General features: G+C 65.2%; 51 protein-coding genes and 1 pseudogene (2 of these 52 running past the window's edge). 25 read left to right on the top strand and 27 right to left on the bottom strand.

Annotation, left to right across the window (positions count from 1 at the left end; genetic code table 11):
• Together K3F49_RS15660 and K3F49_RS15655 are read left to right on the top strand one after the other, a co-directional pair.
• A protein-coding gene (locus K3F49_RS15660) for an anthranilate synthase component I (protein WP_234681834.1) crosses the window boundary here: on the top strand, positions 1–1,849 show its 3' portion. 317 nt of this gene lie to the left of the window's left edge; the window shows 1,849 of its 2,166 coding nt (coding positions 318–2,166); the start codon falls outside the window, past its left edge; its stop codon occupies positions 1,847–1,849.
• Between the two features lie 9 nt (positions 1,850–1,858).
• A complete protein-coding gene (locus K3F49_RS15655; protein ID WP_148771844.1) occupies positions 1,859–2,398 on the top strand; it encodes an adenine phosphoribosyltransferase in 540 nt (179 codons plus the stop codon).
• 7 nt (positions 2,399–2,405) lie between these two features.
• Here K3F49_RS15655 and K3F49_RS15650 read toward each other — a convergent pair whose 3' ends face one another.
• From K3F49_RS15650 to K3F49_RS15600, 11 genes and pseudogenes are all read right to left on the bottom strand, one after another.
• Positions 2,406–2,738, bottom strand: a complete 333-nt coding sequence (locus tag K3F49_RS15650; protein ID WP_234681833.1) for a GIY-YIG nuclease family protein — start codon at positions 2,736–2,738, stop codon at positions 2,406–2,408.
• Between the two features lie 89 nt (positions 2,739–2,827).
• Positions 2,828–3,496, bottom strand: coding sequence for a hypothetical protein (locus K3F49_RS15645; RefSeq protein WP_234681832.1), 669 nt, complete (start codon positions 3,494–3,496; stop codon positions 2,828–2,830).
• A gap of 60 nt (positions 3,497–3,556) precedes the next feature.
• The gene (locus K3F49_RS15640; RefSeq protein ID WP_234681831.1) at positions 3,557–4,309 is read right to left on the bottom strand and encodes a P-loop NTPase family protein; all 753 of its coding nucleotides are present in this window, start codon (positions 4,307–4,309) and stop codon (positions 3,557–3,559) included.
• A gap of 204 nt (positions 4,310–4,513) precedes the next feature.
• Positions 4,514–5,746, bottom strand: coding sequence for a M48 family metallopeptidase (locus K3F49_RS15635; protein WP_234681830.1), 1,233 nt, complete (start codon positions 5,744–5,746; stop codon positions 4,514–4,516).
• A gap of 32 nt (positions 5,747–5,778) precedes the next feature.
• A complete protein-coding gene (locus tag K3F49_RS15630) occupies positions 5,779–6,339 on the bottom strand; it encodes a LemA family protein (RefSeq protein ID WP_234681829.1) in 561 nt (186 codons plus the stop codon).
• 137 nt (positions 6,340–6,476) lie between these two features.
• The gene (locus K3F49_RS15625) at positions 6,477–7,454 is read right to left on the bottom strand and encodes a small ribosomal subunit Rsm22 family protein (protein WP_234681828.1); all 978 of its coding nucleotides are present in this window, start codon (positions 7,452–7,454) and stop codon (positions 6,477–6,479) included.
• Between the two features lie 59 nt (positions 7,455–7,513).
• Positions 7,514–10,978 carry a chromosome segregation protein SMC gene (gene smc, locus K3F49_RS15620; protein ID WP_234681827.1) on the bottom strand — a complete coding sequence of 1,155 codons (3,465 nt, stop codon included), beginning with the start codon at positions 10,976–10,978 and terminating at the stop codon, positions 7,514–7,516.
• Positions 10,979–11,194: 216 nt separating this feature from the next.
• Positions 11,195–11,851, bottom strand: coding sequence for a DsbA family protein (locus K3F49_RS15615; protein WP_234681826.1), 657 nt, complete (start codon positions 11,849–11,851; stop codon positions 11,195–11,197).
• Between the two features lie 133 nt (positions 11,852–11,984).
• Positions 11,985–12,476: a DUF721 domain-containing protein gene (locus K3F49_RS15610; RefSeq protein ID WP_234681825.1), complete on the bottom strand. Its 492-nt coding sequence runs from the start codon at positions 12,474–12,476 to the stop codon at positions 11,985–11,987.
• A 12-nt stretch (positions 12,477–12,488) separates the two neighbouring features.
• On the bottom strand, positions 12,489–12,812 hold the full coding sequence (locus tag K3F49_RS15605; RefSeq protein WP_234681824.1) for a HigA family addiction module antitoxin: 324 nt from the start codon (positions 12,810–12,812) through the stop codon (positions 12,489–12,491).
• Positions 12,784–13,068, bottom strand: a pseudogene (locus K3F49_RS15600) (type II toxin-antitoxin system RelE/ParE family toxin). Before K3F49_RS15600 ends, K3F49_RS15605 begins: the two are co-directional and overlap by 29 nt.
• Before the next feature lie 83 nt (positions 13,069–13,151).
• Here K3F49_RS15600 and mutY point away from each other — a divergent pair.
• Together mutY and K3F49_RS15590 are read left to right on the top strand one after the other, a co-directional pair.
• Positions 13,152–14,252, top strand: a complete 1,101-nt coding sequence (gene mutY / locus K3F49_RS15595; RefSeq protein WP_234681823.1) for an A/G-specific adenine glycosylase — start codon at positions 13,152–13,154, stop codon at positions 14,250–14,252.
• A 68-nt stretch (positions 14,253–14,320) separates the two neighbouring features.
• Positions 14,321–14,743 (top strand): PaaI family thioesterase, encoded by a 423-nt coding sequence (locus K3F49_RS15590; protein ID WP_234681822.1) that lies wholly within the window; start codon positions 14,321–14,323, stop codon positions 14,741–14,743.
• Between the two features lie 69 nt (positions 14,744–14,812).
• Here the strand turns inward: K3F49_RS15590 and K3F49_RS15585 are convergent, their stop codons facing one another.
• A complete protein-coding gene (locus K3F49_RS15585; protein ID WP_234681821.1) occupies positions 14,813–16,090 on the bottom strand; it encodes a flavin-dependent oxidoreductase in 1,278 nt (425 codons plus the stop codon).
• 139 nt (positions 16,091–16,229) lie between these two features.
• On the opposite strand from K3F49_RS15585, the gene K3F49_RS15580 reads away from it, so the two are divergent.
• The gene (locus K3F49_RS15580) at positions 16,230–16,850 is read left to right on the top strand and encodes a glutathione S-transferase family protein (RefSeq protein ID WP_234681820.1); all 621 of its coding nucleotides are present in this window, start codon (positions 16,230–16,232) and stop codon (positions 16,848–16,850) included.
• A gap of 41 nt (positions 16,851–16,891) precedes the next feature.
• Here K3F49_RS15580 and K3F49_RS15575 read toward each other — a convergent pair whose 3' ends face one another.
• Both K3F49_RS15575 and K3F49_RS15570 read right to left on the bottom strand, forming a co-directional pair.
• A complete protein-coding gene (locus K3F49_RS15575) occupies positions 16,892–17,590 on the bottom strand; it encodes an FkbM family methyltransferase (protein ID WP_234681819.1) in 699 nt (232 codons plus the stop codon).
• A gap of 91 nt (positions 17,591–17,681) precedes the next feature.
• Positions 17,682–18,596, bottom strand: a complete 915-nt coding sequence (locus tag K3F49_RS15570; RefSeq protein ID WP_234681818.1) for a LysR family transcriptional regulator — start codon at positions 18,594–18,596, stop codon at positions 17,682–17,684.
• Between the two features lie 91 nt (positions 18,597–18,687).
• Here K3F49_RS15570 and K3F49_RS15565 point away from each other — a divergent pair, with 91 nt between their 5' ends.
• Both K3F49_RS15565 and K3F49_RS15560 read left to right on the top strand, forming a co-directional pair.
• The gene (locus K3F49_RS15565; RefSeq protein WP_234681817.1) at positions 18,688–19,125 is read left to right on the top strand and encodes a nuclear transport factor 2 family protein; all 438 of its coding nucleotides are present in this window, start codon (positions 18,688–18,690) and stop codon (positions 19,123–19,125) included.
• Between the two features lie 240 nt (positions 19,126–19,365).
• Entirely contained in the window at positions 19,366–21,375 is a 2,010-nt protein-coding gene (locus K3F49_RS15560; RefSeq protein WP_234681816.1) for a methyl-accepting chemotaxis protein, read from the top strand.
• Positions 21,376–21,426: 51 nt separating this feature from the next.
• Here the strand turns inward: K3F49_RS15560 and K3F49_RS15555 are convergent, their stop codons facing one another.
• Positions 21,427–22,107, bottom strand: a complete 681-nt coding sequence (locus K3F49_RS15555) for a glutathione S-transferase family protein (RefSeq protein ID WP_234681815.1) — start codon at positions 22,105–22,107, stop codon at positions 21,427–21,429.
• Between the two features lie 307 nt (positions 22,108–22,414).
• On the bottom strand, positions 22,415–23,542 hold the full coding sequence (locus K3F49_RS15550) for a site-specific DNA-methyltransferase (protein ID WP_276575383.1): 1,128 nt from the start codon (positions 23,540–23,542) through the stop codon (positions 22,415–22,417).
• 415 nt (positions 23,543–23,957) lie between these two features.
• On the opposite strand from K3F49_RS15550, the gene ypfJ reads away from it, so the two are divergent.
• Positions 23,958–24,905: a KPN_02809 family neutral zinc metallopeptidase gene (gene ypfJ / locus K3F49_RS15545; protein ID WP_234681813.1), complete on the top strand. Its 948-nt coding sequence runs from the start codon at positions 23,958–23,960 to the stop codon at positions 24,903–24,905.
• Between the two features lie 159 nt (positions 24,906–25,064).
• On the top strand, positions 25,065–25,628 hold the full coding sequence (moaB, locus tag K3F49_RS15540) for a molybdenum cofactor biosynthesis protein B (protein ID WP_234681812.1): 564 nt from the start codon (positions 25,065–25,067) through the stop codon (positions 25,626–25,628).
• 251 nt (positions 25,629–25,879) lie between these two features.
• On the opposite strand, the gene K3F49_RS15535 is transcribed toward moaB, so the two are convergent.
• Together K3F49_RS15535 and K3F49_RS15530 are read right to left on the bottom strand one after the other, a co-directional pair.
• Positions 25,880–26,809, bottom strand: a complete 930-nt coding sequence (locus K3F49_RS15535; RefSeq protein ID WP_234681811.1) for a bifunctional helix-turn-helix transcriptional regulator/GNAT family N-acetyltransferase — start codon at positions 26,807–26,809, stop codon at positions 25,880–25,882.
• A gap of 62 nt (positions 26,810–26,871) precedes the next feature.
• A complete protein-coding gene (locus tag K3F49_RS15530; protein WP_234681810.1) occupies positions 26,872–27,447 on the bottom strand; it encodes a glycosyltransferase family protein in 576 nt (191 codons plus the stop codon).
• A 335-nt stretch (positions 27,448–27,782) separates the two neighbouring features.
• On the opposite strand from K3F49_RS15530, the gene K3F49_RS15525 reads away from it, so the two are divergent.
• On the top strand, positions 27,783–28,622 hold the full coding sequence (locus tag K3F49_RS15525) for an RMD1 family protein (protein ID WP_234681809.1): 840 nt from the start codon (positions 27,783–27,785) through the stop codon (positions 28,620–28,622).
• Positions 28,623–28,882: 260 nt separating this feature from the next.
• Here the strand turns inward: K3F49_RS15525 and K3F49_RS15520 are convergent, their stop codons facing one another.
• Positions 28,883–30,064, bottom strand: coding sequence for an acetate/propionate family kinase (locus K3F49_RS15520; RefSeq protein WP_234681808.1), 1,182 nt, complete (start codon positions 30,062–30,064; stop codon positions 28,883–28,885).
• Positions 30,065–30,068: 4 nt separating this feature from the next.
• A complete protein-coding gene (locus K3F49_RS15515) occupies positions 30,069–32,456 on the bottom strand; it encodes a phosphoketolase family protein (RefSeq protein ID WP_234681807.1) in 2,388 nt (795 codons plus the stop codon).
• A gap of 212 nt (positions 32,457–32,668) precedes the next feature.
• Between K3F49_RS15515 and K3F49_RS15510 the strand changes: the two genes are divergently transcribed.
• The 4 genes from K3F49_RS15510 to K3F49_RS15495 all read left to right on the top strand — a co-directional run bounded on the left by K3F49_RS15510 (position 32,669) and on the right by K3F49_RS15495 (position 36,774).
• Positions 32,669–33,832: a PA0069 family radical SAM protein gene (locus K3F49_RS15510; RefSeq protein WP_234681806.1), complete on the top strand. Its 1,164-nt coding sequence runs from the start codon at positions 32,669–32,671 to the stop codon at positions 33,830–33,832.
• Between the two features lie 24 nt (positions 33,833–33,856).
• A complete protein-coding gene (locus K3F49_RS15505; protein ID WP_234681805.1) occupies positions 33,857–34,312 on the top strand; it encodes a VOC family protein in 456 nt (151 codons plus the stop codon).
• A 77-nt stretch (positions 34,313–34,389) separates the two neighbouring features.
• On the top strand, positions 34,390–35,160 hold the full coding sequence (locus K3F49_RS15500) for a ribonuclease HII (protein ID WP_234681804.1): 771 nt from the start codon (positions 34,390–34,392) through the stop codon (positions 35,158–35,160).
• A gap of 99 nt (positions 35,161–35,259) precedes the next feature.
• Complete coding sequence (locus tag K3F49_RS15495; RefSeq protein ID WP_234681803.1) at positions 35,260–36,774, top strand: glycosyltransferase family 39 protein; 1,515 nt, start codon at positions 35,260–35,262, stop codon at positions 36,772–36,774.
• Positions 36,775–36,819: 45 nt separating this feature from the next.
• Here K3F49_RS15495 and K3F49_RS15490 read toward each other — a convergent pair whose 3' ends face one another.
• The gene (locus tag K3F49_RS15490; RefSeq protein WP_234681802.1) at positions 36,820–37,626 is read right to left on the bottom strand and encodes a uracil-DNA glycosylase; all 807 of its coding nucleotides are present in this window, start codon (positions 37,624–37,626) and stop codon (positions 36,820–36,822) included.
• Positions 37,627–37,762: 136 nt separating this feature from the next.
• Between K3F49_RS15490 and K3F49_RS15485 the strand changes: the two genes are divergently transcribed.
• The 3 genes from K3F49_RS15485 (at position 37,763) to K3F49_RS15475 (ending at position 42,446) form a co-directional block, all read left to right on the top strand.
• Positions 37,763–39,424: an electron transfer flavoprotein-ubiquinone oxidoreductase gene (locus K3F49_RS15485; RefSeq protein ID WP_234681801.1), complete on the top strand. Its 1,662-nt coding sequence runs from the start codon at positions 37,763–37,765 to the stop codon at positions 39,422–39,424.
• A 315-nt stretch (positions 39,425–39,739) separates the two neighbouring features.
• On the top strand, positions 39,740–41,536 hold the full coding sequence (locus K3F49_RS15480; protein WP_234681800.1) for a tetratricopeptide repeat protein: 1,797 nt from the start codon (positions 39,740–39,742) through the stop codon (positions 41,534–41,536).
• A 25-nt stretch (positions 41,537–41,561) separates the two neighbouring features.
• Complete coding sequence (locus tag K3F49_RS15475; RefSeq protein WP_234681799.1) at positions 41,562–42,446, top strand: 4-(cytidine 5'-diphospho)-2-C-methyl-D-erythritol kinase; 885 nt, start codon at positions 41,562–41,564, stop codon at positions 42,444–42,446.
• On the opposite strand, the gene K3F49_RS15470 is transcribed toward K3F49_RS15475, so the two are convergent.
• From K3F49_RS15470 to K3F49_RS15450, 5 genes are all read right to left on the bottom strand, one after another.
• Complete coding sequence (locus K3F49_RS15470) at positions 42,443–43,318, bottom strand: alpha/beta fold hydrolase (protein WP_234681997.1); 876 nt, start codon at positions 43,316–43,318, stop codon at positions 42,443–42,445. The genes K3F49_RS15475 and K3F49_RS15470 overlap by 4 nt on opposite strands.
• 14 nt (positions 43,319–43,332) lie before the next feature.
• A complete protein-coding gene (locus K3F49_RS15465) occupies positions 43,333–43,965 on the bottom strand; it encodes a LysE family translocator (protein WP_234681798.1) in 633 nt (210 codons plus the stop codon).
• A 44-nt stretch (positions 43,966–44,009) separates the two neighbouring features.
• Positions 44,010–45,272 (bottom strand): beta-ketoacyl-ACP synthase II, encoded by a 1,263-nt coding sequence (gene fabF / locus K3F49_RS15460; RefSeq protein ID WP_234681797.1) that lies wholly within the window; start codon positions 45,270–45,272, stop codon positions 44,010–44,012.
• Position 45,273: 1 nt separating this feature from the next.
• The gene (locus K3F49_RS15455; RefSeq protein WP_234681996.1) at positions 45,274–45,789 is read right to left on the bottom strand and encodes a winged helix-turn-helix transcriptional regulator; all 516 of its coding nucleotides are present in this window, start codon (positions 45,787–45,789) and stop codon (positions 45,274–45,276) included.
• Positions 45,790–46,105: 316 nt separating this feature from the next.
• Positions 46,106–47,113 (bottom strand): polyprenyl synthetase family protein, encoded by a 1,008-nt coding sequence (locus K3F49_RS15450; RefSeq protein WP_234681796.1) that lies wholly within the window; start codon positions 47,111–47,113, stop codon positions 46,106–46,108.
• Positions 47,114–47,241: 128 nt separating this feature from the next.
• Between K3F49_RS15450 and K3F49_RS15445 the strand changes: the two genes are divergently transcribed.
• From K3F49_RS15445 to glyS, 6 genes are all read left to right on the top strand, one after another.
• A complete protein-coding gene (locus tag K3F49_RS15445; RefSeq protein ID WP_027529147.1) occupies positions 47,242–47,469 on the top strand; it encodes a putative signal transducing protein in 228 nt (75 codons plus the stop codon).
• A complete protein-coding gene (locus K3F49_RS15440; protein WP_234681795.1) occupies positions 47,462–48,229 on the top strand; it encodes a tRNA1(Val) (adenine(37)-N6)-methyltransferase in 768 nt (255 codons plus the stop codon). Before K3F49_RS15445 ends, K3F49_RS15440 begins: the two co-directional genes overlap by 8 nt.
• 216 nt (positions 48,230–48,445) lie before the next feature.
• Complete coding sequence (locus K3F49_RS15435) at positions 48,446–49,354, top strand: S49 family peptidase (protein WP_234681794.1); 909 nt, start codon at positions 48,446–48,448, stop codon at positions 49,352–49,354.
• 105 nt (positions 49,355–49,459) lie between these two features.
• Positions 49,460–49,651, top strand: a complete 192-nt coding sequence (locus K3F49_RS15430) for a hypothetical protein (RefSeq protein ID WP_092227453.1) — start codon at positions 49,460–49,462, stop codon at positions 49,649–49,651.
• 231 nt (positions 49,652–49,882) lie between these two features.
• Entirely contained in the window at positions 49,883–50,818 is a 936-nt protein-coding gene (locus tag K3F49_RS15425; protein WP_234681793.1) for a glycine--tRNA ligase subunit alpha, read from the top strand.
• Positions 50,818–52,917 (top strand): glycine--tRNA ligase subunit beta, encoded by a 2,100-nt coding sequence (gene glyS / locus K3F49_RS15420; RefSeq protein WP_234681792.1) that lies wholly within the window; start codon positions 50,818–50,820, stop codon positions 52,915–52,917. The genes K3F49_RS15425 and glyS overlap by 1 nt, the downstream gene beginning before the upstream one ends.
• A gap of 244 nt (positions 52,918–53,161) precedes the next feature.
• On the opposite strand, the gene K3F49_RS15415 is transcribed toward glyS, so the two are convergent.
• Positions 53,162–53,515 (bottom strand): DUF1236 domain-containing protein, encoded by a 354-nt coding sequence (locus tag K3F49_RS15415; RefSeq protein ID WP_234681791.1) that lies wholly within the window; start codon positions 53,513–53,515, stop codon positions 53,162–53,164.
• Positions 53,516–53,735: 220 nt separating this feature from the next.
• Here K3F49_RS15415 and K3F49_RS15410 point away from each other — a divergent pair, with 220 nt between their 5' ends.
• Both K3F49_RS15410 and ppdK read left to right on the top strand, forming a co-directional pair.
• Positions 53,736–53,891: a DUF3096 domain-containing protein gene (locus K3F49_RS15410; protein ID WP_234681790.1), complete on the top strand. Its 156-nt coding sequence runs from the start codon at positions 53,736–53,738 to the stop codon at positions 53,889–53,891.
• A gap of 96 nt (positions 53,892–53,987) precedes the next feature.
• On the top strand, positions 53,988–56,274 hold the 5' portion of the coding sequence (ppdK, locus tag K3F49_RS15405; protein WP_234681789.1) for a pyruvate, phosphate dikinase. Its footprint extends 671 nt past the window's final position; the window shows 2,287 of its 2,958 coding nt (coding positions 1–2,287); it begins with the start codon at positions 53,988–53,990; its stop codon lies off the right edge, out of view.

Below are 56,274 nucleotides of genomic sequence, written 5' to 3'. Positions count from 1 at the left end.
CGTCGTGATCTCCGGGAAGACCGCCACGCGGCTTGCCGGCGATATCATCCGCGGCGATGCGCCGATCGAGGAAGACCAGCGCACGCGACGCGCCAGCGTGATGTCGCTGGTGCGCGATCTCGTCGCCGCCTTCTCCGCCAATGACGACGGGCTGCTCGGCCTGTTCGGCGCCTTCGCCTACGACCTCGTGTTCCAGATCGAGGACCTCGTGCAGAAGCGCCCGCGCGAGAATGATCAGCGCGACATCGTACTCTACGTCCCCGATCGCTTGCTTGCCTATGACCGCGCCACGGGGCGCGGCGTCGTGCTGAGCTACGAATTCGCGTGGAAGGGCAAATCCACGGAAGGCCTGCCGCGCGAAACGGCCGAGAGCCCCTATTTGAAGACGGGACGCCAGGGCTTTGCCGATCACGCCCCCGGCGAATACCAGGCCACCGTCGAGACCGCGCGCGCGGCCTTTGCCCGCGGTGATCTCTTTGAAGCTGTGCCCGGCCAGCTCTTTGCCGAGCCCTGCGAGCGGTCGCCGGCCGAAGTGTTCCAGCGCCTCTGCGTCATCAACCCGTCGCCCTACGGTGCGCTGATGAATCTCGGCGACGGCGAATTCCTCGTCTCTGCGTCGCCGGAGATGTTCGTGCGCTCCGACGGGCGCCGCGTCGAGACCTGTCCGATCTCGGGCACGATCGCGCGCGGCACCGATGCGATCGGCGATGCCGAGCAGATCCGCCAGCTCCTGAACTCGGAGAAGGACGAGTTCGAGCTCAACATGTGCACCGACGTCGATCGCAACGACAAAGCGCGCGTCTGCGTCCCCGGCACGATCAAGGTTTTGGCGCGCCGCCAGATCGAGACCTACTCAAAGCTGTTCCACACCGTCGATCATGTCGAAGGCATGCTGCGACCCGGCTTCGATGCGCTGGACGCGTTCCTCACCCATGCCTGGGCGGTGACGGTGACCGGCGCGCCCAAGCTCTGGGCCATGCAGTTCGTCGAGGACCACGAGCGCTCGCCGCGGCGCTGGTATGCCGGCGCGATCGGCGCTGTGAACTTCGATGGCAGCATCAACACCGGTCTCACCATCCGCACCATCCGCATGAAGGATGGTCTCGCTGAGGTCCGTGTCGGCGCCACCTGTCTGTTCGACTCCGATCCCGCCGCGGAAGATCGCGAATGCCAGGTGAAAGCCGCAGCCCTGTTCCAGGCGCTGCGCGGCGATCCGCCGAAGCCGCTGTCGGCGTTTGCCCCCGATGCCACCGGCTCGGGCAAGCGCGTGCTGCTGATCGACCACGACGACAGTTTCGTGCACATGCTCGCCGATTATTTCCGTCAGGTCGGCGCCAGCGTCACCGTGGTCCGCTATGTGCATGCGCTCGACATGCTCAAGCAGAAGAGGTGGGATTTGCTGGTGCTGTCGCCAGGCCCGGGCCGCCCGGAGGATTTCGGGATCAAGACAACCATCGGCGCGGCGCTCGAGAACAAGCTGCCCGTGTTCGGCGTCTGCCTCGGCGTCCAGGCAATCGGCGAATATTTCGGCGGCGAGCTCGGCCAGCTCACTCATCCAGCCCACGGTCGGCCCTCGCGTGTGCAGGTGCGCGGCGGGCGCCTGATGCGCAATCTGCCGAACGAGATCGTGATCGGCCGCTATCATTCGCTCTTTGTCGAGCGCGACAGCATGCCTGAAGTTCTAAGCGTCACCGCCAGCACCGAGGACGGCGTCGCCATGGCGCTGGAGCACAAGACCCTGCCGGTCGCCGGCGTGCAATTCCATCCGGAGTCGCTGATGTCGCTCGGCAACGAGGTGGGATTGAGGATTGTCGAAAACGCGTTCCGGCTGGATGCGCCGGTCAATTGAGAGGCACCAATGACCTTTGACCACGACCTGAAGGCGAGCGTCCGCACCATTCCCGACTATCCCAAGCCGGGGATCATGTTCCGCGACATCACGACCTTGCTCGCGGATGCGCGCGCCTTCCGCCGCGCGGTCGACGAGCTCGTCAATCCCTGGGCCGGCAACAAGATCGACAAGGTCGCCGGCATGGAAGCGCGCGGCTTCATCATCGGCGGCGCGGTGGCGCATCAGCTTTCGGCCGGCTTCGTGCCGATCCGCAAGAAGGGCAAGCTGCCGCACACCACCGTGCGCATCGCCTATTCGCTGGAGTACGGCATCGACGAGATGGAGATGCATGTCGATGCGATCCAGCCCGGTGAGCGTGTCATCCTGGTCGACGATCTCATCGCCACCGGCGGCACGGCCGAGGGCGCTGTGAAACTGCTTCGGCAGATCGGCGCGAATGTCGTCGCCGCCTGTTTCATCGTCGACCTGCCGGAGCTCGGCGGCGCCGCCAAGCTCCGCGCCATGGATATTCCGGTGCGCACGCTGATGACGTTCGACGGGCATTGAGCGATCGTCAGATCGCCTCGGCCTTCAGTTCGTCCCGCCAGTGCGCCCCGCGCTCTTTGAGCAGCGCGTTCCTGACATAGCCGCTTTCCTCGTCCTCCAACCGCTCGCATTCGCCGAACGTCAGGCCGGCCTCGCCATGCGCGTTCCAGGCGGCCTGGAGGCTGCCGCAGGGGTGGTTGCCCTGGCGCAGCGAGAACCAGATACGGTTCTGGATCGTCTCCAGGTTTGGGGCTTGGCCGACCCAGGCCTCGCCTGAAGCCGCGCAGCGGACCGCGTAGATGCCGGCAACGGTCTTCCGCTCCTTGTAGGCCGCGATGGCTGCTTTCCGGTCGATGCTCACGGCTGGGCCTGGCTGGTGGGGACGTTGAAGACCGTCTCATTAAGCCCAACGCGGCCAGCAGTCAATATTATCCGGGTATAATCTGCGACCTAAGATCGTTGCAGGATCAAGCTGAGCTCCAGCTCGCGGAAGGCGAGGTAATTCCGCCGGGTCCATTGGTGCAGCTCGGACGAGGAGTCCTTCTCCTGGCGCAAATAGCCGGTGAAGGAGAAGTTCAGCCGGTCGATATAGGTCTTCAGGAAGCCCGGTAGTGCGGGCAGGCGGAACAGCCGGCCGCCGGCCATCGCGGGCGGCAGCTCGCCGCGGATGATGAACTCGTTGTCGACGGTGATCAGGTTCATCCGCGGGATCTGCCCGCGCAGCATCTCGTGGGCGCGGGCGGAGAGGCGGTCGGTGTCGGCCACGAACAGGATCATCGGAGCGACATGCCGGCGCGCCGCTTCCTTGAGCAGGCCGATCTCGTCGGTCATCTTGAAGAATTCGTCGAAGGCGTGGAAGCCGAGGTCGATGACCTTGGCGAGCCCGTCATCGACGATGACGCGGTCCATCAGCTGCATCTTGCCATAGGTGTCGATCACGTCAGCGGTTTCGGTCACCTTCGGCAGATAATCAAGCAGCGATGGTTCCTTCAGATTGACGTCGAACGCCGTGACGTTGCCGTTCTTGAGCAGCAAAAACTCGCTCAGCAGCCGCGCCAGCAAGGTCTTGCCGACCTGCGGGCGGGGCGAGCAGATGATGTAAAGGGGCGTCGCGGGCATCACGCTATTATCTGAGCGAACTTACCGCCCAATCCAGCCGTATCAGCACGCCGCTCGCAACTATTTTTCGCTGTTGCGGCTGCCGGGCTTGGAGCCGACGATGTCGGTCAGGCGGATACGGTCGAACTCGCTCCAGACGTTCGCCAGCCAGTGCCGGACATAGCCGCGCAGCACGAACGAATAGTTCGCGGCCTCGTCGTTGATGCCCTTGTTGGCGACGAATTTCAGAAACGGGACCGAGGAGACCTCGACCTGCTCATAGGCCATTTCGTTGAGCTTGGGGATGGTCAGCTCGGTCGCATCCTTGATGCGGTGAAAGTAGGAATTGTAGGTCGACTGGTCCCACTGGAAGAACTGGGTGTCGTTGATGAAGTTCTTCACCAGGAAATATTTGGCGCCGGTCATGAAACCGGCCGTCTCGGCGATCTCGTCCAGCGAGGCGATCGAGGGTCCGAGGATGTGGAACACCGCGAAGGTGATCTGGCCGGCCTTGGCGGCGTCGAGGAAACCGATGTCGCGCAGGGAGGCCAGAGCAGGCGAGAGCAGGCCGGCGCGGACGTCGATCACGGTCACCGACGGGCTCGTCGCATTGAGCGTATCGAATATCTTCATCTGATCGGCCGTCGTCGTCATGTCGACGATCTCGGTGATGTCGGGGTGGAAGCGCTTCAGCGTACCGCGCGGGGATTCCGTGTCGAAGGCGCGGGTCGGCACGTTGTTGGCGGAAAAATAATCGAGCAAGGTGCGCGATACCGTGGTCTTGCCGACCCCGCCCTTGTCCGCGCCCACCACAACCACTGCCGGCTTTGCCATTGCTGTCCCCTAACGCGCCCCCGATCGCGAGGTCGCAATCGGCCGGGCCCCAAATCGATGTCCCAAGGATGTCCCAAGTCTGCTGTTGGGCGCGAACATGGCAGAAACAAGGGAGAATTCAAATCTCCGGCACAGGCCAGCGGCAATTCCCGCAGTTTTTCCCAAACGCAGTGAGACCGGCTCGAGGCGCGACAGGTCGCACGTTCAGTGGCGGCCCCACGGACCCATGGGATTGCCGACAGGATTGCCGGCCGCGGTTCCGGAGGGGCTTGGCGCAGGGACGGGCGGTGGCGAGGCCCGGCCGCGTGCATCGGTCCACGGACCCTGCGGCAATGCCGGCGGGGCGTCCTGCTGATCGGCCTGTGCCTCGGGCTCGTCCGCGGCGGGCTGTTCCGTCTCGTCTTCCGGCGGCGGCAGTGGGCCGGGATCACGACCGCCGGCGAACTTGACCAGCGCATCGACGCGGGATTGCACCGAGGGGTGGGTCGCGAACAGATCTGAAAAGCCCTCGCGCGGATTGTCGAGGCAGAGCTCCATCACCGCGGAGGTCGCGCCCGGCAATTCGCCGCGGCCTTCGATCTTGCGCAGCGCCGAGATCATGGCATCGGGATTTTTCGTCAGCTCGACCGAGCCGGCGTCGGCGAGATATTCGCGCGAGCGCGACAATGCGAGCTTGACCACCTGCGACACCAGCCAGGCCACCACGATCAGCACGACCGCGATGATGATGACCACGATGGCGCCGCCGCCTGAGCTCTTGCTGTCGCTCGACGACGAGGACGATCGCGACGACGAGGAGGAGCCCGACGACCACGAACCGCCGGAGCTCCAGCTCAAATTGGTGAACAGGCGGAAGAACAATTCGCCGAAGAAGCCGACCACGCCGGCGATGATCACGGCGACCACCATCAGCTGAACGTCGCCGTTCTTGATGTGGGTGAGCTCGTGGCCGAGCACCGCCTCGATCTCCTGGTCGTTCAGCGCCTTCAGGAGACCCGTGGTGACGGTGACTGCATATTGCCGCGGATTGAGGCCGGTCGCGAACGCGTTCAGCGCCGGGCTCTCCATGATCTTCAGCTTCGGCATGGTGATGCCGCGCGAGATGCAGAGATTCTCCAGCAGATTGTAGAGGCGGGGCTCTTCCTGCCGGGTGACGTCGTGGCCGCCGGTCACCGCGTCGATCATCGACTGGTGGAAGAAATAGGCGATGATGATCCAGGTGATCGCCGCAATCGTCGCGAAGGGGGCGGCCTTGAGCAGGTCGGAGAAGGCGCGGCTCAGATAATAGGCGACGGTCTCATTGCCGTTGATGACGACCTCGGCGACCAGCGCGCCGGCATAGACCAGGACATAGACCAGCACGAACAGACCGGCGAGCAGCAGCATCGAACGAAACTTGTTCGAGGCGATGTGCGTGTAGAGACCATACGCGGCCATGACGCGTTGCCCTGCCGGCCTATCGGCTCAAATCAGAACTTCACCTGAGGCGCAGCCTCGACCTCGGTACGGCTCGCCCCGAGATCGAAGAAGTCCTTCCTGGTGAAGCCGAACATGCCGGCGAACAAAGCGGCGGGCATCTGCTGGATGCCGGTGTTGTATTCCTGGACCGCGTTGTTGAAGAAACGGCGGCTCGCCGCGATCTTGTTTTCGAGGTCGGAGAGCTCGCTCGCAAGCTGCTGGAAATTGGCGTTGGCCTTGAGGTCGGGATAGGCCTCCGACAGCGCGATCAGCCGGCCGAGCGCGCCGGAGAGCTGGTTCTCGGCCGCGGACACCTGCGTCGGCCCTTGCGCAGACATCGCCGAATTGCGCGCTTTGATGACGTCGTCGAGCGTGCCGCGCTCATGCGACGCGTAGCCCTTCACGGTCTCGACCAGGTTCGGGACCAGATCGTGACGCTGCTTGAGCTGCACGTCGACATCGGCGAAGGCCTGGCCGACGCGCTGGCCCAGCGCCACCAGCCGGTTGTAGGCACTGAACGCCAGGAACACGAGAACGACGATGACGCCGAGAACGATCCAGCCGGTCGACATGGAAAACTCCTGAAGGGGAAAGAAGGCGGACGCAGCCTAGACCAAATTGGCGCAGAGCGAAGCCCCGGCGCGGAGGAGAGGTAAGACTTGGTCGGATCAGGAACCATCCGAGTTCAAGGCAAAAGCGCTGAACGGGGTTAACTTTCGGACAGAACGGCATCACCCCAGTGCCAGCGACGGGCGCCGGCGTAGGCGGTCTTGTCGCGCCGAGGCACCTTCGTCAGTACGACGCCGTCCTCCGTGCAGAGCTTTGCGGTAATCTCGGCCTTGCCGACATCCGGCGGCGCCAGCACCCGTGCGGCGCGCGTCGCTGGCGGGGTGCGGGTCAGGGCGACGTAGATGAAGCGTTCGTCCTCGAACGGCACCTCGGCGCCCTTGATCTGGCGGTGCGCCTGGGAGCGCGGCAGGCGCTGGTTGAAATGGCACCAGTCGGGCGCGATGAGGGGGCAGGGCTTTTCGTGCGGGCAGGGCGCGGCGACATAAGCGCCGGCCGCAATCAGTTGCCGGCGCAGCGCGAGGATGCGGGTAGTGCCTGCGGGCGTGCCGGGCTCGATCACGACCAGCACGTGGCGCGCTTTGGCCCACATCGTCTCGGCGAGCTTGCGCTGTTCATTCTCGCCGAGCTCGCCGATGACATAGCTCGCGACGACGAGATCGGCTTCTGAGACCTCGGCGAGGTTGGTGGCGGCATCGCCTGGCAGATAACGGCAATCCGAGAGGCGCGAGCTGTCGCGCGCCAGATCGAGCGCGAGCCGGCTCAGCGTCGCGTTGGCATCGAGCAGCGTAAAATCCTGCAGCGACGAAAAGGCCTCAGCGGCGGCCCAGCTCGCGGTGCCCGGACCGGCGCCGACGTCGAGCAGCGTTTCCGGGGTAAAGTCCGGCGCGATCTCGACCAGTGCATTCAGGCTTGCGGCGACTGCGGCGTAAGTCGCCGGCATGCGCGCGAGCGCATAAGCGAGCGCGTCTGCTTCCGACTTGATCGTTCCGGAGCCGCCGCCGGCGCGATAGGTGGTCGAGATCTTCTGCGACCGTTGTGCGGCGTCGGTGCGGGAAAAGCCCTGCAGCCTGGCGTCGAGTGCAGCCTTGAGTTCGGCGGGGAGGGTGGGTGAGATCATGTTTGCCTACCGTCGTTCCGCCTTCTCGCTTCGCGAGGTGCGGAATGACGGCAGAGATATCACGCCACGTTCTGGTCGAGAATGTCCACGGCCTCTTGCAGGTTCACCGAGACGAGCTGCGAGACGCCGCGCTCGGCCATGGTGACGCCGAACAGGCGGTTCATCCGCGCCATCGTGATCGGGTTGTGCGTGATGATGACGAAGCGCGTGTCGGTCGAGGAGGTCATCTCGTGCAGCAAATTGCAGTACCGTTCGACGTTGTGGTCGTCGAGCGGCGCGTCGACTTCGTCCAGCACGCAGATCGGCGAGGGGTTCGTCAAGAACACCGCGAAGATCAGCGCCATCGCGGTCAGCGCCTGTTCGCCACCCGAGAGCAGCGACAGCGTCTGCGGCTTCTTGCCCGGCGGTTTTGCGATGATTTCGAGACCGGCTTCCAGCGGATCGTCGCTCTCGATCAGGTGCAGCGCAGCTTCGCCGCCGCCGAACAGCTCGACGAACAGGCGCTTGAAGTGGTTGTTGACAATCTCGAACGACGTCAGGAGACGCTCGCGCGCTTCCTTGTTGAGACTCTGGATGCCCTGGCGCAGCCGCTTGATGGCTTCGACCAGGTCGTCGCGCTCGGTGACCAGACCGGTGTGTTGGGTCTCGACCTCGCGCAGCTCTTCCTCGGCGCGCAAATTGACCGCGCCCAGGCGCTCGCGGTCGCGGCGCATCTTTTCGAGGTCTTCCTCGATGTCGTGCAGCGGCGGCAGCTCGGCGCCGGGCTCGAGCTCGGCAAGGCCGGCGACGGCCTGCGGCTCGACTTCGAGCATGTCGCGGATTTCGCGCTCGATGTCTTCGAGCCGGCGCCGCGAACCTTCCATGCGCTCCTCGGCACGCGCAGTGGCTTCGCGCGAGCTGGAGAGGGCTTCAAGCGTCAGCTTCGCGACGCGATCGGTCTCGGCCATCGCGGTCTCCGCGGTGGCGAGCGCATCGGCCGCCATGCGGCGGTCGTTCTCGGCGTACTCGATCTCGGTGATCAGCGCGCTGCGCTTCTCGGCGAACACGGCGGGCGCGTTCTCGAGATCGCTGCGCTCGATCGAGACCTCGGTGATGCGGGTCTGGATGGTGTCGATATGGGAGGCCGCGCTCTCCTTGCGGTTCTGCCATTCGGTGCGCTCGGCGAGGATCGCCTGCACGCGACGGTCGGCGAGCTCGGCCTCGCGCGCCAGTGCCTGCGCCTCGGCGCGGACCTGCGCGGCCATGCGGCGATGACCTTCGATGTCGCTGCGGACGGCGGCGAGACGGGTCTCGGTGTCCTCGCTTGACGGCAGTTCGCTGATGCCGGCCTCGGCGTATTCGTAAGCGGCTTCGGCCTCGGCGCGGTCGGCGGCGAGACGGCTGTGCGCTTCCGACAGCGTCGCCTTGCGCGCGGCGTGGCGGCTGATCTCGCGCTCGGCCGTGGCATGGCGCTCGCGTGCGACGTTCAGCTCGCGCTGCGCGGCACGCCAGGCTTCGCGCGAAGCGCCTTCGGTGCTGGCCGCCATCTGCAGCTCGGACTCGGCGTTCTCCAGCGCCTGACGCTTGATCTGCGCGTCGATGCGGGCCTGCTCCAGCTCGTTCTCGATGTCGACGAGGCGGGCGCGCTCTGCGAGGCGCCGCGCGGCGCCGGTGGGCGCATGGGCGGCGGCGACAAAGCCGTCCCAGCGCCAGACGTCGCCTTCGGGGGACACCAGCCGCTGGCCGGTCTTGAGCTGCGAGACGAGCTCGGCACCGCGCTCGCGCGGGACGACGCCGATCTGCGCGAGGCGGCGCGTCAGCTCTGCCGGCGCTTGCACGTGGTTGGCGAGCGGGGTGGCGCCTTCGGGCAATTCCGGATCGCCCTCGGTGACGCCGGCATTGGTCCAGCGCATCGGCGCCGACGGATCGACCGGCGCATCGAGATCGTCGCCGAGTGCGGCACCGATGGCCTTTTCGAAGCCCTTGTCGACGGTGATGCCGTCGATGATCGGAGGCCACAGATTCTTGGTCTCGCCGTTGACGATTTTTGAAATCGTGCGCGCTTCGGTGTCGAGCCGCTGCACGCGCTTGTCGGCCTCGACCAGCGGCGAGCGTGAGGATTCCAGCGTCTGGCGCGCGGCGACATGCGCGGCTTCGCTCGCCTGTGCGGCGGCTTCCGAAGCGGCCAGCGTCTGTTCGGCGGTTTCGACCGTTGCGGTCAACTCGTCGAGATCGCCGAAGCCGCCGGTCTCGGCGGCAAGCTTCTGTTCTTCCGCGGCGACGTTCGCGATCTCCTGGTCGAGACGGGCAAGCTTGTCGCGGTGGGTGCGGACGTTGGCCTCGAGCTGGTTGCGCTTGGCGGTGAGGTCGGCGAGCGCGGTGGTGAGCTCGGAGAACTGCTGCTCGGTTTCGGTCAGCACGGCCTCGGCTTCGCCGACCCGCTCGTCGACGCCGGAGCGCTTCTCGACGCGTGACTTGATCTCTTCCTTCAGCTCGGCATCTTCGGTGTCGAGCCGCTGCAGCGCGACATCGGCGTCCATGGTTTGTTGTTGAGCACGGGAAATGTCGCCTTCGAACTGGGCGAGGCGGCGCTCGAGTTCGGCGACGCGCTCCTTGGCGCGCTCTTCCTCGCGGTCGAGCAGCTCGCGCGCGTTGGTCAGGCGCTGAAGGCCTGCCGCGGCGCGCGCTTCGGCATCGCGCAGCGCCGGCATTTCGGCGGCGCGGATCGCCTGGATGCGGGCAGCTTCGGCCTGGTGCTGAGTGCGCTCGGCCATCTCGCGCACGGCGAGATCGTGGGTGTGGCCGGATTCGCTGACGTCGGCATGGGCGCCGATCCAGCGCAGATGGAACAGCGTGGCCTCGGCCTTGCGGACCTTGGCGGCGACCTCGCGATAGCGCACGGCCTGGCGGGCCTGCTTCTTCAGGCCTTCCATTTGCCCTGCGAGCTGGCCGATCACGTCCTCGACGCGGGTGAGGTTGGTCTCGGCCGCTTTCAGCCGCAGCTCGGCCTCGTGGCGACGGGCATGCAGACCGGCGACGCCGGCGGCGTCTTCCAGCACGCGGCGGCGTTGCTCGGGCTTGGCCTGGATGATTTCGCCGATCTTGCCCTGGTGGACGAGCGCCGGCGAACGCGCGCCGGTGGCGGCGTCCGCGAACAGGATCTGCACGTCACGGGCGCGCACGTCGCGGCCGTTGATACGATACACCGAGCCGGCCTCGCGCTCGATGCGGCGGGAGATTTCGAGCAGCTGGCTGTCGTTCATCGCCGCCGGCGCGGTGCGATCGGCATTGTCGATCGTCATCGTCACTTCGGCGTGGTTGCGCGCGGGACGGTTGCCTGAGCCGGCGAAGATCACCGCGTCCATGTCGGCGGCACGCAGCGACTTGTACGAGGTCTCACCCATCGCCCAGCGCAGCGCCTCGACGAGATTCGACTTGCCGCAACCGTTGGGGCCGACCACGCCGGTCAAGCCGGGCTCGATGACGAAGTCCGTGGGCTCAACGAAGGACTTGAAGCCGTGTAGGCGCAGGCGGGTGATTTTCATAAGCACGCATCTCTGTTGGCAGGCGCGAATCCCCTGCCGGGACAATACCATGGAAGGCAATGTCGCTGTCTGGGGCGAGTCGCGCTGGGCGCCTCATGCGGCGGACAATGGCCGCGGTGTGCCGCGAGGGCAACCTGCGAAAGCCGCTTTTCCCAAGGGATTTATGCCGGGAAAGATACGGCTTTTGAGATGCGAATCAGAGTCTTGACGGGCGAATCAGCTCTTCAGCAGCGGATTGATCTTCTTGGCGAATTCCTCGAACGAGGTCTCGCCCTTGATCTTCTCGCCGTTGATGAAGAAGGTCGGCGTCGAATCAACCTTCAGAACGTCGCTGGCATATTTCTGGTCGGCGGCGATCTTGTCGAGCAGCGCCTGGTCCTTCAGGCAGGCTTCCACCTGCTGCTGCGTGAGGCCGGCCTGCTTGCCGATCCGCGTCAGGGTCTCGGTGGTGTTCTTCACCACCCAGTCGTTCTGCTGGCGGAACAGCATGTCGGTGACGGCAAAGTATTTCGGTGCGTCGTCTTTGGCGATGCAGCGCGACAGCATCGAGCCGGCGGCGGCTTTGATGTCGAGCGGGAACTCGCGGAAGATGTAACGCACCTTGCCGGTGTCGATGTATTCCGACTTGATCTTGGGGAACACCTGCTCGTTGAAGGCCGCGCAGTGCGGGCAGGTCATCGAGGCGTATTCGGTGATGGTGACGGCGGCGTCCTTCGGGCCGAGCGCCATGTCGGGCAGCGACACGGGCTTGGCGACATCGCCGGCGGCCTGCGCCATCGCGTCAGTGATGAACCGCAGCGGCGAGAGCCCGGCGATCGCGGCAAGACCGGTCAGCGACAGCATCGTGGTGAAGGCGCGGCGGGTGATGATCAAGGTCGGCTCCCGGATTGGCGTGGTCTCGCGCCCAAAGGATCAAGGTTCCCGGGCGGCCTGTCGCTAGCTTGAAACGTGGTTAGAGGCAATGGCGAGCGGCAGGGACGGGGCCAGATTGGCCGCGAAATGAGGCTCAATTTCGCTTGATGGCGGCCCCGAGCCGTGCCAGCGCCGTCTTCAGTTCCTCATCTTCGATATCCCCCAGGCTCTCCGCCACCGCAGCGACGGCCTTGGGGTCCGGCGGGCCGGGACGCACCGGGCGCCGCGGGCGCGACAGGGGGGCCTGGCGGAACGCGAGCTTGCCGACCGCGCTCCAGCCGAAGAAGCGGTTCACCCGCTCCAGGATGACGTCGGCCGAGTGCTGGATCTCCAGCGCCATCGGGCCCTCGACCCGCAGCACCAGCGTCGCCGGCTCCTGCGGCTGGCCCTCGACCGGCCGCGGCCATTGCATCTTGAGCGGCTCGGCATGGGCGGCTATTTCAGGCCCGGCAATCTGCGCCCACCGCGTCACCAGTTCGCGCGCAGCAAAACCCTGCTTGGCATAGGCCTCGGCAAAGACGTCGTTGAGCAGGATCCCGAGCGGCTTGGCGCTGATGGGGCCGGGTTTGGGAGGGAATTTGGCCATGAGCCGTGTCCGCTACGCTGCCGCGCGAGGCCGGATGGCCTTGAGGTCGCGGTCGATCTCGCGCCGCCGCTGCATCAGATCGTAGTCCATCTGGAGCCCCAGGAAAAAGCCCTCCGACAGACCAAAATAGCGGGCAAGCCGCAGGTCGGTGTCAGCCGTGATGTCGCGCTTGCCGAGGACGATCTCGTTGATCCGCCGCGGTGGCACGCGCACAGCGCGCGCCAGCGCATTCTGGCTGAGGTCCATCGGCTTCAAGAACTCGTCGAGCAGGATCTCACCGGGATGAGGATTGCGGAGGAGCCCGCTCCTAACCGTGGTAGTCGACGATTTCGACATGTTTCGGTCCTCCGTCATCCCAGACAAAACAGATGCGCCACTGATCGTTGATCCGGATCGAATGCTGACCTTGGCGATCGGCCTTCAGTGCTTCGAGCCGGTTGCCCGGTGGAACCCTGAGATCGGTCAACACCCGCGCTTGATTGAGCAAACGCAGTTTTCGCAAGGCTGCATTCTGAATGTCGGGCGGCAGTTTCCTGCTTCGCCGCCCGGATCAGATCAACTCTGTCTCGGGGTTGGCGAAGCTCTGGATCATGCTTGTGTATAACGCAAGGCGTTATAGCCCGCAACGGTCTGGTCGCGCTGGCCACAGGCGAAATCCTCCTCTAGTAAAGGCGAATGTCCTCCACGACCGCGCGCAAGAAGGAGCGGAGCACCACGGCGACCACGCCGTCGGCTCGCCCCACATTGCTGCTTGCCTGGTACGATCGCCACCGCCGCAAATTGCCGTGGCGCGCCGCGCCGGGGGAGACGTCGGATCCCTACCGCGTCTGGTTGTCGGAGATCATGCTGCAGCAGACCACGGTAAGGGCGGTCGGGCCCTATTTCGAAAAATTCGTCGCGCGCTGGCCTGAGGTCACGGCGTTGGGGAACGCCACGCAGGATGACGTGCTGCGGATGTGGGCCGGGCTCGGCTATTATTCGCGCGCGCGCAATCTCCATGCCTGTGCGGTGGTGGTGACGCGCGAGCACGGCGGCGCCTTTCCAGACACCGAGGAGGGGCTGCGAACTCTGCCAGGCATCGGGCCCTACACCGCGGCGGCGATTGCGGCGATCGCGTTCGATCGCCACACCATGCCGGTCGACGGCAATATCGAGCGCGTGGTGTCGCGTCTGTATGCGGTGGAGGAAGAGCTGCCGCAGGCCAAGCCGCTGATCCAGCAACTGGCAGCGACGCTGCTGGCCAACTCCCGCGCTGGCGATAGTGCCCAGGCGCTGATGGATCTCGGCGCCTCGATCTGCACGCCGAAAAAGCCGGCGTGCTCGTTGTGCCCGCTGAACGAGGATTGCACGGCGCGTACGCTCCGAACGCCGGAGACGTTTCCGCGCAAGGCGCCGAAGAAAAGCGGTGCGCTGCGGCGGGGGGCTGCCTTCGTCGTCACGCGCGGTGACGAGCTGCTGGTTCGTAGCCGACCTGAAAAGGGATTGCTCGGTGGCATGACCGAGGTGCCGGGTTCCGACTGGCGCGCCGGACAGGAGGACGCGACGGCAAAACAGCAGGCGCCGGAATTGAAAGCGCTGTCGCGATGGCAGCGCAAGGTCGGCGTGATCACTCACGTCTTCACGCATTTCCCGCTGGAGCTCGTGGTCTACACCGCGAAGGCCGAGGCCCGCACGCGCGCGCCCAAAGGCATGCGCTGGGTGCCGATCGCAACCCTGGCCGACGAGGCGCTGCCCAACGTCATGCGCAAGGTGATCGCGCACGGATTGGATCACTAGCCTTCGTTCCTGCTGACACTAGCCTGTCAGCAGCCTTGCGTTATGTACGAGCGGCAACGGAGGTTCGCATGGTCAAGACCGCGCTCGACAACTTCAAGAGACCGCCCTGCGCCGAGCTGTTGGGCTGGCGGCTGCTCGATGCCCGTCCCGCGGACGGCTGGATCAAGCTCGGCTTCGAAGGCAAGCCGGAGTTCTGCAACCCGGCGGGCTTCATCCAGGGCGGTCTGCTCTCCGCGATGCTGGACGACACGATGGGCCCGGCCGTGCTGGTGATGAGCGAGGGCCGGCTCTACACCACGACCATCAGCATGACGGTGAATTTTCTCAGCCCGGCAAGGCCGGGACCGATCATCGGCGAGGCGAAGGTGACGCAGCTCGGCAAGACCATTGCGTTCGTCGAGGCCAAGCTGATGGCGGAAGACGGCACGGTGCTGGCGACAGCGAGCGCGAGCGAGCGGTTGCTGGAGGCGGCGAGGGTGGTCGGAAAATAGTCGAGCCGCGCGCGCTGCCCTTTCCCGCAAGGGGAGAGGGCGCATCAACGTGGATATCGCCTGGAAGTCTCACGCCCTCGCGCGCGCGTCTTTGCTCACGATCGGCGGCTTCGCATTCAGCGCCTCGACCTGGAAGCCCGCAACGCGCTTGTAGTTCGCGGCGATGTCTTCCAGCTCTTTTTGCGACAGCACGTCGGTGACGACCTCAAAGCCATCCGGCGCGCGCTCCTCGACGAGCTGCATCACCTGCTCCGGGCCGTTCTTGCGGTTGAGCAGCACGAGGTCGGTGGTCGCGGGACGCCGCTCTGCTTCATAGGCGAGCAGTGCCGCGGTCGTCGGACCATGCGCCAAAATCTGGCGGGTGATGGTGCGGGCATCGAGGATCGCCTGCGAAGCGCCGTTCGAGCCGATCGGGTACATCGGATGCGCGGCATCGCCCATCAGCGTGACCTGGCCGAAGGTCCATTGCGACACCGGATCGCGGTCGACCAGCGGATATTCGTAGGCGTGCGGGCAGTTCTTGATCAGGCCGGGCACGTCGAGCCAGTCGAACGTCCAGCTCTCGAACCAGGGCAAGAACTCGTCCAGCCGGGCAGTGCGGTTATAGTCCTCGCGGCGCCACTGATAGGTCGGCGGCATGTGGCGCTCGGCGACCCAGTTGATCAGATGATTGCCGGCGGCATCCGGTTCTTTCGAGATCGGATAGCAGACGAATTTCAGGATCTCGTGGCCGGCCATGATCATGGTGCGGCCGGTCAGGAAGGCTTTTGACGGCGTCACGCCGCGCCAGAGGATGCGGCCGTTCCAGATCGGCGGGCCCTCTTGCGGATAGAGCTTTTCTCGCGCGGCGGAATGGATGCCGTCGGCGGCGATCATGATGGCGCCTTCGTATGTCCCGGCCGGTTTGCCGGTCGCCCGGTCGATGAAATCGGCGCGGACGCCGCCCGCCGTCTCGGTCCAGCCGGTCAGATGGTGGCTGGTCAAGATGTTGTCGCGGCCGAGCCGCTCGATTGCGGTGTCGAGCAGGAGTTGCTGGAGCGTGCCGCGATGGATCGAGAACTGCGGCCATTTGTAGCCGGCTTCCAGGCCGCGCGGCTCGCTCCAGATCGGCTTGCCGTGCTTGGAGAAATAAGCGAGCTCACGGGTGCGCACGCCGCTGGCATCGAGCTTGTCCATCAGCCCGAGTTCGATCAGCTCGCGTACCGCGTGCGGCAGCACGTTGATGCCGACGCCGAGCGGCTTCAGTTCCGCGACGCTCTCGAACACTTTTACGGGAACGCCGATTCCGTGCAGGCTGAGCGCAAGCGTCAGCCCGCCGATGCCGCCGCCGGCGATGAGTACCGTCATGACCAAACCCCTCCGATTGCAGGCGTCTTGGCATAGGCGGGCCGCGGTGGGCAACTGCGAAGAGCAAAAGCACTGCGCGCCGTACTATGGACCTGGCAGCCCACAGCCGTTAGTTTCCAATTTTCCCATGAGGTCCGACATGCTCAAGCTTTACTACGCCACCGGTACCTGCGCGCTCGCCACCTACATGACCCTGGAGGAGGCCGGCGCCGACTACACGGCTGAACGGCTGAGCTTCAAGGATAACCAGCAGAACAGCCCGGACTACCTCGCAATCAATCCGAAGGGCCGCGTGCCGGCGCTGGTGACCGATCGTGGCGTCCTCACCGAGACGCCCGCGATGCTGGCCTACATCGCGCAAACCTTCCCCAAGGCGAAGCTCGCGCCGCTCGACGATGCCTTCGACTTCGCCCAGGTGCAATCGTTCAACTCCTATCTCTGTTCGACCGCGCACATCAACCATGCCCACAAGATGCGTGGCGCGCGCTGGGCGACGCAGGAGAGCTCGTTCGCCGACATGAAGGCGATGGTGCCGAAAACAATGGGCGCCTGCTTCAAGCTGATCGAGCAGAAGATGTTCAAGGGGCCATGGGTGATGGGCGACCAGTTCACGATCTGCGATCCCTACCTCCACGCGCTCTCGCACTGGCTCGAAGGCGACAATGTCGACATCAACGCCACGCCGAAGATCGCCGACCATTTCAAGCGCATGTCGGACCGTCCCGCCGTGCGCAAGGTGATGGACGCGCAGAAGGCGTAAGGTTTCGCTGGATCGTAGGGCGGCCGACCGGCCTTACGAAGCTAGGGCGGAGTGCCCCACAGTTCACGCTCTCCGACCGGCTCGATCCGATAGCCATGCTGTTTTAAAATGGCCGGCGCCTGTTCGAAGGCGCCGTCGTGCAAGGCGAGGAAGATCGCGCTCTTGTGCTCGGACAAGAGCCGCGCCGCGCCCGTGAGAGCCAGCGTTTCGGCGCCCTCGATATCCATCTTGATCAGGTCCGGAGTGGGAAAGTCGTCGAGGCGGACCGTCCTGACGGGCGTGCCTGATCCTGAAATCTTCCCCATGTAACCGTATTCGCTGGCACTCTCGTTGGTGTGAAAGAACGTCTCTCCGGCCCTGTCGGTGACCGCTGCCTCGATCACTTCGGCATTCTTGATGTTGTTGAGATCCAGATGCCTGCGGAGCTTTGTTGCGTTGGCGGGGTTTGCTTCGAACGCAAAAACACGACCTTGCGGTCCAACACGCCTGGATAGCATCAAGGTGTAGTATCCGGCGTGTGCGCCAACATCAAAAACCGTCATGCCCGGTTTTACGCGAGCGGCGATCGTCTTGGCATGATCGCTTTCGTAGGTGCCGAGCCAGCAACTCTGGTTGCCGGCGCCGGCGACCCACTTCAGGCCCCGGTTCGGTCCGGTGAGCACCGGCATGACGGTAGATGGCGAAACCAGCTTGAACGGAAGACGGATCAACCAGCCAAGTGGTTGGTGCGGGCCCAGCATGCTCTCGATCCCCTTCGGTTTCTGTGGCTGGCTCATTAAAGGCACAGAGGCCCCGTTTCAAGTCGAGTGCCTTGCGACGCCGCTGTGGTCCTCATCGTTTGTGTTTTTCCAGCTCCCGTCCCGTCTCCAGCATCAGCCGCCGCAGCCAGATCGAGCCCGGATCCATCTGTGCACGGGTCGGATAGAACAAGAACTGCTCGTCGATCCCGGGGTCGAGCGGCGGCGTCACCGTGGCGAGCCCGAACTGCTTCGACAGCGCCGCGATCAGCCGGCGCGGCACGAAGGCGACGAGGTCGGTGCGGGCGGCAACGTGCAGCGCTTCGAGATAGCCGGACACCACCAGCGAGATGTGCCGCTCGATGCCCTTGGTCCGGAGCCAGGTGTCGATCAGATCCTCGCCGTTGCCGCGGATGATCACGCCGACATGGCGCGCGGCGAGGAACGCCTCGCGGCGCTTCAGCTTGGCGCCCACGGGATGACCGCGCCGCACCGCCAGCGCATCGCTGTCGGTGTAGAGCAATTGGCGGTGAAAGCCTTTGAAGGCGTTGCCGATCGAGATCACGAGATCGATGGTCCGGGCGAACTCGGCGTGGAAGATCGCCGGGCCCCGCCACGGCACCACGTCGATGCGGACGTTCGGCGCAACGCGTGTCACCTTCTCCATCAAGGGCGGCATCAGCAGCTCGACCGCGAGGTCCGGCATCATCAGGCGGAATGGCCGCTCGCTGCGCGCGGCGTCGAACGCGTCGGGCACGAATAGCCCGCGCACCTGGTCGAGCGCCTGCGCCAGCGGCGCGCGCAAGGCTTGCGCCCGCGGCGTCAGCTCCATCCGGGCGCCGGTGCGCACCAGCAGCGGGTCGCCAAAGATGTCGCGCAGGCGTTGCAGCGCATGGCTGGTGGCCGGCTGCGACAGCCCGATGCGCATGGCCGCGCGGCTGACATTGGCTTCGCGCAACAGCGCGTCGAGCGCAGTCAATAGATTGAGGTCGAGCGAATTCAAATTCATGAGGTGAATAGATATCATATCCACTATCGATTTGAAGAATTACCGCCGGGCAGCGATCTTCTCCGTGTTGCCACCAAACGGAGATGCCGCCATGAGCGCGAGCGCCAACAAGAAACTGATGCAGGATATTTTCGCCGCCGCCGCCGACCCCGATCCGGCGGTGCGCGACCGCGCGCTGTTCGCCGCAAGCCTTGCCGACGACGCCAGATGGATCGTCACCGGCCAGTATTCCTGGTCGCGCAGCTTCACCGGGAAAGACGCGATCCTCAACGACCTGCACGGCTATGTCCGCACCCGCCTGCGTGACCGGACCCGCACGGTCGCCGAGCGCTTCATCGCCGATGGCGACATCGTCGTGGTGGAGGCCAAGGGCGACAATGTCACGCCCGAGGGCGTGCGCTACGACAATGACTATTGCCTCGTGTTTCGGCTCGAGGACGGCAAGATCAAGGAGATCCGGGAGTACTGCGACTCGGTGCTGACCGAGAAGGCGTTGGGTCCGTTTCCGCAGACGAGGGCTGCGAGCTGAGCGGATTGAACGGCGTCATGCCAAAACCTTGCCCAGCTGCCGCTAATATCAGCAGGGTTTTGTGCGCGGCTTTGGCGACATGCGCGAAAAATCAGAAGGTTCAATTAAGAAGTGTCCCGCATTGTATCGCGGTGCAGCGTGAGTCGCCGAAGAGGCGACGCGCGGCTGCTGGGGTGTCCGTGACGATTGCCGGAGTTGTGCGTCCGCCTGAATTCACATGCTTCCGGGTGGACAATGGGAATGCCGAGCTTTCGTTTGCGGATCCGGGGCCGTCTCTATGCCGGCTTCATGGCGCTGGTCGTGGTTGGTCTCGTGATGGCGGTGGTGGCCATCTGGAATTTGCGGTCCGTGCAGGACCATGTCGGAAAGGCCTCGGCATTTTCGGACAGCACCGCGCGGGTGCTGGAGATCTCGACCCACCTGCAGGCGATCCAGCGCGCCAATCTGCGCTACGTCTACGACGCCAACGAATCCGCGATGCGGGAGGCCTCGGAACGGGAGGCCGCGGCGACCGAGCTGCTGCAGGTCGGTGCCAAGGGCACGCTCTCCGAGGAGCGGCGCAAGCTCTACAACGATCTGATCGCCGACATCGCCAAAATGAAGACTCTGCGCGACAATCTCGGCGACGCCGTCAACGAGGCGCGGACCGGCAAGGCGACACTGCTGCCGAGCGGCGACGAGCTGACCGTCAAGATGAACAAGCTCTCCGACGTGGCGCGCGCGGCCGTCGACGAGGACACCGCGTCCCTCGTCGCAGACCTCGAATCCCGGCTGCTGCTGGTTCAGATCGCAAACTGGCGTTTCCTGGCGCTGCGCGACACCAAGGGCCCCGCCAACTTCAGGACCAATGTGGACAGGGCGTCGCAGCGGCTCGCCGCGCTCGAAAAGAGCCCGCAAGCGACGGAATTGCGCGCCACGCTCGCGCCGGTGAAGACCTCGCTCGGAATCTACAAATCCGCATTCGAGACCACGTCGGCCGCGATGCTCCAGGCCGACGAGATCTACCACAAGAGCCTCGCGCCGCTGATCGTCGACAGCATCGCCAAGCTCAAGGTCGCCGAGACTGCGCTGAAGAAGGACTACAAGGACTCGCGCAGCCAGGCCGAAGCCGCGATCGACGGCACGACGTCCATGCAAGAGATCGTGGGCGGGGTGGCCACCCTGTTCGGACTGATCGTGGCTGTCCTGATCGCCCGCAGCATCGTCGGGCCACTGACCTCGATGACGCGGGCGATGGGGCTGCTCGCCGGCGGCGATCTCGCGGTCGAGATCCCCTCGCGTGGCAAGCCCGACGAGATCGGCGACATGGCCAAGGCGATCCAGGTGTTCAAGGACAACATGATCGACACCGAGCGCATGCGCCACGAGCAGACCGAGATCGAGGCGCGGCAGGCCGAGGACCGCAAGAAGGACATGGTCCGGCTCGCCGACCAGTTCGAGCAGGCGGTCGGCGAGATCGTCGACACCGTGTCGTCGGCATCGAACGAGCTCGAGGCCTCCGCCGGCACCCTGACCGCAACGGCGACACGCGCCCAGGATCTGTCCACGGAAGTCGCCTCCGCATCGCAGGAGGCCACCGCCAACGTCCAGGCCGTCGCGTCCGCGACCGAAGAGCTGTCGTCCTCGGTCTCCGAGATCGCCCGTCAGGTCCAGGAATCCGCCCGCATCGCCGGCGAAGCCGTCGGGCAGGCGACGAAGACCAACGCCCGCGTCAGCGAGCTCTCCAAGGCGGCCGCCCGCATCGGCGACGTGGTCGAACTGATCAGCACCATCGCCGGCCAGACCAATCTGCTGGCGCTCAACGCCACCATCGAGGCGGCGCGCGCCGGCGAAGCCGGCCGCGGCTTTGCGGTGGTCGCCTCCGAGGTCAAGGCGCTGGCCGAGCAGACCGCAAAAGCCACCGGCGAGATCGCCCAGCAGGTCTCCGGCATCCAGGCCGCGACGGAAGAATCGGTTGGCTCGATCCGGGAGATCAGCGGCACCATCGAACGGCTGTCGGAAATCTCCTCGACGGTCGCCGCCGCCGTGGAACAGCAGGGCGCCGCCACGCAGGAAATCTCCCGCAACGTCCAGCAGGCCGCCCACGGCACCCAGCGCGTCTCGACCAATATCGGCGACGTCCAGCGCGGCGCCTCCGACACCGGCTCGGCGTCCTCGCAGGTGCTCTCGGCAGCGCGCTCGCTGTCGGCCGACAGCAACCGGTTGAAGCAGGAAGTCGCCAAGTTCCTGAGCTCGGTCCACGCCGCCTGAAAGCAAAAGGCCACGCGCGTGCGCGTGGCCTTCAATCGCGACGAGATGTGATCAGGCCACTTTGGTCGTCATGTGCCCGAACATGTTGCGACGGGCCTCGTCGTCCATCTCGGCCTTGAAGGTGAACTTGTCCTTCAGCGCGATCGCGCGGCTAGCTGCCGGCCGCGCCGAGATCTCGTCGATCAGCCGCTTCACGTTCGGGTAGCGCGCAAAAGCGTCATCGCCGAGCTTGAACGGCACCATCCGCGCCCAGCCCCACAGCGCCATGTCGACGATCGAATAGTCGTCGCCGACCATGTAGCTGCGGCCTTTGAGATGACCGTCGAGAATCTTGTAGTGGCGGTCGGTCTCGTACTGGTAGCGGTTGTGGGCGTAGTCGTGGTTCTGGTCCTTCGGCGCAAAATGCTTGAAGTGCACGGCCTGACCCGAATACGGCCCGACGCCGGATGCCACGAACATCAGCCAGGACAGCAATTCCGCGCGATTCGCGGGCAGGAATTGTCCGGTCTTCTCGGCGAGATAGAGCAGGATCGCGTTCGAATCGAACACGATCGTGCCGTTGTCGTCGATCGCCGGCACCTTGGCGTTCGGATTGATCTTCAGATAGTCCGGCGTGAACTGCTCGCCCTTGCGGGTGTCGATCTTCACGGGCTCGAACGCCAGGCCAGCCTCTTCGAGGAAGAGCGCGACCTTGGTCGGGTTCGGCGATCCGTTGAAATAGAATTTGAGCATCGGGCGTCTCCCAAGTGGGTGCAAGTGTTGGTAGCCGATAGCGGACGCAGCATCATTGCCGCGAGGCGGCCTTCTCTTGCCCGAACCCTGTCGGGGGACGCAACCGGCGAGATTGCCGTGCGGTATCTGCGCATGACGCAGATCGGCGGGCGTAACAAAGGCAGATGGCGGCCGTAAGGGCCACGGCCCAGGTGCCGTAGGGTGGGCAAAGCGATAGCGTGCCCACCAATTCCATCGATTTCTTGGAGAGATGGTGGGCACGGCGCTTTGCGCCTTTGCCCCCCTTGAGACGAGTGATCGGAAGCGGCTATTCCGCCATGCCGGCGCGGATCTCGGCGCGGAGCTCGTCGATCAGCTTGAGACCCTTCTTGGTCTCGATGTGCCAGAAGGTCCAGCCGTTGCAGGCCTGCGCGCCCTGCGCCGCCGCGCCCATGCGGTGGATCGAGCCGACCTTGTCGCCGAACATGATGGCGCCGTCGGCACGGACCAGCGCGCCAAGCTTCTTCTTGGCGTCGAACAGTTTCGTGCCGGGCATGATCATGCCGCGCTCGATCAGCTCGGAGAACGCCACGCGAGGTGCTTCGCGCGCGGTCATGAACGGGGCGAGGCTCTCTTCCGGCAGCGGCTCGACCGCGGCGATGCGCGCTTGCGCCGCCTTGGCGTAGGTCTTGTCGCGCTCGAAGCCGATATAGGAGCGGCCGAGGCGCTTGGCCACGGCGCCGGTGGTGCCGGTGCCGTTGAAGGGATCGATCACGAGGTCGCCGGGCTTCGACGACGACAGCAGCACGCGTGCGAGCAGGCCTTCCGGCTTCTGCGTCGGATGCACTTTCTTGCCGTCGGCGCCCTTGAGGCGCTCCTCGCCGGTGCAGAGCGGGATCAGCCAGTCGGAACGTGCCTGCACGTCCTCGTTGGCCGCCTTCAGCGCTTCGTAGTTGAAGGTATAGCCCTTGGCTTTTTCATCACGCGCGGCCCAGATCATGGTCTCGTGCGCGTTGGTGAAGCGACGGCCGCGGAAATTCGGCATCGGGTTGGTCTTGCGCCACACGATGTCGTTCAGGAGCCAGAAGCCGAGGTCCTGCATGATCGCGCCGACGCGGAAGATGTTGTGATAGGAGCCGATCACCCAGATCGTCGCCGACGGCTTCATCGCGCGGCGCGCGGCCAAGAGCCAGGCACGGGTGAAATCGTCATAGGCGGAGAATGAATCGAACTTGTCCCAGTCGTCGTTGACGGCATCGACGTGGGATTCGTCGGGGCGCTTGAGATCGCCCTTGAGCTGGAGATTGTAGGGCGGATCGGCGAACACGAGATCGACCGAACCAGTCTGAAGCTTCGACATCTCGGCGACGCAATCACCGAGGATGATGCTGTGCGAAGCGGACTCGAAATTTGTGCGGGGCGCCCTTGCAGACGCCCCGCGACGCGACACTACCATGACTCAAGGACTCTGACTCAGGCGACGCTGTCGGCGACGCGGGACCAAACAACCGACTGACCGTTACAATGAAGCGGCAAAGTAAAAATCGACTTAACCCGCTGCTTTCGTGAGCAGGCCGGCGATCGCGCATTGCGCGCGAGGCGCTGCGCGCATTTGCCGTGTTTTGCAGTGTGTTTCGCGTTTCTTCGCGTTGCGGGAGTGGCTGGAGCGGCAAAAAGACTCCAAATTTCTCTCGGAAAAAAATGCTTGGCCCTCGGAAAAAATTGCTGGCGTCGCACGCTCTCGCACTAGGCAATAATTGCCGAGCGGGATATTGATTAACGCAATGGAAATTTTACGTATGTGGCGCGTAGAGGTTTTCGCGTTTCCGCGTGCCCACGCCATGCAATCGCCGACCTGAGGGAAGCCCGCCATGCGCTACGATGATTTCCGCCGCAGCGACGACGTCGAGGATCGTCGCGACGACGGTGGTGGAGGATTTGGCGGCGGTGGAGGCGGCGGCGGGTTCGGCCTGCCGATGGGCGGTGGCGGCCTCGGCATCGGCACCATCATCGTGCTCGGCCTGGTCGGCTATGCGTTCGGCATCGATCCGCGCATCCTGATCGGCGGCGCCGAGATCCTCACCGGCGGCGGCCAGGCGCCGAGCTACCAGAGCGACCGTCCCTCGACGCAGGCCAAGCGCGGCGCGCCGACCGACGAGATGGGCAGCATGATCTCCGGCATCCTCGGCGAGATCGACGATCGCTGGAGCGAGATCTTCCAGGCCAGCGGCCAGTCCTACACCGGCCCGAAGGTGGTGCTGTTCCGCAACGCCACCAATGGCGGCCGCTGCGGCCGGGCGGAGTCGGCGATGGGGCCGTTCTACTGCCCGCCCGACCGCACCATCTTCCTCGACACCGGGTTCTTCCGCGAGGTCGAGACGCGCTTCCGCGGCTGCTCCGGCAAGTCAGCGTGCAATTTCACCACCGCCTACATCATCGCGCATGAAGCCGGCCATCACATCCAGAACCTGCTCGGCATCATTCCGAAGGTGACGCGTCTGCAGCAGCAGGCCGGCAGCAAGGCCGAGGCCAATGCGCTCCAGGTGAGGGTCGAATTGCAGGCCGACTGTCTGTCCGGTGTCTGGGTCAATCGCGAGGCGAAGAAGCGTCCGAACTTCCTCGAAGCCGGCGACATCGACGCCGCGCTGACCACGGCGAGCGCGATCGGCGACGATACGCTGCAGCGTCAGGCCACGGGGCGCGTCGTGCCCGATTCCTTCACCCACGGCTCGGCCGCGCAGCGCAAGCAGTGGTTCATGACCGGCTATCAGCAGGGCACGGTGCAGGCCTGCAACACGTTCGGCGGCGGCGGGCCGTAGCGCAGGTCTCGTGCCCCGGACGCAGCGCGGCGCTTCTTCAGCGGTGCGCTGCAGAGCCGGGGCCCACAATGCCGGTCCTTGCGTCTGTCACAATGGGTCCCGGCTCTGCGCAGCAGCGTTTCACGCTGCACCACGTCCGGGACACGAGAGGAATGAGCCATGGCCTCCATCGACGAGACAAAACAATTCATCCCGCTCAACATCGCGGTGCTCACCGTCTCCGACACGCGCGCGCTTGCGGATGACAAGTCCGGCCAGACGCTCGTCGACCGTCTCACTGCCGCCGGTCATCACCTCGCCGCGCGCGAGATCGTCACCGATGACGTCGAGGCCATCCGCGCCGTCATCCGCCGCTGGGTTGCAGACGCCGGCGTCGACGTCGTCATCACCACCGGCGGCACGGGCTTCACCGGACGCGACGTCACGCCGGAGGCGATCGAGCCGTTGTTCGAGAAGCGCATGGACGGCTTCTCCATCGCCTTCCACATGCTGAGCCACGCCAAGATCGGCACGTCGACGATCCAGAGCCGCGCCACCGCGGGCGTCACGGGTGCGACCTACATCTTTTGCCTGCCAGGCTCGCCCGGCGCCTGCCGCGACGGCTGGGACGGCATTTTGGCCGCCCAACTCGACTACCGCACACGGCCTTGCAATTTCGTCGAGATCATGCCGCGGCTGGACGAGCATCTGCGCAGGCCCAAGGCGCAGGGCGCGACGGTGTGATGCTCTCTTCCCTTCTCCCCTTGTGTGAGAAGGTGGCATAGGCGGCCTTCGGCCGCCGTTTCTCAGGAACGCCGAAGCGAAGCTTCGGCTATGGCGCCGGATGACGGGTATCTATCCGCGCGCGCTGAGTGCTCGGAGACATACCCCTCACCCAAGCGAGTTCGCATCTACGAGTATCGCAGCCCTCTCCTACAAGGGGAGAGGGCACTATAATCCGCATCACTCCGCAATCCGCAACGCGCATCGCGCAGCTACAGATCCCGCTCCCAGGTCTCGCCAACCAGATCGGCACCGAAGCTGTGGTGCTTCTCTTCCTTGACCATCTTGAATCCTGCGCTCTGATAGATGCCACGTGCGGCGACAAGAATGCTCTGCGTCCACAGCGTCATGCGGCGGTAGCCTCGCTCGCGCGCGCCCTGCATGCATTGCTCGACCAGCGCGCGGCCGACACCGAGCCCGCGGGCTTTCTTCTCCACCTGCAACAGGCGCAGCTTGGCGATCTCGTCGGTGGCCTTGACCAGAAAGACCGAGCCGACCGGTTCGCCGCCAACTTCAGCGATCCAGCAGTGCTCTCGAGTGGCGTCGTAATTCTTGATGAACTGTGCGCAGATCTCGGCGACCAACGCCTCGTAGCTGATGTCCCAGTTGTAGTCGGCGGCGTAGGCGGCGGCCTGCCGGGAGATGACCCAGCCCATGTCACCGACGTGATGGCTGCGCAGCACGACAGAAGCGGGCTGGTTTCGGCGTTGCTGCAGCACGGCCTCAATGGTCGCCATCGCCTGCGTGAGCCGCGTCGCATCGCCGGACGAAAGCTGCGCCAGCATGGCGGCGACCTCATTTTGCGAGCTCAGGCTCAGCTTGGCGAAGGTCTGGCGCCCCTTGGCGGTGAGGCTCAGCTGGTATTGCCTGCGATCTGCCGGCAGCGGCTTTCGTGTGATCAGGCCCTTCTCGTCGAAGCTCTGGACGATGCGGCTGAGATAGCCGGGGTCGAGACCGAGCTCGTTTCCGATCTCTTTGGCCGCAAGGTCGTCGCGATGCGCGAGCTCATAGAGCACGCGGGCCTCGCTGAGCGAAAACGGGCTGTTTCCCAGGTGCTGGTCGAGCACGCCGAGCTTGCGGGTATAGAAGCGGTTGAAGGCGCGAACCGCTGCGATCTGGTCGTCGGGACCGTCGATGGACATGGGACACCTCAATAATTGCTATTGTCAAATAATTATTTGACTTTGGCAAGTATCTGGTGGCCTCACGCGACCATGACGATCCGGCTGCGCAACAATGTCCGGGAGGAGCGGCCGAGCCGCCTGAGCAGCCGCGCCTCGGACCGCCGGGCCTGGGGCGGATAGCCGCCGATCCGGTCGTAATGATCCCGTGCGATCAAAAGTCCCTGATCGCCGAGGGGGCCGACCAGCATGCGCGCCACCGACCACAGGACGTCACGGAAGCCGGTATCGGCGTAAGGCGAGCGCGCGTAGCGGAACACCGCGGCCCGATCCCGGCCGCTGGTTGCGACGGCCTGGATGAATTGGGTGGTCTCCTCGATCCAGCCGGTGTCCAGCACCGCGCCGGCAGGGAGGAACATCAGCCACGGCGAACGCGCCTGGAGCGCGCCGGCGGCGAGTGCTGCGCCTTGCGAAGGTCCCTCGCAGCCAATGAAACGGCAGCCGGCGACGTCGGCAACGCGCTCGATGACGCCGTTGTGGGTGCCGTCGACCAGCAAGACTTCCTTGATGATGCCCGCCGCGGCACCGGGGACCAGCGCGGTCAGAGTTGCGACCGCGGTCTGCTCGACGCCTTCGGTCGGAATGATGACGCTCAGCATGATTGAGACTTCGATGTCCGCAATTCGGGAGAAGCGTAACTTGTTATGATGTTGTCATAAACACGCTGCGCTGCCGAGTGCAACTTTTCGGCTGCGCCTTGGCATGCGATGGTAAACCGGCGCGAGCCCAACGCAGCCGAATATGTCGTGCGCAGGTTGGTTACTTTGCCGAAAGTTTCGGCGAATTTCGGCTTCGTGAGCTTCAAACGGGGCGTTTCCCTGCCGATATCGTCAGAGGTGACGGCGCCGTTCCCTGAGATTGCATCGGCAATCTCCCATGACCGTGCGGATGGGAAAAACGTGCAAGCGCCGTCGCACAGAGCGGGGTGTGTCCAATGAACGCCGATCAACTTCCCATTGGCGCGACGTCGCCATTGCCGAAGCCGGACGCCGCGCCGACCTTGCGGATCCGCGCCGTGATGCTGGGCGAGCGCATCAATCCGTCGGGGCTCGAGATCGGCACGCTGGTGTCCTCGACGCCGGCTGCCTTCCGCGCCCATGGCGGCCTTGCCGTGATCTTCCGCTACGGCGTCGTGGTGCTGATCGGGCTGTTGCCGTCGGAGGAGAAGGTTCTCATCGACAGTCTCAAGTCGCGCGTGATCGGCGAGCTCAGCCCCTATGAGGAGGAGACTGCGCAGGCGCAGCTTTGCCACGACGAAAACGCCGAGGCGATCCAGCCGGGCGGGCCGATCAACCTCTCGAAGTTTTCCGACGAGCGGCTGCTGCTGATCGCGGACGCGCTCGCCAAGAGCACGTCGCTGGCGCGCGACGAGCGCCGCGTCGCTGCGGTCTTCGATGTCATCGAGCCCTTTGCGCGCGAGCTCGCCGAGAAAGGCCGGACGTCGCGGCGGCGCAAGGGCATCCTGCAGCTGATCGGCAACGCGCTGCTCGTCCAGCAGCGCGTCGCGGGCCGCGTCGCGGTTGCCGAAAAACCCGATGCGCTCTGGGAAAAGCCGCAGCTCGACCGGCTCTATGCGCGTCTCGAAGACGAGTACGAACTGAAGGAACGTCTCGACACGCTCGACCGCAAGCTCACGGTCGTAGCCGAGACGGCCGATGCGCTGACCGACATCATCGACACCCAGCGCTCGCTCCGGCTCGAGATCGCGGTGGTGGTGCTGATCCTGATCGAGGTGGTGATCGGGTGCGTGCAGATCTTTGCCGGGATTCACTGAGCTCAGCGGGCGAGATGCGCATGACTGTGCCCTCGCCCCTTGTGGGAGAGGGCAGCGATGCAAGGAGACACAAGTTCACTTGGGTGAGGGGTCTGTCTCCGCGCATTCATTTGCATGTGTGAGCGCGGACAGAACCCCTCATCCGGCGCCATAGCCGAAGCTTCGCTTCGGCGTTCCTGAGAACGGCGGCCGAAGGCCGCCTACGCCACCTTCTCCCACAAGGGGAGAAGGGAAGTAGGAGTTGCCGATCGGACCTCATCTCACCGCAGCATCGCGACGCAATGCCGTGCTATCATCAGTTCTTCATTGGTTGGAATCACGAACACCTCGACCGCGCTACCACCGCCACTGATACGTTCACGTCCTACGTCATTCGCCGCCGCATCGATGCGCACGCCGAGCCACGCGAGGCGTGCGCCGATCGCGCTGCGGATCTCCTTCGCGTGCTCGCCGATGCCGCCGGTGAAGACCAGACAGTCCAGTCCGCCGAGCGTGTTCGCCATCACCGCAACCTCCTGCGCCGCGCGGAAGACAAAGAGATCGACCGCCTCCCGGGCCGCAGGCTCGCTGCTCGCAAGCAGTGTCCGCATGTCCGCGGAGACACCGGAGACGCCGAGCAGGCCGGACTCGTGATAGAGCAAATGCTGCAAATCCTCGACCGACATTTTCTCGTGCTGCAACAGGTAAAGCAGCACGCCAGGATCGATGGTGCCGCAGCGCGTGCCCATCACGAGACCGTCGAGCGGTGTCAGCCCCATCGTGGTGTCGACGCTGCGGCCGTCGTGCAACGCGCAGAGGCTCGCGCCATTGCCGAGATGGGCGATGACGGTGCGCTTGGCTGCAAGCTCCGGCGCGATCCTTGCGAGCCGGCCCGCGACATATTCGAACGAGAGCCCGTGAAAGCCGTAGCGCCGGAGGCCGCGCGCCTCATAACGTCCCGGAATCGCGAAGCGGCTCGCCGGCGGCGAAAGGCCGTGATGGAAGGCGGTGTCGAAGCAGGCGATCTGTGTCAGCGAGGGGCGGAGCGCCCTGATGGTTCGGACCGGTGCCAGGCAGCGCGGCTGATGCAGCGGCGCCAGCGGCGTCAGCGCCTCCAGCTTGCCATAGACGTCGTCGGTCAGCGCGACGGGGCCGGAATAATCCGGACCACCATGGACGATGCGATGCCCCATGGCGCGCAGGCAGCCTTCGCCAAAACGGTCCTCGATGAAGCCGAGCACGTCGGCGAACAGATGACCCCCGTCCGTATCCGACGCCTCCCTCTGCTTCTCGAACAGCGTCTCGCCCGATGGGCCCTTTGCCACCAGCCGCGGCTTCGCCGCGTGCTCGTCAAGCAGGCCCTTGCAGAGCAGGGCAGGTTCGCTCGCCCCGATCTCGAACAGGCCGAACTTGATGCTCGACGAGCCTGCGTTGAGGACGAGCACCGCGTCAGAGGTCGGCATGACGTTAGCCCGCCTTGCCCGGCCAGCCCCAATCGCGGATCACAGGCATGTCCTCGCCATGTTCGCGCACGTAACGCGAATGCTCGATCAGCACATCGCGGAATTGCTGCTTCACGTGTGCGGCCTTGGTTGCGAGCCCCGGTACGCGCTCGATCGCCTCGATCGCGAGATGATAACGGTCGAGCTCGTTCAGCACGACCATGTCGAACGGCGTCGTGGTGGTACCTTCCTCGGCAAAGCCGCGCACATGCATGCCGGCATGGTTGGTGCGGTTATAGGTCAGCCGGTGGATCAGATGGGGATAGCCGTGATAGGCGAAGATGACAGGCTTGTCCGATGTGAACAGGCTGTCGAAGTCGCGATCCGAAAGCCCATGCGGGTGCTGCTCCTTCGGCTGCAGCGTCATGAGGTCGACGACATTGACGACGCGGATCCTCAGGTCCGGCAGCGCCTTGCGCAGCAGGTCGACGGCGGCGAGTGTTTCCAGGGTCGGGACGTCGCCGGCGCAGGCCATCACCACGTCGGGCTCGCGGTCGGTCTCCTCGTTGCCGGCCCACACCCAAATGCCGATGCCGGCATCGCAATGCGTCGCGGCTTCCTGCATCGATAGCCATTGCGGCGACGGCTGCTTGCCGGCGACGATGACGTTGATGCGATTGTAGGTGCGCAGGCAGTGGTCGGCGATCCACAGCAGGGTGTTGGCATCCGGCGGGAAGTAGATGCGGACGATATCGGCCTTCTTGTTGGCGACGAGGTCGACGAAGCCGGGGTCCTGATGGCTGAAGCCGTTATGGTCCTGCCGCCAGACATGCGAGGTCAGGAGATAGTTCAGCGAGGCGATCGGGCGGCGCCAGGGCAGGTGTCGCGTCACCTTCAGCCATTTGGCGTGCTGGTTGAACATGGAATCCACGATGTGGATGAAGGCCTCGTAGCAGGAGAAGAAACCGTGTCGTCCGGTGAGCAGATAGCCCTCCAGCCAGCCCTGGCAGAGATGCTCGCTCAGCACCTCCATCACGCGGCCGTCCTGCGCGAGATGCACGTCGTAAGGTTCGATCGGCTCCATCCAGACGCGTTCGGTGGTTTCGAACACAGCGTCGAGCCGGTTTGACGCGGTCTCGTCCGGGCCCATCAGGCGGAAGTTGCGCTCTTGCGCGTTGAGCCGGATGACGTCGCGCAAAAATTTGCCGAGCTGACGCGTCGCTTCCCCCGTGGCGGCACCGGGCTGCGGCACCTCCACGGCGAAGCTGCGGAAGTCCGGCAGCTTCAGTTCCTTCTTGAGAAGCCCGCCATTGGCATGCGGATTGGCGCCCATGCGGCGGATGCCTTCGGGCGCCAGCGCCTGAAGCTCCGGGACGAGCGCGCCGTTGCCGTCGAACAGTTTGTCCGGCTCGTAGCTGCGCATCCAGTCTTCGAGGATCCTCAGATGCGCCGGGTTCTCACGGCAGCTCGCAACGGGAACCTGATGCGCGCGCCAAAAACCCTCGACCTTCTTGCCGTCGACCTCCTTCGGACCCGTCCAGCCCTTCGGGCTGCGCAGCACGATCATTGGCGAGCGCGGCCGCTCGATGCTCTTTCGTCCGTCGCGGGCGTGCTGCTGGGTCGAGCGGATGCTGGCGAGCGCGACGTCGAGCGCGTCCGCCATGGCCCGGTGCATCAATTTGGGATCGTCGCCCTCGACGAACAGCGGTTCGTGGCCGAATCCGTGGAAGAGATCGCGGATCTCGCTGTCAGGCATCCGCCCGAGCACGGTCGGATTGGCGATTTTGTAGCCGTTGAGGTGGAGGATCGGCAGCACCGCGCCGTCATGGGCGGGGTTCAGGAACTTGTTCGAGTGCCAGGAGGCCGCGAGCGGGCCGGTCTCGGCCTCGCCGTCGCCGACGACGCAGGCGACGATCAGGTCGGGATTGTCGAACGCCGCGCCATAGGCATGCACCAGCGCGTAGCCGAGCTCGCCGCCTTCGTGGATTGAACCCGGCGTTTCCGGCGCCGCATGGCTGGGGATGCCGCCAGGGAAGGAGAACTGCCTGAAAAGCTTTCGCAATCCGTCCGCATCGCGCGCGATGTCTGGATAGATTTCGCTGTAGCTGCCTTCCAGATAAGTGTTGGCGACCATGCCTGGCCCGCCATGGCCGGGACCGCAGACGTAAAGCACGCTGAGATCCAGCGCGCGGATGACGCGGTTGAGATGGGCATAAATGAAGTTCAAGCCGGGCGTCGTGCCCCAATGGCCGAGCAGGCGCGGCTTGATGTGCTCGGGCCGCAAGGGCTCTCGCAATAGCGGATTGTCCAGGAGATAGATTTGCCCGACGGAGAGGTAGTTCGCGGCGCGCCAGTAGCGATCGAGGAGATCGAGTTCGCTGTTCGCGGCGCGCGATTGTTGTTGATTTGTCATGTTCCTGCCGGCCTCCGCCCTGCGACGCTCATCAACCGCGCTCCCGCGCGATCGATCCTTCGGCATCATCAAACGGGATTGCGGCGGCTCTACCGTTGCGTGAGATCAAAGGTCAGCGCGCGAAGTTTGGGCAGCTCTACTTTGCATGGGGTTGTTTTCGCGTTTTTCATTCTTGTTCTTGATTTGTTCTGTTGGCGTGCTATCTTGGCTTCATGAGTCCAGCTGCTTCTTCTGCTCTCAAGCACCCGCCGGTCACGGCGCCCTCCGAGCCGGCGGGTGCGCCTTCTGATTTCCCCGAGCTCGGGGTCGCCATCGACCGCGCGCGCAGGCGAGGGCGGGGCGCGCAGTCCAACGCCAGCGGCCGGTTCGAGGCCGAGGCCCGCGTCGCCTTCGACGACGGCTGGCAGAGCCTGGAAGAGCTGCCGCCGTTCAAGACCAGCGTTGCGGTGGACACGTCGCGCAAGGTGATCACCCGCAACGACTCGCCCGACATCGGCTTCGATCGTTCGATCAATCCCTATCGTGGTTGCGAGCATGGGTGCGTCTACTGCTTCGCGCGACCGACGCACGCCTATCTCGGCCTGTCGCCGGGGCTCGACTTCGAGTCAAAGCTGTTCGTGAAACCCGAGGCGCCGGCGCTGCTCGAGAAGGAGCTCGCGGCCGCCGGCTACGAGCCGCGGATGATTGCGATCGGCACCAACACCGATCCCTATCAGCCGATCGAACGCGAGCGCGAAATCATGCGGGGCATTCTGGAGGTGCTGGAACGCACCGGCCATCCCGTCGGCATCGTCACCAAGTCCGCGCTGGTCGTGCGCGACATCGACATTCTCGCGCGCATGGCCGAGCGCAACCTCGCCAAGGTCGCGATCTCGGTGACCTCGCTCGACCCGAAACTCGCGCGCACCATGGAGCCGCGCGCCTCGACGCCGCCGAAGCGGCTGGAGGCGCTGAAGCGGCTCTCGGAGGCCGGCATTCCGACAACGGTGATGGTCGCGCCCGTGATCCCCGCGCTGAACGATTCCGAGATCGAGCGCATCCTCGATGCCGCCGCGCATGCCGGCGTCAAGGAAGCCTCCTACGTGCTGCTGCGGCTGCCGCTCGAGGTGCGCGATCTCTTCCGCGAATGGCTGATGGCGAATTATCCGGACCGCTATCGCCACGTCTTCACGCTGATCCGCGACATGCGCGGCGGCCGCGACTACGATGCGAAATGGGGCGAGCGGATGAAGGGTACGGGTCCAATGGCCTGGACCATCGGCCGCCGCTTCGAGATCGCCTGCGACCGGCTCGGGCTGAACAAGCGCCGCGCGAAACTGACCGTGGATCATTTTGCGCGACCGAAACAGAACGGCGAGCAGCTCAGCCTGTTCTAGGGCGCGGAGCAAACGAGGTGTGTGATGAGTGAGGAACTGCCGGCTCCCGTACCACGGCTCACGGTGATCACGCTTGGCGTCAGTGACATCCGCGCCGGCATCGCCTTCTACGACGCGCTCGGGTTTTCGCGCCGGCTGAAAGCGACGGGCGATGCCGTTGCGTTCTTCGACACCGGCGGCCCGGTGCTCGGCCTGTTTCCCTGGGACCAGCTCGCAGCCGACGCGAAGCTGCCGGACGCTCCGAGGCCAACCACCTTCCGCGGCGTCACGCTCGCCTGGAACTGCGCGACGCGCGAGGAGGTCGATGCGGTGCTGGCGTTTGCGTTTAGCAAGGGCGCGACGCTGCTGAAGGCCGCGCACGAAACCGAATATGGCGGCTATTCCGGCTATTTTGCCGATCCCGACGGCCATCCCTGGGAGGTCGTGGTCGCACCCGGCATCGAGGTCGGTGACGACCGGCGGGTGCATCTGGCGGAGTAGGGCGACCCGCCTGAATAACGGGAATTGCGCCGGGTTCCCGGTTGCGCAAGCGGGTCGGCTTGCGCACGATCCCGGCCATGATTCGGGACAGGTCCGCCAAGACACCAGCCAACGACGCGCCAAAGAAGGTTGCGCCCGCGAAGGCCAGCTTCCGCCGCGAGCGCGTGCTAATCAAGCGCGGCATCTGGCCGATCGCAGGCTGTGACGAGGCCGGCCGTGGGCCGCTGGCAGGGCCCGTGGTGGCGGCCGCGGTGATTCTCGATCCCGACCGCATTCCGCGCGGCATCGACGATTCGAAGCGGTTGACGGCGGAGGAGCGCGAAAAACTGTTCGACAAGATCTGCGCGACCGCGCAAGTCTCGGTCGCCGTCGCCTCACCGGCCCGGATCGACCGCGACAACATCCTGCGCGCCTCGCTCTGGGCGCTGAAGCGTGCGGTGGTCGCGTTGCCCGAAGCGCCGAAGCACGTCTTCGTCGACGGCCGCGACCGGCTCGATACTGCTTGCGACTGCGAGGCCGTGATCGGCGGCGACGGTATCGTGCTGTCGATCGCGGCCGCCTCGATCGTCGCCAAGGTGACGCGCGACCGGCTGATGTGCGCGCTGGCGCAGGACTGCCCGGGCTACGGTTTCGAGCAGCACAAGGGCTATGGCGTGCCCGAGCATCTCGACGCGCTCAATCGCCTCGGCCCCACGATTCACCACCGCAGCTTCTTCGCCCCGGTCGCCGCCGCCCGTGCCAAGCACATGCCCTGGACCGTTGAGCCGGCGCGGGACCTGTTTGCGGTCACCGAGATCGAGGTGCAGGTGGAGACCACAGTTGAAATCGATGCCTCAGCAGGCCTCTAGCGTAGACTGCCGTTGCCACGACGCGTGGCGGCCTTTATCAAAACAGGCGTGAGCGAATAGGGCCGGCTGGATGGGTTGGCTGCATCTTGCGGGCGTTGCATGCGGTTTACCTCCCTGGTCATCGAGCTCATTCGCGCCCGGCCGCGGCTGATCGTCTGGATTGCCGTGCTGTTGCAGGCCGCGATGTGGCTGCTGGTGGCGCTTCTGTTCTATCGCAGCCCGCCCGGCAGCCTCGCGACCCTGCTGGCCTTCGGCCGCGAGTACCAGGTCGGCACTGATCTCGGCCCGCCGCTGTCGGTGTGGCTCGCCGATATCGCCTATCGTGCCGCCGGCGGCAACATGTTCGGCGTCTATGTCCTGGCCGAGCTCTGCGAGATCGCGACGTTCATCGCGCTCTATCACCTCGCGCGCGCAATGGTCGGCACCCAGCAGGCGGTGCTCGCCGTGCTCCTGACCATGACGGTGCTGGCCTTCTCCTCGTCGGCGCTCGACTTCGGCCCGCTGGTGCTGGCGCGGCCGCTCTGGACGCTGTTGCTGCTGCATTCCTGGCAGATCATCGGCCAGCGCCGCGGCAATGCCTGGTTCGCCTGGTCGATCGAGGCCGGCCTCTTGCTCCTGACCACGCCCGCCGCGATCTTCCTGCTCGCATTGCTCGTCATCTTCGCGCTCTCGACCGCCGGCGGCCGCCGGACATTGCGCGCGCTCGATCCGCTGTTCGCGGTCGTCGTCGTCGCCGTGCTGGCGCTGCCCTACGCCGTCTGGCTGATGCGCGCCGAGACCCTTGTGCTGCCGGCTCTGCCGCGAATTGCCGACCTCGGCGGCCGCGCGATCCACGCCGCCTGGCTGCTGGGCGGGCTCGTGCTCGGTGCGGTGGCGGTTCCAGTGCTGACCTTCCTCAACACCCCCCTGTTCGCAGGCAAAAGCGAGGAGGCGCCGATCATCTACCGCCCGCCGGTCGCGCCGCTCGCACGTAATTTCGTCTATTTCTTTGCGATCGCGCCCGCGCTCGGAGCTGTCCTGATCTCCGGACTGTTCGGGCTCAATGCCGTCGTCGGCGGTGCCGGCGTGGTGCTGGTCATGTCGGGCCTCGCCATGGTCGTCGTGGCCGGCGATCTCATCGCGGTGCGCCGCGCCCGGATGCTGCGCACGGTGTGGATAGCGGCCATCGTGGCTCCGGCGGCGGGCATCGTGCTGGCCGTTTTGTTCCTGCCCTGGAGCGGCACCGGCGAGATCGCGACATCGATGCCGGCGCGCGCGATCTCGGACTTCTTCGATGAGAGCTTTGCCCGCCGCACCAACCACCGCCTGCGCGCGGTCGCAGGTGAAACCGAGCTTGCGAGCCTGATCACGCTGCACTCCGGGCGGCCGCATCTGTTCATCGATGCCGCGCCCGCGCGTACGCCGTGGATGTCACAGGCAAAATTCAGCGATACCGGCGGCGTCGTGGTCTGGCGCGCCTCCGATACCGCCGGCACCCCGCCGCCCGAAATCCTCGCGCGCTTTCCCGGCATCGTGCCGGAAGTGCCGCGCGCCTTCGAATGGCTGGTCAATGGCCGTCAGGGATTGTTGCGCATCGGCTGGGCGATCGTGCGCCCGAAGGGAACGCCAGGCTAGCGCGGGCGTCGTCATTGCAATGACGGGGCGGGAGTGGGCTGCTCCTTACGATCCCGCCAGCAGCTTCGCGATCGCGCGCAGATCCTGCCAGGCCAGCCGCTTGTAGGACGGCGAGCGCAAGAGATAGGCCGGGTGGAAGGTCGGCAGCGCGCGGATGGTGCGCTGGCCGGTGTCATAGTCGAACCAGCGTCCGCGCGTCCGCATGATGCCTTCTCGCGTCGAGAGCAGCGTCTGCGTCGAGGGATTGCCGAGCGTCACCAGCACGTCGGGGTTCACCAATTCGATATGACGCTGGATGAAGGGCAGGCAGATCTGCGTCTCCTGCGGCGTCGGCGTGCGGTTGCCGGGTGGCCGCCAGGGAATGACGTTGGTGATGTAGGCCGTGGTGCGGTTCAGCCCGATCGCACCGATCATGAGGTCGAGCAGCTTGCCGCTGCGCCCGACGAACGGAAGTCCCTCGATATCCTCGTCGCGGCCCGGCGCCTCGCCGACGAACATGATGCGCGCCTGCGGATTGCCGTCAGCGAAGACCAGCCGCGTCGCAGTGTGCTTGAGCGCGCAGCCCTCGAAGTTCTGCATGAGCTCGCGCAAAGCCTCGAGCGTTGGCGCGGTGCGCGCAGCCTCGCGGGCCGAGGCGATGGCGACGTCGGGCGCCGGTGCGGCCTCGCCACGTATCACCGCAGGCGCGGCGACAGGCCGCGGTGCTTCGACCGGCGCTGCGCGCGGGGCCGGCGGCGGGACGTCTAATTCCGCCAGGCGGTCGACCGGTTCCTCCGCGAGCGCGCAATCGACACCGGCCTCCAGATAGAAGGCGAGCAGTTCTCGGACGGTGGGTGCGGGCTCGGGGATCATTTGGAAAGTCAGACTATTAGTTCATCTTAAGGCGCCTTGCATCCCAGCGGAACGCATTTCCGTGGTTGTCCTACCCGGAAAAATCGGAAACAAGGGAGCGCAAACGACAAGGAACCGTCTCAAGGGCTGAGATCAGATGAGCACCGAAGAACTTCCCCCGCGCGAATCCATGGAATTCGACGTCGTCATCGTCGGCGCCGGCCCCTCGGGCCTGGCTGCGGCGATCCGGCTGAAGCAGATCAATGCCGATCTCAACGTCGTCGTGGTGGAGAAGGGCTCCGAGGTCGGTGCACACATTCTCTCCGGCGCCGTGATTGATCCGGCCGGGCTCGACAAGCTGATCCCGGACTGGCGCGAAGATTCCGATTGCCCGCTGAAGACGCAGGTCAAGGATGACCGCTTCTACTGGATGACGGCTGGCGGCGCGATCAAGCTGCCGAACTTCATCATGCCGCCGCTGATGGACAACCATCACTGCTATATCGGCTCGCTCGGCAATGTCTGTCGCTGGCTGGCGCGCAAGGCCGAGGCGCTCGGCGTCGAGATCTACCCGGGCTTCGCCGCCGCCGAAGTGCTCTATGACGAAAAGGGCGCGGTGAAGGGCATCGCCACCGGCGACATGGGCATCGGCCGCGACGGCAAGCCGAAGGACTCCTTCACCCGCGGCATGGAGTTGCTCGGCAAGTATACGCTGTTCGCCGAAGGCGCGCGCGGCAGCCTGACCAAGCAGCTGATCGCCAAGTTCGCGCTCGATTCCAACAGCGAGCCCGCGAAGTTCGGCATCGGCCTCAAGGAAGTCTGGCAGATCGATCCTGCCAAGCACCAGAAGGGCATGATTCAGCATTCGTTCGGCTGGCCGCTCGACCTGAAGACCGGCGGTGGTTCGTTCCTCTATCATTACGACGACAATCTCGTCGCCGTCGGCTTCGTCGTGCATCTGAACTACGACGATCCGTATCTGTCGCCGTTCGACGAATTCCAGCGCTTCAAGACGCATCCGTCGATCCGCGGCACCTTCGAAGGCGCCAAACGCCTTGCTTACGGCGCGCGGGCCATCACCGAGGGCGGCTACCAGTCGGTGCCGAAGCTGACGTTCCCCGGCGGCGCGCTGGTCGGCTGCGCGGCCGGCTTCGTCAACGTGCCCCGCATCAAGGGCGTGCACAATGCGACGGGCACCGGCATGCTCGCCGCGGAACATGTCGCGGCCGCGCTCGCGGCCGATCGTGCCAACGACGAGATCTTCGACTACGAGAACGCGTGGCGGTCCTCATCAGTCGGCAAGGATCTATTCCTGGTCCGCAACGTCAAGCCGCTGTGGTCGAAGTTCGGCACCGTGGTCGGTGTCGCGCTCGGCGGCTTCGACATGTGGTTCAACACACTATTCGGCACCTCGCTGTTCGGCACGCAGTCACATGCCAAGCCCGATCGCTCGACACTCGATCCGGCCAAGAGCCACGCGCCCAGGAACTATCCGAAGCCGGACGGCAAGATCTCGTTCGACAAGCTGTCCTCGGTGTTCCTGTCCAACACCAATCACGAGGAAGATCAGCCGATCCACCTCCGGGTGGCCGACATGAACCTTCAGAAGATGTCCGAGCACGACGTCTTCGCCGGTCCCTCGAACCGCTATTGCCCGGCCGGCGTCTATGAGTGGGTCGAGGAAGGTTCGGGCCCGCGCTTCCAGATCAACGCCCAGAACTGCGTACATTGTAAAACCTGTGACGTGAAGGACCCCAACGGAAACATCACCTGGGTTCCCCCCGAGGGCGGTGGCGGTCCGAACTACGAGGCGATGTAAGGGCGCGCCAGGCGTCCAAAGGGGTCCGAAGGGTGATATGGCGCACGTTCGCGTGAGAGCGGGAGCACCACCCGTGCCCCTGGGAGCACCACGGGTGCCCCCGGTCACGATAAGGCCATACTAGCGGCGTCTTGGGGCTCTCTTGGCCGATTTGGGGCGTGCGGAGGGGATCGCCCGGTCCGAATCCTTGCGGTGAAGCGCCAAAAGCGGCATTGTCCGGACCCGACGGTTCCGGGTCCCTGTCGCCGGCCGCGTTCGCGTGCGAGACGGCCTTTTGCTTCAAACCCAGGCACTACCAACTCAAGGCGAGCCCTGATGTTTTCAAATCGTTTCAACCGCTGGACTGCTGCTGCCATCGCCCTTGCCGGCTCTGCGATCGTGGCGGTCCCTGGCGGAGTGCTGGCGCAGACGCCGGATCATCCGGCCGACACGGCAGCGCAGTTTCCGACCCGAAACGATCTGAAGTCGCTCACCACCGCCGGCAGCTATCTCGCCGCCCGTCACGCCAGCGTCGAGCGCGACGCGACGTCGGCCGCCGCCTTCTACCGCTCCGCGCTGCGGACCGACCCCAAGAACAACGAGCTGCTCGACCGCGCGTTCATCGCCTCGGTCGGCGATGGCGACATCGAGGAAGCGGTCAAGCTCGCCGAACGCATCCTCACCATCGACAAGACCAATCGCGTCGCGCGCCTGGTGGTCGGCGTGCATGATTTGAAGCTGAAGAAATATCCGAGCGCGCAAAGCAACATCAACCAGTCGATTCGCGGACCGATCACCGATCTCGTCGCAACGCTGCTGTCCGGCTGGGCCGCCTATGGTGCGGGCGATGCCAAGGGCGCGGTTGCGACCATCGACAAGCTGGCGGGCCCGGAATGGTATCCGCTGTTCAAGGACCTGCACGCCGGCATGATCCTCGAGAACGCCGGCAAGGAGAAGGACGCGGGCGTCCGCTTCGAGCGCGCCTACAAGCTCGACGATTCCATGCTGCGCGTCAGCGAGGCCTATGCACGCTGGCTGTCGCGCAACAAGGACGCCGCCTCGGCGACCGCAATCTATGAGGCGTTCGACAAGAAGCTCGCCCGTCATCCGCTGATCGTGGAAGGCCTGCGCGAGACTAAGGCCGGCAAGAAGATGCCGTCGCTGGTCGATTCCGCGCAGGCGGGTGCGGCCGAGGCGCTCTACGGCATCGGCGCCACGCTGACCCGTCGCGGTGGCGAGGATCTCGCGCTGGTCTATCTCCAGCTCGCGCTCTATCTCCAGCCCACTCATCCGCTGGCCTTGCTCTCTCTCGCCGACCTCTATGAATCGGTGAAGCGGCCGCAGATGGCGATCAAGATCTATGAGCGCGTACCGTCGAGCTCGCCTTTGAAGCGCAATGCGCAGATCCAGCTCGCCATCGATCTGGATTCCGCCGACCGCACCGACGAGGCGATCAAGATCCTCAAGGGCGTGACCGCCGAGGATTCCAAGGATCTCGAAGCCATCATGGCGCTCGGCAATCTCGAGCGCGGCCGCAAGAAATTCGGCGACTGCGGCGCGACCTATTCGCGGGGCATCGACGTGCTGCCGGCCGGCAACGACAAGGCCAACAGCGTCTGGTACTACTACCGCGGCATCTGCGAGGAGCGCACCAAGGAGTGGGGCAAGGCCGAAGCCGACATGAAGAAGGCGCTCGAGCTGCAGCCCGACCAGCCGCATGTCCTCAACTATCTCGGCTATTCCTGGATCGACCAGGGCGTGAACCTCGACGAAGGCATGAAGATGATCAAGCGTGCCGTCGAGCAGCGGCCCGACGACGGCTACATCGTCGATTCGCTCGGCTGGGCTTATTACCGCATCGGCAACTACGAAGAGGCGGTGAAGAACCTCGAGCGCGCGATCGACCTGAAGCCCGAGGATCCCACCATCAACGACCATCTCGGCGACGCCTATTGGCGCGTCGGCCGCACGCTGGAAGCAAAATTCCAGTGGGCGCACGCCCGCGATCTCAAGCCCGAGGCGGACGATCTGCCGAAGATCGAGGCCAAGATCGCCAACGGCATGACCGATGACAATTCGAACTCTTCGGCCGCGCAGGCGGACAAGAAGAAGGACGACGGCAAGGGCGGCTAACTGAGTGACTGGGGGCGTGTCGCCGATGCCGGCGTTGGTTGAAGAAGGGCGCGCGAAGGTCAATCTGAGCCTTCGCGTGGTTGGCCGTCGTGCCGACGGCTATCATGATCTCGAAAGCGTGGTTGCGTTTGCCGATTGTGCCGACCGGCTCACGCTGGAGCCGGGTGGCGAGCTCAGGCTTGCGACCACGGGGCCGCTTGCCGCGGCCTGCGGCGAGACATCAGACAATCTCGTGTTCAAGGCCGCAAAACTGCTGGCCGATGCGGTGCCGAATTTGAAGCTCGGCGCCTTCGCGCTCGACAAGGTCTTGCCGGTCGCAGCCGGTATCGGCGGCGGTTCGGCCGATGCAGCAGCCGCGCTGCGCCTTCTCGCGCGCCTCAACAATCTGTCGCTCGATGATCCCCGGCTCCGGAAGGTCGCGCTCGCGACCGGCGCCGACGTACCGGTGTGCCTGTTCTCGCGCGCCTGCGACATGACCGGCGTCGGCGAGCAGTTGCTGCCGCTGGCGCTGCCAAGCATGCCGTGCGTGATGGTCAACCCGCGCGTGCCGGTTGCGACCAAGGACGTGTTCCAGGAGTTGGGCCTGCGCAACGGCGAATTGCTGGTCGGCGCGACCGATGTGCTCGAGGCTCCGGCCTGGCCGGAGCAGGGCGGGTCAATCGCCGATTGGGTCGAGGTTCTCGAAACCGTCGCCAATGATCTCGAAGCCCCTGCGCTGCGCATCGAACCCGTCATCGGCGACGTGCTGGGCGCTTTGCGCTCTTCCGCCGGCGTCAAGCTGGCGCGGATGTCCGGCTCGGGCGCGACGTGCTTTGCGATCTACGGCGCGTCCGCGGGGGCGCACGCCGCCGCCGAGACAATTCGGCGCGACCATCCCGGCTGGTGGGTGCACGCGGGAACGTTGAGCTAGCCCGCGCCATCCTCGGCAAGCCCGAGAAACTGCCGGATCTCACCCAGCACCTGCTCTGGCTTGTCATGCTGCAGCCAGTGCCCGGCACCCGCGATGGTCTCGATCCGCGCCTGCTGGAAATGGCGCTCCAGTCCCGTCGACCTTGCACCGGCGAGAAAGCTTTCGCCGGCATTGAGCAGCAGCGTCGGGCAGGCGATGCGCGACCACAGCGCGACGTGGTCGTCCGGCCAGAGCCGATGCGGCGCGGAGGCGCGCTGGTAGGGATCGAACTTCCAGCTATAGGTGCCGTCCTCGTTCCGGCGTGCCCCGTGTGTTGCAAGGTGCAGTGCGAGGTCGCGGGCGAGGCGCTTGTTGTGAAGCACCATCTGCGCGGCCGCGTCCTCGAGGGTCGCATAGCGGCGCGGGGTTCGGTCGTGCAGCCTGTCGAGCTGGCTGACCCATCTGCCGATGCGCTCATGCGTCGGAGGCTTCGGTGCATCAGGCAGCATCGTCACGCCGTCGAGAACGACGAGCTTCGTGACCTGCTCGGGGAATGAGCCTGAAAAGATCAGGCTCACCATTCCGCCCATCGAATGGCCGATGAGGGTCACTTGAGGCACTGCGATGCTGCGGATGAGCTGGGCGAGATCGTAGACATACTCGGTCAGCGCGTAGCTGCCGCCTTTGGTCCAATCGGAATCGCCATGGCCACGCAGGTCGGGCGCGATCACATGGAAATGCGGTTGCAGCGAGCGGGCGATGGCATCCCAGCTCCGGCAATGATCGCGGCCGCCATGGACCAAGACAAGTGGCGGCGCGTCCTCGTTGCCCCAGTCGGCATAATGCAGCCGCAGGCCGTGGGACTCGTAATAGCGACTTTGCGGGGCGAGCATCATTTCGCAGCCTGCTATCCATTCACCGGCCGGCGCGCCAACGCGAGCGACAGGCCAAGGCCGGCAATGAAGACGCCGGAGCCTTGCGTGAGGCGACGCATCAGACGCGGCCGTTCGATCAGTTGCGCGCGAGTTGCAGATGCCATCAGCACCACGACGACATCGACGAGCGTGTTCAGTTTCACCGAGATGGCGCCGAGCATGATGAATTGCAGCGTGGGGCTCGTTCCCGCGGGATCGAGAAATTGCGGAATGAAGGCGAGGAAGAACGCTGCGGTCTTCGGGTTCAACGCCTCGACCAGCACGCCGTCACGGAACGCACGCTTGTCCCCGACAGGCTCGCTCGCGAGCGACGGCGTCCGTCCGGCGCTGCGAAAGGTCTTGATGCCGAGCCAGACCAGATACAACGCGCCAACGAGCTTCACGACGGTGAACAGCTCGGCGCTCGCCAGGATGATCGCGGAGATGCCGAGACTGCCTGCGACGACATGGACCAATCCGCCCAGCGCCGTGCCCGCTGTCGAGGCAAAGCCGCTGGCGCGTCCTTCCGACAGGGTTCGCGCCGCGACGTAGAAGATGCCGGGGCCGGGAATGACGGCAATGAGAATTGCGGCGGCGAGGAACAGCCAGAAATTCGTATCGATCATCCCGGTTTCGTAGCGCAGCGCGCCGCGATTGCAAGGCCTGTCGTTTAGCCCATGCGCCGGAAGATCGCGCTGGCATTCACCCCGCCGAAGCCAAAGCCGTTGGAGATGGCGTTGAGCATCGGCATCGGCCGGGCGCTGCCTGCGACAATGTCGATACCCTCGGCGTTTGCGTCCGGATTTTCAAAATTGAGCGTCGGTGGCGCGATCTGGTCGCGCAAGGCGAGCACGGTGAAAATCGCCTCCAGGCCGCCGGCGGCACCGAGCAGATGGCCGGTGGCCGATTTGGTCGCGCTGACCGCGATGGCGTTGTCGCGGCCGAACAGCGCAGCGATCGCGCCGAGCTCGCTCTCGTCGCCGGCCGGCGTCGACGTCGCATGCGCGTTGAGATGCTGCAAATCCGCCGGCGCAAGGTTCGCCTGGCGCAGCGCGATCTCCATCGCGCGGCGGGCGCCGTCGCCATCGGGCGGACCCGACGTCATGTGATAGGCATCCGCTGTGGTGCCATATCCGACGATCTCGGCGATCGGCGTGGCGCCGCGCGCGAGCGCATGTTCCAGTTCCTCGATCACCAGAACGCCGGCGCCTTCGCCCATGACGAAGCCGTCGCGGTCGCGATCGAACGGGCGCGAGGCGCGCGCGGGCTCGTCGTTGAAGGAGCTCGACAGCGCGCGTGCTGCCGCAAAGCCGCCGAGGCTGACGATATCGATGCAGGCTTCCGCACCGCCGCAGATCGCGACATCGGCTTCGTCTGCGCGGATCATGCGCGCGGCATCGCCGATCGCCTGCACGCCGGCGGCACACGCCGTGACCGGCGTGCCCAGCGCGCCCTTGTAGCCGTATTTGATCGAGACGTGGCCGGCGGCGAGATTGGCGAGAAACGAGGGGATCGTGAATGGTGACAGCCGACGCGGGCCGCGCTGCTCGGTGATGCGCACGGCCTCCGCCATTGCCGGGAAGCCGCCGACGCCGGAGCCGATGATGGTCGCGGTCCGCTCCAGTGACGCTGCATCTTGCGGCGTCCATTTGGCCTGCGCGACTGCCTCTGCGGTGGCGAGCAGCGCAAACAGGATGAAGCGGTCCATCTTGCGCTGATCTTTTGGTGCGGCGGCCTGCGCCGGATCGAAACCGCCGTCTGCGTCGTCGGCCTTGTCTGGGACGAGACCGGCGATACGCGCGGGCAGCGCCTGCGACCATTGGGGCAGCGGGCGCAATCCGCTCTGTCCGGCGAGCAGCCGGCGCCAGGACAATTCGACACCACAGCCGAGCGGCGACACCGCGCCCATTCCCGTCACGACGATACGACGCATGTCAGTCTCCAACCGGCGCGACCGCCGGGTTCATGGCTTTGAGCGAAGTGAGCCGCCGGCGCATCAGGCGGCTCGCGCCGGGGCCTGCGATCACCACCGCATTGGCGAGCGTGATCGGCTGCCTACCGGTGGCATCGACCACGACCGGATCGAGCGGGCGGCGATCGTCCCGGTTCGCCAGCAGGATGGATTTGCCCTTCGGCGCGAGATGCTTGTTGCCCCAGGCGAGCAGCGTGGCGATCACGGGGAAAAAATCCCGCGCCTTGTCCGTCAGCACATATTCGTAACGCGGCGGCCGTTCGTGATAGCGGCGGCGGACGAACATGCCGGTCTTGGCGAGATGGGCGAGACGCCGCGATAGAATGTTCGGCGCGATGCCGAGATTGCGCTCGAATTCGTCGAACCGCGTCGAGCCCTGAAACGCATCCCGCAGGATCAGGATGCTCCACCACTCGCCGACCGTCTCCACGGCACGGCCGACCGGGCATTCCAGGATCGAAGCGGATTTGGGCTGCATGATGAGAAGGTAGGGCATTGACTTGCAAAATGCAAGTTACTCGGCGCTCGTGCCCCGGACGCTGCACACGCCTCTTGGCTCTGCGCAGCAGCGTTTCACGCCGCAGCGCGTCCGGGACACGAGAGGGAGGGGCTGTGTATATCTATCGCCGTCACCCTGAGGCGCGAGCGCAGCGAGCCTCGAAGGGCGAACGGCCCGGCTGCATCTCGGCCGTGCATCCTTCGAGGCTCCCGGCACGATGCTTTGCATCGTGCCGCTCGCGCCTCAGGATGACGGCGCTAACAACAGTGCGACTGGAGGAGCGTCAGGCCTTCGCTTAATGCGACCGTGCCAGGCAGAACGCCACCACCTGTTCCAGCGCGCTCTTCATCGGCGAGGACGGGAACAGCGCCAGCGCGTCGACGGCCATGGCACCGTAGTGGTGCGCGCGGCTGATTGTGTCATCGAGTGCGCGGTGCTTGTTCATCAGCCCGAGGGCGTGATCGAGATCGCTGTCGCCGATCTCGCCGCGCTCGAGTGCCCGGATCCAGAAGGCGCGCTCGGTGTCGTTGCCGCGGCGGAAGGCGAGCACGACGGGGAGTGTGATCTTGCCCTCGCGGAAATCGTCACCGGTGTTCTTGCCGAGCTTTGCGCTTTTGCCGCCATAGTCGAGCACGTCGTCGACGAGCTGGAAGGCGATGCCGAGATTCATGCCGACCGAACGGCAGGCGGTCTGCTCGGCCTTCGGGCGATTGGCGATCACGGGGCCAACTTCGCAGGCGGCGGCGAACAGCTCGGCGGTCTTGCCTCGGATCACGGCGAGATATTCGTCCTCGGTGGTCGCGGTGTTCTTGGCGGCGGCCAGCTGCATCACCTCGCCCTCGGCGATGGTGGCGGCGGCCGCGGAAAGGATGTCGAGCGCGCGCAGCGAGCCGACCTCGACCATCATGCGGAAGGCCTGGCCGAGCAGGAAGTCGCCGACCAGCACGCTGGCCTCATTGCCCCAGAGCATGCGCGCGGAGAGCTTGCCGCGCCGCATCTCGCTCTCGTCGACGACGTCGTCGTGGAGCAGGGTCGCGGTGTGCATGAACTCGACGGAGGCCGCCAGCTTGATGTGGCCGTCGCCGGTGTAGCCGGCGAGATTCGCCATGGCGAGCGTCAGCATCGGCCGCAGGCGCTTGCCGCCGGAGGAGATCAGATGGTTGGCCACTTCCGGGATCATGGTCACGTCCGACCCGGTCCGCGACAGGATCGTGGCGTTGACGCGCTCCATGTCGGGAGCGACAAGGGCAACCAGCTCTTCGATCGACGCGCCGGGAGTTTCGAAAGGTACGATGACGGCCACGCCGGTCTCCAATATTTGCCCCGGAGGGGCTATTCTGATGGAAAGACCATAGAAACTGGACGGGGATGCGGCAAGGCCTGTGGAACCATTGACATTTGCCGCTCACCCCTTTCAGGCAGGAGGCTCGTTTGCGTGAACTGGTTCGGACCAACGATATCGTGTTGGTGTCGGCGATTGGCGCGCTGCTCGACGGCGCCAATATCCATCATCTGGTGCTGGACCAGAACATGAGCATCATCGAGGGCTCGCTCGGCGTCCTGCCGCGGCGGATACTGGTCCATGAGGACGATGCCATCGAGGCCCGGCAGCTCCTGACCGAGGCCGGACTCAGCCACGAACTGCGCGGCGATGATTGACGTCGTCACAGATATTACCGAGGACGCCTTTCTCGGCGGGCAATTGCTCCTGAGGCAGAGGCGATCCGGCCACCGCGCAGGACACGATGCCATCCTGCTTGCGGCGGCGACCGAGGCCCGCGCTGGCGACCGTGTGGTGGATCTCGGCGCCGGCGTCGGCACGGCCGGGCTGGCGCTGGCCCGGCGCGTGGCCGGGGTCAATCTCTGCCTCGTCGAGATCGATCCGGAACTGGCCGGGCTCGCGCGCACCAATGCGGCCGCGAATGCGATTGCCGCGGAGGTGATTGTGCTCGACGTCACGGCGGATGCGCAGGCTTTTGCGGCACATGGGCTCATGCCCGACAGCGCTGACTGCGTGTTGATGAACCCGCCCTTCAACGATTTCGCGCGGCACCGCGGCTCGCCGGACCAGGCGCGTCACACTGCGCATGTCGCGACCGAGGAGACGCTGCATGCCTGGGTGCATGCAGCGCGACGCGTCCTTCGATCGAACGGCGTGCTGACCCTGATCTGGCGCGCGGATGGTGTCGCGGACGTTTTGGCCGCGCTGTCACGCGGCTTCGGCAGCGTGTCGGTCCTGCCGGTTCATGGCGAAGCGGGAAGGCCTGCAATCCGCGTGCTGGTGCGCGCCGTCAAGGGCGGCCGGGCGCCGCTGCGATTGCTGCCGGGCCTCATGCTCAATGATGAGTCAGGCGTGCCTAAAAAAGAGGTGAGGAATATTCTGGAAGGGAGAGCGGTCTTGCCGCTGGCAGAGCCTTGACGGCTTACTGGGGAAGCGATTCCGACTGCTGTTCCGGCTGGGACGTAAAGCGGATCGCCGTGAAAAGTGCACCGATCAGCATCAACAGCAGATAGATCTTCATGTCGCTTCCTCCGCTGCCTTATTGCAGCTTCCCAACGGGGATTCTGCAAAACACGTTCCAGGCACTTTCAATGACAGTCGCGTGATAAGAATCGGTTAATCAGAGGTAACGGCATGGCCGAACAATTGAACGATCGCGAAAATTCCGGCTGGGCCGACAAGCTCATGCAATACCTGCCGGCGCGCTTCCGCCCGGGCACGGCAGTCGTGCCGGTGGTGCGGCTGTCGGGCGTGATCGGCGCGGTGACGCCGCTGCGTCCGGGCATGTCGCTCGCGGGCGTTGCCCGGGTGCTGGAGCGGGCCTTTTCGGTCCGCAACGCCAAGGCAGTGGCACTGGTGATCAACTCGCCCGGCGGCTCGCCGGTGCAGTCGCGCCAGATCTATCTGCGCATCAAGCAGCTTGCGGCGGAGAAGAAGCTGCCCGTGCTGGTGTTCGTCGAGGATGTCGCGGCCTCCGGCGGCTACATGATCGCCTGCGCCGGCGACGAGATCTTTTGCGATCCGTCCTCGATCCTCGGCTCGATCGGTGTGGTGGGCGGCAGCTTTGGTTTCCAGGAGGCGATCAAGCGGCTCGGTATCGAGCGGCGGCTCTACACGGCCGGCGCCCACAAGGCGATGCTCGATCCGTTCCTGCCCGAAAATCCCGACGACGTCGCCAAGCTGAAGGCGCTTCAGCGCGAGATCCACCAGATCTTCATCGCGCTGGTGAAGGAGAGCCGCGGCGCGCGGCTCAAGGGCGCCGACGACACCCTGTTCACCGGCGAATACTGGGCTGGCGAGAGCTCAATCGCGCTGGGCTTGGCCGACGGCATCGGCGATATCCGCTCAACTCTTCGTGCCCGCTACGGCGAGAAGGTTCTCACCCCTGTGATCGCGCAGCCGAGCGGCCTGCTGTCCGGTCTGTTGGGGCGGAAATCGCCGGGCGCGGGCCAGCTTTCGGCCCTGGAATCAATGACCGGACTGGCGGATGAGGTGATCTCGGCAGTCGAGGCGCGGGCGATTTGGGCGAAATTCGGGTTCTAGGTGGAGGCACTCCCGCGCCATTTGGTCCGGACTGAGCCAATTGCGGCGCAGCCCGGACTGCGCGAATATGCGCGTGGGGGCTGAGCATTGAACAAGGATCGACCGATGCCGCCGTTCGTTGCATTTGCGGGCGTGCTGGGTGGGCTTGCCGTGGTCCGCTGGGCCTACAAGACCGCACTCCGGATCAACCAGGAGCTGGAGGAGATGCGCCTCTCGCGCGTCGCCGAGGCCGCCCATATGGGAGCCGTCCAGACGCTGAAGCGTGACCCCGTGACAGGGGCTTACCGGCCGGGTTAGCTCCCTCCGCGCGCAAGGTGCGCTCCCTCCCCCGCCTGCGGGGGAGGGTTGGGGAGAGGGTATCTCCACATACGAGAACCCCCAAGAGGACAGAACCCTCACCCGGCGCTTCGCGCCGACCTCTCCCGCAAGCGGGAGAGGTGAGAAGAGGCCCCTTTGCCTTGATTCCCACCCCCGCCGTCGATACGGTCCCGCGCGATTCAAAACCCCCCGCGAGAGCCTGATCTGACGATGGACGCCTCATTGCCCGCCCATATGCGCCCGGAACGCTCGTTCCAGGGTTTTATCCTCGCGCTCCAGCGGTTCTGGGCCGAGCAGGGCTGCGTGATCCTGCAGCCCTATGACATGGAGATGGGCGCGGGCACCTTCCATCCGGCGACCACGTTGCGCGCGCTTGGGCCAAAGCCCTGGAACGCCGCCTATGTGCAGCCCTCGCGCCGGCCGAAGGACGGTCGCTACGGCGAGAATCCGAACCGGATGCAGCACTACTACCAGTTCCAGGTGATCATGAAGCCGTCGCCGCCGAACCTTCAGGAGCTGTACCTGAAGTCGCTCGCCGCGATCGGCATCGATGCTGCCGTGCACGACATCCGCTTCGTCGAGGACGATTGGGAGAGCCCGACGCTGGGCGCCTGGGGCCTGGGGTGGGAGTGCTGGTGCGACGGCATGGAAGTCAGCCAGTTCACCTATTTCCAGCAGGTCGCGGGTTTTGAATGCGCTCCGGTCGCGGGCGAGCTCACCTACGGGCTCGAGCGCCTCGCGATGTATGTGCAGGGCGTCGACCGCGTCTACGATCTCAACTTCAACGGCCGCGACGGCGATGCCAAGGTCACCTATGGCGACGTCTTCCTGCAGGCCGAGCGGGAATATTCGAAGCACAATTTCGAAGTCGCCGACACCGCGATGCTGTTCGAGCAGTTCAAGATGGCGGAAGCCGCCTGCCGAAAGTACCTCGACGCGGGCTGGAAGGACGGCAAGCGCGAGGCGCATCTGATGGCGCTGCCGGCGTACGACCAGTGCATCAAGGCGAGCCATGTCTTCAACCTGCTCGATGCCCGCGGCGTCATCTCGGTGACCGAGCGTCAAAGCTACATTCTTCGCGTGCGCGAACTTGCAAAAGCCTGCGGCGAGGCCTGGATCCACACTGAAGCGGGCGGAGCGGCCTGATGCCCGATCTTTTGCTTGAACTGTTCTCGGAAGAAATTCCCGCGCGCATGCAGGCCAAGGCGGCCGACGATCTGCGCCGCCTGGTGACCGAGAAGCTCGTCGCCGAAGGCCTCGTCTATGAGGGCGCGAAAGCCTTCGCGACACCGCGCCGTCTCGCGCTCACCGTGCATGGCATCCCCGCGCGCCAGCCTGACCTGAAGACCGAGCGCCGCGGACCGAAAGTCGGCGGACCCGATGCGGCCGTGCAGGGCTTCTTGAAAGCGACAGGTTTGAAGTCGCTGGATGAGGCCAAGATCCAGCGCGACGCCAAGGGCGATTTCTATATCGCGCTGATCGAGAAGGCCGGGCGCGACGCGATCGACGTGCTCGCCGAGATTCTGCCCGTCATCATCCGCACCTTCCCCTGGCCGAAATCGATGCGCTGGGGCGCGCGCTCCGGCAAACCGGGCTCGTTGAGCTGGGTGCGTCCGCTGCATGCGATCACCGCGACGTTCGGGCCAGAGACCGAAGAGCCCGATGTCGTAAAGTTCTCGGTGGACGGCATCGAGACTGGCCAAACCACTTACGGCCACCGCTTCATGGCACCTAGCGCAATTTCTGTGCGCCGCTTCGAGGACTACGAAGCGAAGCTGAAGGCTGCAAAGGTCATCCTCGATCCGCAGGCACGCAAGGACATTATCTTTGCCGACGCCAAGGAGCTGACTTTCGCGCAAGGCTTCGAACTGGTCGAGGATCAGGCGCTTCTCGATGAGGTCTCGGGCCTCGTCGAATGGCCTGTCGTGATGATGGGATCGTTCGAGCAAGAGTATCTCGCGATCCCGGACGAGGTGATCCGCGCCACCATCCGCAACAACCAGAAGTGCTTCGTGGTCAAGGATCCCAAGACCGGGAAGCTGACCAACAAATTCGTCCTCACCGCCAATATCGAGGCGACCGACGGCGGCAAGGTCATCGTCGCCGGCAACGAGCGCGTCATCCGTCCGCGCCTGTCGGATGCGAAGTTCTTCTACGAGACGGACCTGAAGACGAAGCTCGAGGATCGGCTGCCGAAGTTCGAGCAGATCGTGTTCCACGAGAAGCTCGGCACCCAGGCAGCGCGCATCAAGCGCATCGAGCGCCTCGCCGCGGAGATTGCGCCGCTGGTCGGCGCCGATGTCGCCAAGGCCACGCGCGCCGCGCATCTGGCGAAGGCCGATCTGCTGACCGAAGTCGTCGGGGAATTCCCTGAGGTGCAGGGCCTGATGGGCAAGTACTACGCGCTGGCCCAGGACGAGGACGCGTCCGTCGCGGCCGCTTGCGAAGAGCACTACAAGCCGCAGGGGCCTGCCGATCGCGTGCCGACCGATCCGGTCAGCGTCGCGGTCGCGCTTGCCGACAAGATCGACACGCTGATTGGGTTCTGGGCTATCGACGAGAAGCCGACGGGCAGCAAGGATCCGTATGCGCTTCGTCGTGCAGCGCTGGGTGTGATCAGGCTGATTGCGGAGAACGCGCTTCGGCTGTCGCTGATGAAGCTGGCTGCGTCGGCGCTCGCCGGCCTATCGGTGAAGCCTGCGGATGCGCAGAAGCTCCCGAACGATCTGCTCGCTTTCTTCGCCGACCGCTTGAAAGTCCAGCTTCGCGAGCAGGGCGCCCGTCACGATCTCGTCGACGCCGTGTTCGCGCTCGGTGGCCAGGACGATATGCTGATGATCGTCCGCCGCGTCGAGGCGCTGGGCAAATTCCTCGAGACTGACGACGGTAAGAACCTGCTCGCCGGCATCAAGCGCGCGAGCAATATCCTTGGCATCGAGGAGAAGAAGGACAAGCGCACTTTTGACGGCGCCCCGGATGCTGCGCTCTACAGCCTCGATGAGGAAAAGGCGCTGGCCACGGCGATCGGCGAGGTGAAGGCGGAGGCAAGCGCGGCCGTCGCCAAGGAGGATTTTGCCGCCGCGATGACCGCGATGGCAAAGCTGCGTCCGCCGGTCGATGCGTTCTTCGACAAGGTGCGCGTCAATGACGACGATGCAAAGGTGCGGGAGAACCGCCTGAAGCTGCTCAACGAGATCCGCAGCGCCACGCGTGCGGTGGCGGATTTCTCGAAGATCCAGGATTGAGGCGCGCCACAGTAGATGCTGTCATTCCGGGGCGCGCCCCTTGGCGCGAGCCCGGAATCCATGTCTCCACATCACGCGCGGCGCAATGGATTCCGGGCTCGCGCTTCGCGCGCCCCGGAATGACGACGCAAAAAAAGCCCCGCCCGGCGGGGGGAGACCGGGGCGGGGCCTGATGTCCGTTTATATTGCTCGCGCCAGCCTGATTGAAGTGACGCGCCGGACATCCAGTTGATGCTTGAACGCGCTAGTCCATCACCTCAACGATGCGGCGCGAGCGCGGCTCGACCAGCACGGTCTCGCCGTTCACGACGGTGTAGCGGTAGGTCGTGGCGCCGAAACGCTGCGGCACGTCATAATAGGTGACGCCGGTCTCGGGTAAGGTGGCGCCGACGACCACGCGATCGGGAATGCTGAAGGTGGGCACACGTTGTTCGACGACATAGTCACGGAAAGCGGGCCGCTGTTCGACCGCGATGGTCGGGCCGCTGTCGACGACCACGGGCGCGCGGCCCACCGTGATCCCGGTTTGCGCCTGCGCCGCGACGGGCGAGCCGATCGCGGCCGCGAGCGTTGCAAGGGCAAGAATCCTGTTCCGCATGGGCAACTCCTCGAATTGATTTCAGCCGGCGCCAGTGGCGCGACTGGATGCCAATGCTGCGTCGCGCGCGATGTTCCGAAAAAGCCCTGCCGCATACGCGGCAATTTCGGGCAGTTTTCGCGAAGCCGGGAACTCGCGGGGCCCTAGCGCGTCTCTACCCGCGGGAACCCAGTCCGCTATGATCCGCCGCGATTCGCCTTAACGCACAGGAAGACTTTTCATGCATCTCACCATCGCCCACATCTCGCCGATTCTGTCGCTGCTTGCGGGCGTGCTCATCCTGATCATGCCGCGGCTTCTCAACCTGATCGTGGCGATCTTTCTCATCATCAATGGTGCGATCGGGCTCGGTTTGTTGAAGTGGCTCCATCTCTAGGCCTTCATTTTCCGGAACTCTTCGACTTGCGCGGACCCGCCCAAAATGGTGTAAGGCCCGCGCGCTCCCGTCCCTCTCGCAGGTTGTGTGCAAGCTATGGCCAAAGCCGCCTCGAAGCCTAATAAAACTGCAGCGAAATCAAAGCCCTCCGCCAAGGCGAAAGCCGCGTCGGCGGCCCGCAAGGTGCTCCCGAAGAGCGCCGTGAAGAGCGCCCCGAAGCCCGTCGCCAAGGCGGCCAAGCCTGCAGCGAAGGCCACGGCCAGGCCGGTGTCGAAGCCGGCGGCCAAGCCCGTCGCGAAGGCTGCGACCAAGCCGGCTGCACCGAAGGTCGCTGCGAAGGCTGCTCCGGCCAAGAGCGCACCGGCCAAGTTTTCGGCCAACAAATGGGTCTTCACGTTCGGCGACGGCAAGGCCGAGGGCCGCTCGGAGATGCGCGACCTGCTCGGCGGCAAGGGCGCCAACCTCGCCGAGATGGCCAATCTCGGCCTGCCGGTGCCTCCGGGCTTCACCATCCCGACCTCGGTCTGCACCTATTTTTATGCCCACGACAAATCCTATCCGAAGGAGCTGCAGTCGCAGGTTGAGAAGGCGCTGGACTATGTCGGCAAGTTGACCGGCAAGGTGTTCGGCGACACCAAGAACCCGCTGCTCGTTTCCGTGCGATCCGGTGCGCGCGCCTCGATGCCGGGCATGATGGACACCGTGCTCAATCTCGGCCTCAACGACGAAACCGTGGAAGCGCTGTCGGAACTGTCGGGCGACCGCCGCTTCGCCTATGACAGCTATCGCCGCTTCATCACCATGTATTCCGACGTGGTGCTCGGTTTCGAGCATCATCATTTCGAGGAAATCCTCGACACCTTCAAGGACAGCCAGGGCTACACGCTCGACACCGACCTCACCGCCGAGGACTGGGTCGACCTGGTCGGCAAGTACAAGGACGCCGTCGCGCGCGAAACCGGTAAGGATTTCCCGCAGGATCCGCATGACCAGCTCTGGGGCGCGGTCGGCGCGGTGTTTTCATCCTGGATGAACGCGCGCGCGGTGACCTACCGCAAGCTGCACGACATTCCCGCTGACTGGGGCACCGCGGTCAACGTGCAGGCCATGGTGTTCGGCAACATGGGCGAGACCTCGGCGACCGGCGTTGCGTTCACCCGCAACCCCTCGACCGGCGAGAGCAAGCTGTACGGCGAGTTCCTGATCAACGCGCAGGGCGAGGACGTGGTGGCGGGCATCCGCACGCCGCAGGACATCACCGAGGAAGCGCGCAAGGAATCCGGTTCCGACAAGGCGTCGATGGAAGCGGCGATGCCGGAGGCCTTCAAGGAGCTGACGCGTATCTACACGCTGCTCGAGAAGCACTACCGCGACATGCAGGACATGGAGTTCACGGTCGAGCAGGGCAAGCTGTGGATGCTGCAGACCCGCGGCGGCAAGCGCACGGCCAAGGCTGCGCTCCGGATCGCGGTCGAGCTCGCCAATGAGGGCCTGATCACCAAGAAGGAAGCGGTGATGCGGATCGATCCCGCCTCGCTCGACCAGCTCCTGCATCCGACCATCGATCCCAACGCCAAGCGCGACGTGATCGCGACCGGCCTGCCGGCCTCGCCCGGTGCGGCCTCCGGCGAGATCGTGTTCTCCTCGGACGAAGCGGCCAAGCTCCAGGGCGACGGACGCAAGGTCATCCTGGTCCGCATCGAGACCAGCCCCGAGGACATCCACGGCATGCACGCCGCCGAAGGCATCTTGACCACCCGGGGCGGCATGACCTCGCACGCCGCCGTGGTCGCGCGCGGCATGGGCAAGCCTTGCGTCTCCGGCTGCGGTACCATCCGGGTCGATTACGGCCGCGGCACCATGAGCATCGGTTCGCGCACCTTCAAGGCCGGTGATGTCATCACCATCGACGGCTCGCTCGGCCAGGTGCTGGCCGGCCGGATGCCGATGATCGAGCCGGAGCTTTCCGGCGAGTTCGGCACGCTGATGAACTGGGCCGACCAGGTCCGCAAGATCGGCGTCCGCGTCAACGGCGATACGCCGGATGACGCCCGTACCGCGATCAAGTTCGGCGCGGAAGGCATCGGCCTCTGCCGCACCGAGCACATGTTCTTCGAGGAGACGCGCATCCGCACGGTGCGCGAGATGATCCTCTCCGAAGACGAGCAGTCGCGCCGTGCCGCGCTTGCGAAGCTGTTGCCGATGCAGCGCGCCGACTTCGTCGAGCTGTTCGAGATCATGAAGGGGTTGCCCGTCACGATCCGTCTCCTCGACCCGCCGCTGCACGAGTTCCTGCCGCACACCCATGCCGAGGTCGAGGAAGTGGCGCGCGCCATGAACACCGATCCGCGGCGTCTTGCCGACCGTGCGCGCGAGCTCTCGG

It is taken from the genome of Bradyrhizobium monzae (assembly GCF_021458635.1).
Classification (GTDB): domain Bacteria; phylum Pseudomonadota; class Alphaproteobacteria; order Rhizobiales; family Xanthobacteraceae; genus Bradyrhizobium.
The sequence above is the reverse complement of the archived record's forward strand: the minus strand, read 5'-3'. Positions and strand labels throughout refer to the sequence as shown.

Coding starts and splice junctions, on each gene's coding strand:
- K3F49_RS15655 (WP_148771844.1), top strand. CDS start 1,859: ATGACCTTTGACCACGACCTGAAGGCGAGCGTCCGCACCATTCCCGAC.
- K3F49_RS15645 (WP_234681832.1), bottom strand. CDS start 3,496: ATGCCCGCGACGCCCCTTTACATCATCTGCTCGCCCCGCCCGCAGGTC.
- K3F49_RS15640 (WP_234681831.1), bottom strand. CDS start 4,309: ATGGCAAAGCCGGCAGTGGTTGTGGTGGGCGCGGACAAGGGCGGGGTC.
- K3F49_RS15635 (WP_234681830.1), bottom strand. CDS start 5,746: ATGGCCGCGTATGGTCTCTACACGCACATCGCCTCGAACAAGTTTCGT.
- K3F49_RS15630 (WP_234681829.1), bottom strand. CDS start 6,339: ATGTCGACCGGCTGGATCGTTCTCGGCGTCATCGTCGTTCTCGTGTTC.
- K3F49_RS15625 (WP_234681828.1), bottom strand. CDS start 7,454: ATGATCTCACCCACCCTCCCCGCCGAACTCAAGGCTGCACTCGACGCC.
- smc (WP_234681827.1), bottom strand. CDS start 10,978: ATGAAAATCACCCGCCTGCGCCTACACGGCTTCAAGTCCTTCGTTGAG.
- K3F49_RS15610 (WP_234681825.1), bottom strand. CDS start 12,476: ATGGCCAAATTCCCTCCCAAACCCGGCCCCATCAGCGCCAAGCCGCTC.
- K3F49_RS15605 (WP_234681824.1), bottom strand. CDS start 12,812: ATGTCGAAATCGTCGACTACCACGGTTAGGAGCGGGCTCCTCCGCAAT.
- mutY (WP_234681823.1), top strand. CDS start 13,152: ATGTCCTCCACGACCGCGCGCAAGAAGGAGCGGAGCACCACGGCGACC.
- K3F49_RS15590 (WP_234681822.1), top strand. CDS start 14,321: ATGGTCAAGACCGCGCTCGACAACTTCAAGAGACCGCCCTGCGCCGAG.
- K3F49_RS15585 (WP_234681821.1), bottom strand. CDS start 16,090: ATGACGGTACTCATCGCCGGCGGCGGCATCGGCGGGCTGACGCTTGCG.
- K3F49_RS15580 (WP_234681820.1), top strand. CDS start 16,230: ATGCTCAAGCTTTACTACGCCACCGGTACCTGCGCGCTCGCCACCTAC.
- K3F49_RS15575 (WP_234681819.1), bottom strand. CDS start 17,590: ATGCTGGGCCCGCACCAACCACTTGGCTGGTTGATCCGTCTTCCGTTC.
- K3F49_RS15570 (WP_234681818.1), bottom strand. CDS start 18,596: ATGAATTTGAATTCGCTCGACCTCAATCTATTGACTGCGCTCGACGCG.
- K3F49_RS15565 (WP_234681817.1), top strand. CDS start 18,688: ATGAGCGCGAGCGCCAACAAGAAACTGATGCAGGATATTTTCGCCGCC.
- K3F49_RS15560 (WP_234681816.1), top strand. CDS start 19,366: ATGCCGAGCTTTCGTTTGCGGATCCGGGGCCGTCTCTATGCCGGCTTC.
- K3F49_RS15555 (WP_234681815.1), bottom strand. CDS start 22,107: ATGCTCAAATTCTATTTCAACGGATCGCCGAACCCGACCAAGGTCGCG.
- K3F49_RS15550 (WP_276575383.1), bottom strand. CDS start 23,542: ATGGTAGTGTCGCGTCGCGGGGCGTCTGCAAGGGCGCCCCGCACAAAT.
- ypfJ (WP_234681813.1), top strand. CDS start 23,958: ATGCGCTACGATGATTTCCGCCGCAGCGACGACGTCGAGGATCGTCGC.
- moaB (WP_234681812.1), top strand. CDS start 25,065: ATGGCCTCCATCGACGAGACAAAACAATTCATCCCGCTCAACATCGCG.
- K3F49_RS15535 (WP_234681811.1), bottom strand. CDS start 26,809: ATGTCCATCGACGGTCCCGACGACCAGATCGCAGCGGTTCGCGCCTTC.
- K3F49_RS15530 (WP_234681810.1), bottom strand. CDS start 27,447: ATGCTGAGCGTCATCATTCCGACCGAAGGCGTCGAGCAGACCGCGGTC.
- K3F49_RS15525 (WP_234681809.1), top strand. CDS start 27,783: ATGAACGCCGATCAACTTCCCATTGGCGCGACGTCGCCATTGCCGAAG.
- K3F49_RS15520 (WP_234681808.1), bottom strand. CDS start 30,064: ATGCCGACCTCTGACGCGGTGCTCGTCCTCAACGCAGGCTCGTCGAGC.
- K3F49_RS15515 (WP_234681807.1), bottom strand. CDS start 32,456: ATGACAAATCAACAACAATCGCGCGCCGCGAACAGCGAACTCGATCTC.
- K3F49_RS15510 (WP_234681806.1), top strand. CDS start 32,669: ATGAGTCCAGCTGCTTCTTCTGCTCTCAAGCACCCGCCGGTCACGGCG.
- K3F49_RS15505 (WP_234681805.1), top strand. CDS start 33,857: ATGAGTGAGGAACTGCCGGCTCCCGTACCACGGCTCACGGTGATCACG.
- K3F49_RS15500 (WP_234681804.1), top strand. CDS start 34,390: ATGATTCGGGACAGGTCCGCCAAGACACCAGCCAACGACGCGCCAAAG.
- K3F49_RS15495 (WP_234681803.1), top strand. CDS start 35,260: ATGCGGTTTACCTCCCTGGTCATCGAGCTCATTCGCGCCCGGCCGCGG.
- K3F49_RS15490 (WP_234681802.1), bottom strand. CDS start 37,626: ATGATCCCCGAGCCCGCACCCACCGTCCGAGAACTGCTCGCCTTCTAT.
- K3F49_RS15485 (WP_234681801.1), top strand. CDS start 37,763: ATGAGCACCGAAGAACTTCCCCCGCGCGAATCCATGGAATTCGACGTC.
- K3F49_RS15480 (WP_234681800.1), top strand. CDS start 39,740: ATGTTTTCAAATCGTTTCAACCGCTGGACTGCTGCTGCCATCGCCCTT.
- K3F49_RS15475 (WP_234681799.1), top strand. CDS start 41,562: ATGCCGGCGTTGGTTGAAGAAGGGCGCGCGAAGGTCAATCTGAGCCTT.
- K3F49_RS15470 (WP_234681997.1), bottom strand. CDS start 43,318: ATGCTCGCCCCGCAAAGTCGCTATTACGAGTCCCACGGCCTGCGGCTG.
- K3F49_RS15465 (WP_234681798.1), bottom strand. CDS start 43,965: ATGATCGATACGAATTTCTGGCTGTTCCTCGCCGCCGCAATTCTCATT.
- fabF (WP_234681797.1), bottom strand. CDS start 45,272: ATGCGTCGTATCGTCGTGACGGGAATGGGCGCGGTGTCGCCGCTCGGC.
- K3F49_RS15455 (WP_234681996.1), bottom strand. CDS start 45,789: ATGCAGCCCAAATCCGCTTCGATCCTGGAATGCCCGGTCGGCCGTGCC.
- K3F49_RS15440 (WP_234681795.1), top strand. CDS start 47,462: ATGATTGACGTCGTCACAGATATTACCGAGGACGCCTTTCTCGGCGGG.
- K3F49_RS15435 (WP_234681794.1), top strand. CDS start 48,446: ATGGCCGAACAATTGAACGATCGCGAAAATTCCGGCTGGGCCGACAAG.
- K3F49_RS15430 (WP_092227453.1), top strand. CDS start 49,460: ATGCCGCCGTTCGTTGCATTTGCGGGCGTGCTGGGTGGGCTTGCCGTG.
- K3F49_RS15425 (WP_234681793.1), top strand. CDS start 49,883: ATGGACGCCTCATTGCCCGCCCATATGCGCCCGGAACGCTCGTTCCAG.
- glyS (WP_234681792.1), top strand. CDS start 50,818: ATGCCCGATCTTTTGCTTGAACTGTTCTCGGAAGAAATTCCCGCGCGC.
- K3F49_RS15415 (WP_234681791.1), bottom strand. CDS start 53,515: ATGCGGAACAGGATTCTTGCCCTTGCAACGCTCGCGGCCGCGATCGGC.
- K3F49_RS15410 (WP_234681790.1), top strand. CDS start 53,736: ATGCATCTCACCATCGCCCACATCTCGCCGATTCTGTCGCTGCTTGCG.